Below are 57671 nucleotides of genomic sequence, written 5' to 3'. Positions count from 1 at the left end.
CCTCCTTTGAAACTTGGTACGTTTTTGCTAAATCCAGTCGCTTGCTCAAAAGCATAGCCGACCCGATAAACCGCTTCTTCATCAAATGCTTTCCCAATGATCTGTAACCCAACTGGCAAGCCATCAACCAGTCCGGCAGGTACTGACATCGCAGGTAAGCCAGCCATATTAGCTGGAATAGTTAAAATATCATTCATATACATTGTGACTGGATCGGTCACCTTGCGACCTAGGTCAAAGGCCGTTGTTGGCGTTGTTGGTCCAACCACTAAGTCATAGTCAGCAAAAACCTTTTCAAAGTCGCGAATAACCAATGTCCGGACCTGGCCCGCTTTTTTGAAGTAAGCGTCATAAAATCCAGATGAAAGTGCAAACGTCCCTAACATAATCCGTCGTTTTACTTCATGACCAAAGCCTTCTGAACGTGACTTCACATAAACGTCTTCCAAAGTCTTTGCTTCTGGTGAACGATAACCGTAACGAATCCCATCAAAGCGTGATAAGTTCGATGAAGCTTCGCTAGAAGCAATAATATAGTAAATCTGGACGGCATATTTAGAATTGGGTAAGCTCACCTCATCAACCGTTGCCCCCAGTGATCGTAAGGTATCAATTGCTGTTTCGATTTGGGCTTTAACGCCAGGTGCAACTCCTTCGGCCATGTATTCTTTGGCAACAGCAATCTTCATGCCTTTGATGTTACCGTCTAAAGCGGCTCGAAAATCTGGCACCGGAATATCAGCACTCGTACTATCTTTTTCATCATGCCCACTAATAGCTTGTAAAACAGTGGCATTGTCAGCGACAGTTCGACTGAAAACCCCGACTTGATCCAAACTCGAGGCAAATGCAATTGCCCCCCAGCGCGAAACCCGTCCATAAGTTGGTTTAATGCCAACAATCCCATTAAAGGCAGCTGGTTGACGAATCGAACCACCAGTATCCGTTCCTAAAGAAGCGACCACTTCACCGGCAGCAACAGCTGCCGCCGAACCACCTGATGAACCACCCGGCACTTTGTCTAAGTTCCATGGATTTTTCGTCTTTTTAAAGGCTGATGTTTCAGTCGATGATCCCATGGCAAATTCATCCAAGTTATTTTTACCAATCATGATGGCATCTTTAGCCTTTAGTTTTTCAACCACTGTTGCATCAAAAACAGGCTTAAAATTAGCTAACATCTTGCTAGCAGCTGTTGTTGTTACGCCGTCTGTCAATAAATTATCCTTAATCCCAATTGGCATTCCAGCAAGTAAATTGTCCGTAGCGATTGGCTTTGCATCGACTTGAGCAGCAGCAGCTTGCGCCCCAGCTTCATCAATTGTTAAAAAAGCATCCACCTGTGGTTCTTTCTTTTCAATTTCAGCAAGCGTTTCGGTGACCAATTGAGTTGCAGATAAATCACCCGCCACTAATTTAGCGTGGATGCTCTGTAAATCTTCGTATAAGTAATTCACAGCTATGCTTCCTCCTTATCCATAATGGCAGGGACTTTCAGTAAGCCATCCGCTGAATCTGGTGCATTCTTCATTAAGATATCACGATCGGTGCCAGCTTGGGCAACATCTTCACGTACAATATTTTGAAGGTTATTCACATGAGTCGTCACTGGGACGCCTGTTGTATCAACTTTGTTTAATTCATCAGTCATTTTCATGATGTCAGCAAGTTGTTCAGTAAGTTGTTCTAACTCAGCATCGCTAAAAGCTAGTTTTGAAAGCTCTGCGACATGCTGAACTTGTGTTTTATCAATCATGTGTAAACCCCTCTTCTTATTTTGTCACTTTTATCCATGCTAATTAATTTTACCATATATTAACGTAGAAAAAAGTGACATCACTTGGAAATTAACAGATTTTGCGCTACTTTTCTTATTTTTGCTTACGCTAATTCATTTTGAATGCATCATTTAATGCCAAGCAATTAACTGGTCATCGATATGATTCATAAGTGCTTATCATAGACATAGATTCGTTTAATCTAATATGATTAATATATAAGTTATTTATTAATACTTATCATCATTTTAAAATTATAGTAGGAGTGTGTTGATATGATAAAAATTGGCGTGAACCACTTGATAACAGTATCAATCTTATGTTTAATGGGGAGCATTGGGCTCCCAAGTTCAGCAGCCTTTGCAGCAACCACTTCTGTGGGAGTTACTATCTCCGGAGTTACCGCCGAAATGACCGCTAAGGCTCAAGAAGCGGCGGCCAACCAAGCGGCACTAGCAAAAGCCTGGTTAGAAACCGAGATTGATGACAGTCAACCCGTTGAAGTCAGCGAAACAATTGGTGCCCAAACGGTTCATTACTGGGAAGCCGCCGATGGTTCTCGCAATACTACCGCACCTGCTGAAATAGCAGAACCGTTTGAGACCATGCCAACAACCACATCCGTACAAACCGCGCATCAACTTGAAGCCACAATCGTCAAAGACCCACCCATCGAGCATTTTCAATCAATGCCGTCCAAAAATCAAATTGATCAAACCGCAAGAGCCTTTAAACAATTGACAACAGACTGGGCAAGTCAGCTAAGCATATCTTCCCTAGAAGACTGGCTTATCAATTTAAAAATTACTGGTTAATTTTATTAAAGCCACTTTAATATTGAACCTCGGTGCGGCAAAACCTGTGATTTGATGTTATAATTACAATAACATCTTTTAAAAGGAGTTTTTCTATAAAAAAATCAGTTCGCTTAAGCAACGCGGTGCACCTCATGACGCTGATTGCACTAAACCCGTTCGATAATCTCTCTAGCCAACGCATCGCTAAGAGCATCAATACAAATCCTTCTTTTATTCGGCAAATTATGAGCCAACTCAAAGCCGCTGATTTACTGACGAGTGTGAAGGGGCACGCTGAGCCCAAACTCGCAAAAGCTCCCGATCAAATTTCCCTCTGTGATATCTATAAAGCTGTCGACGATACACGATTATTGAACATCGATACCCAAATTGATCCAAGCTGTGGACCTGGACAAAATATTCAGTTGTCGCTTGCTACTTACTACGATCAAATCCAAGAAACTGCTGAACAACAAATGCAATCAATTAAATTAGCTGATATTATTCAACAATACCAACAACGACTGGCAATACAACCAGAACTGAGTCATTATCAGAACTAATCCACAGTAAGCTCAGCTTAATTTGTGGCTTATATCGTTTTTCTAATATTTAGAATAAGCAAAAAGGATGGGGCCTTGCCCCATCCTTTTTGCGTTACATTATTTCTTTTAAATCGGTCAATACTTTCGCTAAATCATATTTAACCGCGATACCACGATCCGTCAACTCGCGCGGAACAATTGCATCTTTGGGATTAATTGTAATGTAAGTCGCTTGTGGATTTTGATACGTTAAATTCATAAATGGCTCTTTAATGAACATCGGCGTCATCATGCCCACCCCTAATTCTAGATAAACGGTCTTTTTATGCGCCGCTTTTTGAATAAAATGACAATATTTATTATATTGTTCATTATAATATTGTCCTTCAAGAAATTCATAACCCCGGACCCATTCCAACATTTCGGCACCACATTCTGGACAGCGTGGAATTAAATTTTCCGGCAAATGATCATTTCCAATCTGTGGGAATAATCGATCCACATCTAGTTGTGATGGATAAACTTGGTCGTGACATTTATCTGCACACTGGAAATAGGACCAATCACCTTGAATCGTGGCCACTGCTTTGTCAGGAAAGGCTCTTGGAAATTGAACGTCTTGATTCGTAGTGACGATATCATAATCTTTGTCTTTAAGCACCGCTTTTAAATCGTGATAGGGTTGAAAAATGGCTTCGTGCAGGTTATAGTGCGCAACCGTTAGTTTAAAGCCCCAATAGTCACCACGATTTGTCCAAGTCTTCCCCGTATATTGTTCCAAATAATAATTTCGCCACAAACTGCCAGCATGATACTTATTTTCAATGGCCTTAAAATGTTTAAGATAGGTCGGATCACCCGGATTATACCAATCGGGGCCAGCCGCCGCTGACAAGCACATAATCGGCATTTTTAATGACGGTCGCTGTTTTTTGTAATGTGTTTTGATAGTCTGAATTAGTCATTTTTAAACAGCTCCTTAAAATTATCATCAATTGATCCGACAAGTCCAATTGAACGTTGGGCAATAGTCGTTGGTATTCTAATTTCATGTGCTAAATTCAGTGTGATATAGTGATAGCACACATTTTGAGCCACGAGTCGCATCAGTGGTGCTTTAATTAATTGATTATCGGCCCCAATCCCGAGTTCGAGAACCACCAGATTTTGGGAACGATAGTTTTGCACAAATGCATTAAACTTAGCTTGTTGCTTTTGAATCATCGGCATTGGATTTTGATTATTATCAAAATTCCCTTCCACTTCAAAAAGCCGTTGTTCATCAAAACCATTCATTTGAAAATGCATATCACCATTCGACGTGACGATAAAGTAATCATGATCACCAACTAATTGCTTTAAATCTTGAAAAACTGATGTGCCTTCATAATGATCGACCATATAATCATACTTGATAAAATGCATCTCGTTCAGCTAATGTTGGATAATCAAAGAAAAGTCCTTGCAGAATATTCATGATTCCATAGCGTTTATTAAAAGCGCCGAAATGGGTTATAAACGGCGCATCATGGGCAAATATATTATACCCCTCTGTAATCGATAAACCGTTACTGGCGCTGATTAAAATAGCATCTGCATTATCTATCCATTCTCGTGCTTTTTTAAAATTGTTCATGCTATACCCCTTTGATATATTTAAAAAAATACAACTACTAAATAAAAAAAGCGTCAACAACGATAAAAGTTGTTGACGCTTTTTGATTTTTACTAATAACTTCCAAAGACATGGGTAGAAAATCCCTTACTCCCAGTTGCGCGACCAACATAGGCTTGCATCCCTTCTGCCGAGGAAATCGAAATATCCAATGGAATATTTTGCGGTAAGTATTTATTGGCAGCAGTTGCAATGTATTGGGTGAAACTCATGATTTCAGTTTCACTGTAAAATTGCGTATTAACCGTAATATTCATCCCAGCAAGTACACCATCTTCATAGTGTGCTTGCGCCGTCACACCGCTTAAGTTCGGAAAGAAAGTTTGCACTTGTTCTTTAAAACTATTAAACGCGTCGACGTCACTTTGATTAACTGCTTTTTCATTATTTACTAACGGGAAAACTTGATTAGCTTGGTCTAATTCGTGCCATGAATCAATCGTCGTGCTACCATTTTTACTAATCCCATAGGCGAAGAAAGTCCCCCCAACTAAACTATCCTTAGGGGCCTGTTTATATAGGCCAATCGCAATCGTAGTCTCATCCATCCCCTTTTTCTGACGTAGACGGCTCAAGACTTTGTTGGCTATTTGTTTACCTTGTTGCGCCATCATGGCACTTGATATCTTAGTTTCAAATGTCGCGCCATATTGTTCCTTGGTATAATAATCAATCTGATTCATTCCCAGACCAATACTCATACCGTCAAGTGCGCCATCTGATCCCAAAAAATCTTGCTCTAGAATTTGTTGAAGGTATAATGGATTGCGCTTGTCCGGTTCTTTTTGACCATTATCTTCAGGATTTAATCCTAACGGGTTATCTTTGGATTGACGTGCCAGCCATTTTTGCGCTTCTGCTGTTTTAATCGTCTGCCCCTCTTGATAGAGGTATTTATCGGTTGGAAATTGCTGTTTCGAGATTTTCAACAAGCCACTTTCCAAACTCTTGACATCAAAAGCCGTATTACTTTGCTGCGTTGTTAATCCCCGGGTCTGACTGGTCTTGTACTGGTTATTATCAATCACCCCTTCGTACATACTATCGGTCACTTTCCCCGTTGTTTGCAGTTTCTTCGTCGTCTTGGTTGATGACGCTGAATTGGAACTACCTTGTAAACTTGTACAACCCGCCAACAATAAAACTGCCGCGGCTGCGACTACCCATAATTTATACTTTGCCACTAAAAATGGCCTCCTTATACATCCTTAATCAAGTTGACTGGTTGAAATTTTTAATTTACCTACATCCAATAACTTTCTAAAGCCGCTTCATTAATAATTGGAATTGCTAATGCTTGGGCTTTAACTAATTTACTCCCAGCATCTTCGCCTGCAATCAAAATATCCGTCTTTTTAGATACTGAACCCGTTACCTTTGCTCCGTTATCTTCAAGGCGTTGTTTTAGTTCGCTGCGTGTATATTGCGTTAATTTACCGGTCAGTACAACGGTCTTACCATTAAAATAACTATCACTATTTTGCGCTTGGGCTTGGGTCACCCCAGTATAAGTTAAATTGACCTGAACTTCAGCCAATTCATGGATCAGCGTTTGGACTTGTGCATCTGCAAAATAAGTCACTAAACTATCCGCAATCGTCGCACCAATTGTATCTACCGCCATAATCGCTTCTTGGTCACTAGCCATCAAAGCCGCCATGGTCTCAAAATGCGCCGCCAATAATCGGGCTGCTTTGGCGCCTACATGGCGAACCCCTAATCCAAATAATAACCTTTCTAGCGAATTTTGCCGACTGGTTTCAATGGCATTTAATAAATTATTAATCGATTTTTCTTTAAACTTATCTAACTGTGCTAATTGCGTGGCTGTCAGTCGATATAAATCAGCAACATCATGCACCAAGCCTTGATCCAGCAATTGGCCAATAATGCGCGGTCCTAAGCCATCGATATTCATCGCATTCCGTGATGCAAAATGCGTTAGTTGTTCCTTAATTTGTGCTGGGCACATCGGATTAATACACCGCAAAGCAACTTCTTCATCTAAATGGACTAATTCATGGCCACAAGATGGACAGACAGTTGGAATTATGGCCGGTTGGCTGTCATTAGGTCGTTTAGCTAATACGACTTGGGAGATTTCCGGAATGATATCCCCGGCCTTATGCAACAAGACCGTGTCCAATAAGCGAACATCTTTATCCTGTAGCATATCGGCATTGTGCAATGAAGCACGCGCAACTGTCGTCCCAGCCAATTGAACGGGATCCATCACGGCAGTCGGGGTCACAACCCCTGTGCGTCCAATTGTCCACTCGATATCACGGACAATTGTCGCAGCCTCTTCAGGTGGAAATTTATAAGCGATTTCCCAACGTGGCACTTTCACCGTATTGCCTAGTTGGCGTTGTAAAGCTAGGTCATTCACTTTTAAGACAACCCCATCGATTCCGTATTCCAATGCGTCTCGCATTGCTTGATAACGCGCAATAAAGGCTTGGACTGCCATCATATCTTGGCAAACTTCAGCTGTCGGATTGACGTTAAATCCAAGTTCTGCGAGCACTTCTAACGCTTCATGTTGCGTTGTCACCTGCACATCATCAAACGTGACAATCGTATACATAAAGGCACTCAAATTCCGATCAGCAGCCACTTGAGCATCCAATTGCCGTAAACTCCCGGCCGCAGCATTCCGTGGATTCGCAAATGGTGGTTGTCCCTGTGCTTCACGTTTAGTATTTAAAGCCGCAAAAGCGGCTTTGGGCATGTAACATTCGCCGCGGACTTCGATTGAAACCGGCTTAGTTAATTTTTGTGGAATTGCTTTAATCGTTTTTAGGTTTTGGGTGATATCCTCCCCGATTGTCCCATTGCCGCGGGTTGCTCCCCGAACAAAACGACCTTTTTCATAAATTAAATCAATCGCCAGTCCGTCAATTTTTAATTCAACATTATATTCGATGGGCTGACCAATATTTTTTTGTAACCGATTATCAAAAGTAGCGAGTTCTGCTTCTGAAAAGACATCTCCCATCGATAACATCGGTATAGCATGTATTACTTTTTTAAATCCTGGTAAGACTTGATCGCCAACCTTCTGCGTTGGTGAATCATGGGTGACGATGTCTGGGAAAGCGGCTTCTAGTTGTTCTAAATCATGATACAGGTCATCATACACGTAATCTTCCACTACCGGTGCGTCTTTTGTGTAATATGCCTCACTATATTTGGCTAATGTTTGCCGGAGTTTTTGGGCCGCTTCTGCCGCTTCAATTTGTGTATATTGATCAATTGATTTCGCTAATCCCATAATAAACACTCCTTTTGAATGGAAATAAGATCCTGTCTAAACCGAATTGCCTTTGCTATTCAACTTTCTCAATTGGTGCGAAACTAGCTAATAATCGTTTAACGCCTTGTTCCTTAAAGGCAATGTCTAGTTCTTGGTCATTGCCAGTCCCATTGACCTTGACGACCGTTCCAATCCCCCATTTCTTGTGTTGGACCTTCTGACCAGCCGTCCAAGCCCCGCGATTTTCCCCACCAGTTGTATCGGCAATTTTATGACTTGTCGTAGTTTTATTGGCACTATACGTAGTTGCAGTGGCACGCGCATGCCGATTGCTCTTGCCAAATGGTAATTTATGTTCTGGAATACTCCCCGCATCACCATTGGCGTAATCCAATAGTCCATCATCAATTTCACCGACAAAGCGCGAGGCTTGATTACTTTGTTGGCGCCCATATAACATCCGTGAATAAGCATTCGTTAGGTATAACTTGCTTTCTGCTCGGGTAATCCCCACGTAAGCTAAGCGGCGTTCTTCTTCTAATTCATCTTCTTCAAGTAAGGCCCGGGATAATGGAAAAATGCCTTCTTCCATTCCCATTAAGAAAACGACTGGAAATTCGAGTCCTTTGGCAGCATGCAAAGTCATCATTGTCACTTCACTAGCTTCTTCTTCAACTGAGTCTAAATCAGATACCAGTGATAATTCGGCTAAGAAATCGACAAATAAATCACTATCATCTTCTTCTGGCTCGTAGTGTTCATCAAATTGTTTCGTTACTGAAAGTAATTCTTCAATGTTTTCTAAACGACTTTGTGCTTCGAGCGTATTTTCAGCTTCGAGCGCAGCTTTGTAACCAGTTTTATCCAATAATTGCTCTGTTAAATCGGTCACATTTAAAAATTCGCGCATCTTCGCTAAGTCACCAATTACGTTCCCGAAATCAATCAGCGTCTTACGACTCTTACTAGGAATCATTGATAGTTCCGCATTTTGCGCTGCTTCGAGTAATGACCATTGATGATCATCGGCAAACTGGGTTAATTTTTCAAGCGTCCCTGGGCCAATTCCCCGTTTAGGACTGTTAACCACCCGCTCAAAGCTCATTGAATCGGACGCATTAACGACCAATCGTAGGTAAGCCAAAATATCCTTGATTTCCTTACGATCGTAGAACTTGTGTCCTCCGACCATCTTATATGGCATGTTGGCTTTGACAAACGCTTCTTCAATTGACCGTGATTGAGCATTCGTCCGGTATAAAACGGCGAAGTCTCCGAATTTACGTTGGTTCTTTTGCATTTCTTCTTGAATCTTCGTGATGACAAATAGGGCTTCGTCGCGTTCACTTTGACCACGATAGTAAGTAATCGGTTGTCCTTCATTATTTTCAGTCCACAATTCCTTGGGCTTGCGGTATTGATTATTGTTAATCACCCCATTTGCGGCTTCTAGAATCGTCTTGGTTGAACGGTAATTTTGTTCCAACATAACGGATTTAGCATTGGGATAATCATGTTCGAAATTCATGATATTGTCCATGTTAGCCCCGCGCCAACCATAAATACTCTGATCAGCATCCCCGACAACACAAAGATTCTTGTATTTCGCGGCTAACATATTAACCAATGTATATTGGGCTTCATTGGTATCTTGATATTCATCAACGTGAATGTATTGAAACTTTTCTTGATAATGTTCAAGTGTCACTTGGTTTTCTTTAAATAAACGGATTGTCTGCATAATTAAATCATCAAAATCAAGTGCTTGGTTTTGTTGGAGCCGTTTTTGATATTCGGTATAACATTGTGCGACAATCTTTTCAAATGGTCCATTTGCGAGACCAGCATAGTCATTTGGCGTCTGTAGTTCATTTTTAGCATTACTAATCATCCCTAAAATTGCTTTAGGATCAAATTTTTTCGTATCAATGTTTAAATCACGACAAACATGGCGCATCAACGTCAATTGTTCAGCCGGATCGGCAATCGTAAACGCCCGGTTATAACCGATTTGCTCAATTTCACGGCGCAAAATCCGCACACAAAGGGCATGAAAGGTGGATACCCAAACATCTTGCGCTCCTTCGCCAAGTAAATTACCAACACGTTCACGCATTTCGCGGGCCGCTTTATTGGTAAACGTAATCGCAAGCACGCGCCACGGGAGTACATGCTTTTCTTCAATTAAATAAGCGACCCGATGTGTTAACACCCGGGTCTTCCCGCTACCGGCACCCGCCATAATTAAAAGTGGGCCCTCCGTTGTGAGCACCGCTTCTGCTTGCTTATCATTCATCCCTTGTAACAATTCTTTTTCAGACAAATTAGTCATCCTTCCGTCAATACGTCAGCCTATATTATACCAAACAAAATCAGTAGAAAAAAGCGAACATGACTTAGTAAAATGGATTCCACTTTTGTTAAGTCATGTCTCTTGACCTGGGACGCGTTTCATAAATTATACTCACAGTAATTCAAGAAAGGCGGTTTAAATCATGATTAACTATATTTTTTCTAATTTAGATGGCACCTTATTAAACCAGGATGGACAACTTTCCGAAAAAGATATCGCGGCGGTTAAAGCCTGTCCCTTACCAATCTCCCTAATTTCTGCACGCTCGCCACAAGCGATGCAACCAACAGTTGATCAACTATCCCTCACGACATTCCAAGTGGCCTTTAATGGTGGTCTAATATATCAACCCACCGACTTATTTCCCATGGTTTTAGCTGAAGCTCCGCTTGTTGCTCGATTAGTCGCTACGTTGCAAACTAACTTTACTGATATCAGCTTAAGTGCCTATGACTTACACCATTGGTACACTCAAAAAATCGATGCTGGAATTGAACATGCAGCCCAAAACACCAGTCAATTACCGACAATGTTTAATTTTGCCGAACAGCTACAAAATCCATTTATCAAAATTTTTAAAGTGCTCCTGATTCTGCCCGATACTAAACAATGTAAAATTGTTCAAGAATTCATCGCCCAGCTTCATTTACCTAGCATTTCGGTTCAACAGTCAGGTACACTATATTTAGAAATTACCAGCCAACAAGCCACTAAAGCAAACGCTTTGATGACTATCTTAAAAACAACTAGCGTCTCACTGGCAGACTGTGCTGCTTTTGGCGGTGATCAAAACGATCTATCGATGCTAGCAGCTGTTGGACATCCCATTGTGATGGGGAATGCAAGCGATCAAATTCAAGCAGCCGGTCAATTTATTACCAAAACCAACCAGCACAGTGGCTTCAGCTATGGTCTGAAAAAATACATTACCAAAATTAACCAAAAAGTAGGTTAGAATAATGGCAACTATTCGTGATATTGCGAGAAAAAGCGGCTATTCCGTTACTACCGTTTCTCGGGTTTTAAATCATCAAAAATATGTTTCGCCCGCTGCTAAGGCTGCAATTGAAGCGGTCATCGAGCAACTCGATTACGTGCCCAATAGCTTAGCTCGCGATTTGAGTTTCGGGCAGAATAAAAATATTGGCGTCGTTTTACCGCATAATGATCACCCTTATTTCAATCAGCTGCTAAACGGCATTATGGATGCTGCCTTTTCAAGCGGTTACCACATCGTATTACTCCCATCTGAGTACAACCAAACAATTGAATTAGATTATCTCGAACAATTAAAACGCAAAAACTTTACCGCACTAATTTTCGCCTCACATGGCCTGGCCTTGTCAGTTTTAGAGGACTACACGCGCTATGGCCAGATTGTTTGTTGTGAAAACCCCGGTCAACACCATATTTCAGCAGTTTATTCGCATCGTGAGCCTGCTTATTTAGCGGCGTTTAACTATCTTAAAATCCAACAAGTAACTCAAATGGGCCTTTTGTTGAGTCGTAATTCGGTGCAAAGTCCAACTTGGGTTGCTGTTACGACTGCTTATCAACAAGTCTTCAGCTGTCAACCTGATGCCAAATTAATGATTGGTGGAATGCGCTCGTTTGAAGACGGCTATCATGCTGCCAAACATCTAATTGCCCAGCAGCCAACACTTAATTGCTATTTTACAAATGGTGACGACATTGCTGCTGGCGTCCGCCAATACCATTTGGATCATCAACTAGCTCCACCGCTATTGATTGGCCAAGAGAAACAATTATCTAGCTTACTATTAAAAATACCAACGATTGATCATCACTTTTTTACTTTAGGGCAAAAAGCGTTTGCGGTCGCCCTTAGTAATCACCATCAAATTTGTCGTTTCGAATCAGAATTTATTTTGTGCTAAAAAAGCCATCTTAGCCTAAAAATTAGGTTAAGGTGGCTTTATGCTTGCATACTTATGCAAATACACGTGCAAAAATCGTTTGGACTTGGTTTAAGTGCCATTGATAATCAAAGGCATCATCTAAATCGGCTTTTGAGAGTTCACTTGTAATTTTCGGATCAGCTTCTAATAATTCACGAAAATCTTTTTGTGTATCCCAAGCCAACGCTGTTTTGGGTTGGACTAAATCATAAGCTGCCTCACGACTTAATCCGGCGTCAACTAATTTTAATAGGACCCGCTGACTGTAAATCAGACCGTGAGTAATATTCATATCAGCCCGCATTTTTTCAGGGAAAACCGTCAACGTCTGAATAATCCGTGTAAAACGATTCAAAATATAGTCTAATAAAATCGTCGTATCCGGTAGGATAATCCGTTCGGCTGAGCTGTGTGAAATATCGCGCTCATGCCATAATGACACGTCTTCCATCCCTGTAATCACGTGACCGCGAATGACACGGGCTAAGCCACTAACGTTTTCAGAACTGATTGGATTCCGTTTATGCGGCATCGCTGAAGACCCTTTTTGTCCTTTGGCAAAAAATTCTTCCACTTCGCGTACTTCTGTCCGCTGTAAGTGACGAATTTCAGTAGCAAAATGTTCAATTGACGTCGCGATGACTGCCATCGTATTGATGTAATCGGCGTGTAAATCCCGTGGGAGCACTTGTGTTGAAATGTCTTGTGCCCGTATGCCTAAGTGTTCGGTAACATACGCTTCAATTTCAGGTGGGATGTTGGCAAAGGTTCCCACTGCTCCACTAATTTTACCGGCCTCAACGCCCTTAGCAGCTCGTTCAAACCGGGCTTGATTCCGTTTCATTTCAGCATACCAAGTGGCCAATTTTAATCCAAAAGTCGTGGGCTCAGCGTGCACCCCATGTGTTCGGCCAATCATCACTGTATTTTGATATTCATAAGCTTTTTCTTTTAAGACTGCCATAAACTCAGCGATATCCGCTCGAATTAAATCATTTGCCTGTTTTAGGATATAACCTTGTGCTGTATCAACCACGTCCGTTGATGTCAGCCCATAATGTACCCATTTTTTTTCGTCCGCTAAAGATTCTGAAACGGCCCGCGTAAAGGCAACAACATCATGGTGAGTGATTGCTTCTAATCGATTGACCTCAGCTAAATCAAAGCGCGCATGCTGACGGATTTTTTGCGCATCGGCAAGCGGAATATCGCCTAACTGCGCCCATGCTTCTACGGTGAGAATTTCCACTTCTAACCATGCTTGGTATCGATTTTCTGTAGTCCAAATTGTGCCCATTTCAGGACGTGTATAACGTTCTAGCATAAATTTCTCCTCCACAATAACACCGATTGAGCGCTGCTATCTATCAAAAATAATTTTAATACAAGTCCGCTGCTTCAAAATTAGCAATCAACGGCTGAATCGTTTGCCCGGTGGCAGTCACCAATCCAATTTGTTGATCCGCCGTCACTGTGTGCAAATTGAAATACCAATCTGGTTTAATCTTCATCTGTGTTTGAATTAGTGACCGTTGTCTTTCTTGAACCCCTAGCATCATTCCGGCACTATTAAGACGTGCCGGGCCGACTGCCAATTGACAGATAACTTTTAAATGGTATTCATATTGTGAAAAATTCAACGTGTGTGATAAAACATCACCAGTTGCATGCGGCGTTGGAATAATCCGTTTAACATAAATATTCATATCCGGTGTCAAAAAGAATTCTACGCCAAAAACACCAATATAATCTAACTTATCTCCAATTAAATGGGCTAAGCGATTTATTTCAGTTGCTACATCCTGATTAATACGGGCAGGGACAAGTGACATTTTCAGGCGATGATCGTCAAATTCATTTTCGATGACTGGCAGTGTCACAATTTGCCCTGTTTTACACTTGACGACCATCACTGATAACTCTTGTGCGTCTGGAATCCATGATTCCAAGATATATGTCCCTAATTTCAACGAAGCAGCATCTTTTTCAAGATCACTTGGTTGTTGAATAAAACGTTGGTACTGCTTACCATAGCCCTTTTGGATTGGCTTTAAAATACATGGATATCCAATCGATTCGATTGCTTGATAAATATCATCGACATCCACAATAGTTGCAAACGGCGGAATATTAATATTCAAATCATTTAAAAAGACCTTTTCTAAGTAACGGTCTTGTGTCACGGAGAGCACGTTGCTCCCTTGTGGCAAATAGTACTGTTGTGCGAGTTGCTCAAGAAGCGCTTCATCTAAGAGTTCATTCGTATAGGTCAGCACTTGACTAACTTCACCAAGTTGGCTTAATTTTTGATAGTCATTTAACTCACCGTCAATCTGACAATCAATTAAGCTCGTAAAAGCGGTATTTTGGATCTGCGGTGTCACAATTGCAGCTACTCGATAGCCCATTTCCTTTGCTTTGAGTGCCAACATGTAAGCCCGCTGATCATTTCCAATAATTCCGATAGTTTGTCCTGGATAAATAACTGGCATTACTTTACCTGCTTTCTTGTTCATCAAACTAGATGTCTTTATTATAACGAATTTAAACGCGCTCTGCCGAATAACTTCAACCCAGATTAAGTAAAAATTTTAGTTAAAAAAAGAGTACCTCTCAGCACTCTACTAAATAATAATTATTTATTTTCATCTAAAAAAATAACTTGGCCATTTTCAAAAGCCGCAATCCGCGCTAGAGATTCAACTTGAATCCCACGTTGATCCAGTAATGCACGGCCTTTTTGGAAAGTTTTCTCGATGACAATCCCGACCCCTTCAAGTTGCGCTCCAGCCGCATCAATGATTGATAATAAGCCTTCGACTGCTTGTCCGTTTGCCAAAAAATCGTCGATCACTAACACACGATCATCAGCACTCAAAAACTTTTTCGAAATTGAAATATGATTATTCACTTTCTTCGTGTATGAATAAACCGTTGCACTGTACATATTATCTTGTAACGTTAAACTCTTGTGCTTTCTTGCAAAAACAACGGGAACGTGAAATGCCAGGCCAGCAAATACTGCGGGTGCAATTCCTGATGATTCAACCGTTAGGATCTTAGTAATCTGTTTATCTTGAAATAATCGTTGAAATTCTTCACCCATAGCTGCCATTAAATCAGGATCCACTTGGTGATTTAAGAAGTTATCAACCTTCAATACGTCTTGACCTAATACTTGACCATCTTTTTTAATGCGTTCCTCTAATAATCGCACGCTGAGCTCTCCTTTATTAATCGTTGCATCTATCACTAGTTGCACTAGTTTCTAGCAACAATATTTTCTGAAATTGAATTAAAAATAGATTAACATAAATAATAGCGTTCAACAACCTAGTAGCCAGTTATTCTATGCGTTAAAGCGCCCCCGTTTCTTCAACCACCCTTATTGATCATATTGATTCAAATGGTAGGTCTTAACCAGTTCAATCAGCTTCGCTGGATAATCTGGGTCAGTCGCATAGCCGTCTTGCTGTAGAGCGTGGGCCGCTTGTACATAATTGGTGGCCGCAATCACATGCGTATATTGGGTCCGATTCCAAGAGGTCCCATAGGCGAATAATTGTACATGATCAAGCATCGATTCTTGATAATTATTGTAAACTCTAAAGCGTGCAGTGGTCGTAACCCACTGACCATTTAAATATTCTTTAGTCGTCATTTCTTTCGTGTTAGCTTCATGGTCCCCTTTAATACCAAAATAATTATGGTATTGTGCCGCTAATGAGCTCTTGCCCCAATCACTCTCTAAAATAGCCTGCGCTAGGGTAATACTTGGCAGCACGTGATACTTTGTTTGCAGTTCTTGTGCATAAGGGACCATTTGCTTAATAAACGCCTGTTTCTTTGCTTGACGTGATTTTTGCTCCTGACGAGCCTGATTGGCCAATTCTTGTTGTGCCTTTTGACCATTATATTGAACCAACAAAACTAATCCGATGCCCAAAATAAATAGACTTACTAATACCACTACTAACCAATCAGTTGGGTGGCCTTTTTGCTTAGTAAAATAGTAACTCGCTTTTCGTTTACGTCTTGTCGTTTTACGTTTACGTTTTTTTGCCAATCCTCTGCCTCACCTTTACTCAGATCTCTCTTATATTGTACACAAATTCATTCAGAACACCAATCATTGATTTACATTTTCTATTTAAACCGCTTCTTGTTATAATAATGAGTGTAACCGATTACGCTAATAAAGGACTGATTTAATTGACAACGCTTAACTGGGGAATTATTGGCTTGGGCAACATCGCCAATAGTTTCGCGACTTATTTTAACCAACCCGACGGCCGTATTTATGGGGCCGCCTCCCGATCACTCGATAAGGCACAGACCTTCGCTGATCAATACAACATCCCCCATGCTTTCGGGAGTTATGCTGAATTGCTCGCCGATGACCATATCGACATCGTCTACATTGCAACCCCACACAATTACCACTTCGAAAGTATTATAGCTAGCCTCGAAGCTGGTAAGCATGTCTTCTGTGAAAAAGCAATAACAATGAATCGACGCCAGCTGAATGCCGCTAAAGCTTTAGCAGCAAAAAAAAATTTGGTGTTGGCTGAAGCAATGACCATCTATCATATGCCGTTATTTACCGAGATTGAGCATCAGCAAGTGGCACAACAATTAGGGGCTTTAAAATCAATTCAGGTCTCTTTTGGTAGCTATAAAGAACTTGATTCAAGCAACCGTTTCTTCAGTCCAGCTTTGGCTGGTGGTGCCATGCTTGATATCGGCGTTTACGCGCTTTCGTTTGCGCGCCGGATGATGACGGCTAAACCAGAACTCATTGCTACTCAATGGGTGCCTTCAGAATCTGGCGTTGATCAACAATCAACCTTACTTTTGAATAACGCTCATCACGAGATGGTAACTGTCACGTTAAATATTCATGCAAAAATGCCTAAACAAGGTGTTTTAGTTTATGAAAATGGCTATATCACTGTCGATGACTACCCACGGCCTGACAAGGCGACGCTAACATTTCCAAACGGTCGTGTGACAACAATTGCAGCTGGCGACGCGACAAATGCGATGAACTATGAACTGCATGATTTCCAAGAAATTGTCCGTGGCCATCAGCCTAACGATACGCTTGAATTATCGAGCGATGTGATGGATATTATGTCCGCTGCGCGTGCCGAATGGGGTTTTGTTTATCCATTTGAAAAACGTTCTGACCTTAATTAATAATGTTTTACAAAAGGACGCGATTAAATTTAATCGCGTCCTTTTTGATATAACGTAAGCAGTTCGATGACACAAAAAAAGGAGTCACAACAAAAGTAATTTCGTTGTGACTCCTAGGTTAATTTTAAAATTAGTTTTTGTTTACGTTAACAGCTTGTGGGCCACGATCGCTTTCTTCGATATCGAAAGAAACGCTTTGACCTTCTTCAAGAGTCTTGTAGCCTTCACCTTGGATAGCTGAGAAATGTACGAATACATCACTACCATCTTCGCGAGTTACAAAGCCGTAACCTTTTTCTGCGTTAAACCATTTTACAGTTCCGTTTTCCATGAGAAAAATCCTCCTTGTGTCTAATGACACATTATAAATTTGTGTATTTCTGGTGGTCCGATGGAGAAAGTTCTGTAGGAAACATTCGTACCGCAACCATTCAAAAAGTACAAACATAGTGTAACACAGGCGACAACGATTGGCAACCTTTTAAGCAAAAAATAAACCGTTTTCTATCACGGACAATCAACATTTATCATTTTTAAAAGTGAATTATCATTTAACTAACTATGACCTAAATAATTTGGCTTTTGGGCTTAACTACGCTAAGATAACAATATAACTTTTTATTGGAGTGCCTTGCCTATGTTTAAATTATTGAAATGCCTCTTCCCAATTATGCTCATCGGAATTATCCTATCTGCTTGCCAAAAGCCGCTGGATACTAAACACCAACTCCAAACCGATATGCAAACCGTCTTACAAGCAACTAAGCGCCAACAAGTAGCCCTCTCAACTCTAGAAACAATCGGTGATCCCGTTCCTGATAACTATCTTACACTGCAAAAGAAACATCCCAATCAAAATCTTTTAACAGTTGAGGGATCTAAGATTGCGACAACCGCAACAAAACGGTCAGCCGCTTTTCAAGATATTAAGACACAACAAACGCTTTTAAAGCCCGTAATCAAGCGCCTAATTATGATTTCTGAGCAAGAGAATAATGAATTACCGATTGAACAAATCAAAGATTTAAATCAGAGCTTAAAAATCTCAACCCTCGATTATACGACGTTGTCGACCTTCTACGACGCAGCAACAACGGCTGAAGATAAGTTTTACACTGACCATACCGATGCTGACGTTGATCAAGAGACCTTAAAATCACCAATCAATCGTTTAAATCAATACTATAGCTCGGTTTATCAGCAGGCTGAAATTGCTAAAGTCAATATGAACACCGTCGCCGCAAATGCTAAGAAGATTCAAAAACAGCTCAATTAAAAAAGATTATCCTTTTTATCGGATAATCTTTTTTTATCGACTCCGTTTAAATCGCAACAGAGGTGTTGCAACCAATGGTGTGACAATCGCAGCTAAAACAGCTTCCATCACAGCATTCAGGGCAACAAAGCCCAACATAACCATAATTAAATGTGTCGGATCAGTATGATACATTCCAGCTGCTTGATGGCCATAAAGGACGCGCGTTAAAAGAATCACTAAGACCGTATTCGCCAAGGCGCCGAACACGCCAGCAAACACCATCGCGCCAGTTTTACGAATTTTTGTCTGATATAAATGCTCAAAGGTATACCCAGCTATCATCCCGGCCATCACACGTGGTAAAATTGCAATAATCGGATTTTGGAAAATTAAAAGTGATAATGGATCACCCGGTGAGGTATAAGCTCTAAATAAGGCAATGATCCCCCAGATTAAGCCCAAAATGGTTCCTTGGCGTGTACCTAGAATCACAGCTCCAATAATGACTGTTAAATGAATCGTAGTGACGGCCGGTAATCCTGGAATAATATTAATATAGCCGACCATCGGAATAAAACTTTGAATAATTAGAAATGCGGTCAAAATCGCCATAATACTAATGGTATAAGCTGATGAATTTTTATGTGTCATCTGAATTGACTCCTAAATTGAATTTATTGCTCATTATAGCGATTTACTGTCGTAGTTTCAATCATTAGCACCAAGCCACAAAAAAAGGTAACCCCAACTGGAATTACCAAACTGTTATCTATGCGGGTGAGAAGACTCGAACTTCCACCGGGAAAACTCCCGACAAGATCCTTAATCTTGCGCGTCTGCCATTCCGCCACACCCGCGTAACTTGCTTTATCGCTTTAAGCCACGTACATTAGTATAAGAGAAACCATGAATGAAGTCAATTAAAAATTTTACTTTGGAGACGATTACATGCCCATTATCCATGCTAAGCTAACTGATATTAGCAAATTAACCACCCTTTATCAACAATTAACAGCTGAAATGCATACGCTACAACCCACTAATTACCAAACTACTTACACGCCCGAGTTCTTCGAGTGGCAACAAATGATAACCGACCCACTTCAAGCCATCTTTGTCCATCGAAACAAAGATCAGCAAATCGATGCCTTTTGTCATATTACAACAGCCCAAACAAGTCCCTTGCCCTTATTTATCGCACATCGTTTTGCTTATCTCACGACACTGTATGTTGCCCCAGCAGCACGGCGGCATCAGGTAGCCTCCGCACTGCTAATACATGCTAAACAGTGGCAACAGACGCAGGCACTTGATTATTTAGAACTAACCGTCCTAGGGAATAACACTGCGGCATTAGCACTCTACCATAAACTTGGCTACACCACTCAGAATCAAACTTTACGATCCAACTAAAAAACGGGCCACACCTAAACATAAGTGTGACCCGTTTTTTCATTGAACTTGTGTAGTTTGATACATGAGTCGCCCATGACATCGCCGACAAACATAGCGGGCGGTATTAATGCGACGGCGACGCGGATAGACCTGTCCACAGTCTGAACACTGATAAATCACAATTTTACTCGGTTTAGTTGCCTTTGGGACAGCTGGCGCATAACGTGCGCCGCCGACTTGTGCCAGTAATTGTTTAAAATCTGCGTCTCGATGACGATAACCACGATGCAACAAATGTAGATGATAATGACAAAGTTCATGCTTAATCACACCTTCTAGGGTCTGCGCATCATGTTCCGTCAACATCTTCGGATTAATATCAATATGATGATCCTGTAGATGATAGCGACCACCTGTCGTTTTTAAGCGCCGATTGAAATTCGCCTGATGCATAAATGGCCGGTTAAAAAACTGTAACGAAAGTTTTTGAATCAGAACGGTTAGTGCTTGGTCAGTCATTAGTCCTGGGTGCTCTCATTGTTAATTGAACCCGTTCACGCGCTTGATCAACACTCATTACCCAAACTTGCACAACGTCACCAACTGCAACTTCGTCAGACGGGTGCTTAACAAAGTGGTTCGCAAGTTGGGAAATGTGTACCAATCCATCGTGCTTAACACCAATATCGACGAAGGCCCCGAAATCAATCACATTCCGGACCGTACCTTCTAATGCCATATTCGGTTTCAAATCCGCCAAGGTTAAGACGTCATGGCGTAATAATGGCGCCGTCATCTGATCCCGTAAATCACGACCTGGTTTTTGCAAACTGTTTAAGATATCGGTAATGGTTTCAACCCCCACCTCTAATTCAGCTGCTAAAGCCGATACTTGCACTTTAGCAATTGCCGTCTTCAAGGCGTCGCTTCCTAAAGCATCAACTGTTAGCCCAAACGATTTCAAAATCGCTTTAGCAGTTGGATAACTTTCCGGATGAATGTCAGTATTATCGAGTGGATTCTCCCCGTTGATAATCCGTAAGAATCCAACCGACTGCTCATAGGCTTTAGGCCCTAAGCGTGGTACTTTTTTCAAAGCACTCCGCTTTTGGTAAAGACCATTTTCATTACGATATTGCACAATGTTTTGGGCAGTAGTTGCTGATAACCCGGAGATATGTTGTAAAAGCTGAGGGCTAGCCGTGTTCAGATTGACCCCTACACTATTAACGACGTCTTCAATCACGGTATCCAGTTGCACTGTAAGTTCTTTTTGCGCAACATCGTGTTGATATTGACCAACCCCCACTGCTTGCGGATCAATCTTAATTAATTCGGCCAATGGGTCTTGCAAACGGCGAGCAATACTAATCGCACTCCGTTCTTCAACATGTAAGTTGGGAAATTCTGCCCGCGCTGCATCACTTGCAGAATAAACAGAAGCGCCCGCTTCATTGACAATCACATAAAAAATTTCCCGGGAAATAGCTTTCAAACAATTGGCTACGAATTCTTCTGATTCACGACTAGCAGTTCCATTACCGATTGCAATCATTTCGACTTGATATTTCGCTAAGAACGCCGTAAATTCACTCGCTGCGGCTGCCCGTTTATCGGCATTAGCTGGTTTATGGGGGTAAATGACTAACTTATCTAAGAATTTCCCAGTCCCATCGACAACGGCTAATTTACAGCCCGTCCGGTAGGCAGGATCAAACCCCAATACGACTTTCCCCTTTAATGGTGGTTGCAATAAGAGATGCTTTAGGTTATCACCAAACACACTAATCGCTTGTTGATCAGCCTTTTCCTTTAATTGCTTTCGTAATTCACGTTCAATGGCGGGACCAATGAATCGTTTGTAGGCATCTTCAACGGCAGTTTTGACAATTGCCGTTGATGCAGAATCTGTCCCATGCAACAGATCTTGGCTAATTCGATTGGTAATCACTTGATCGTCGACCATCATTTTAACTTTCAAAATACCTTCGTTTTCGCCACGATTAATTGCTAAATATTGATGTTGTGCTACCTTCGTTAAATCGGCAGTGAAATCATAATAGATTTGATAGACTTGCTTTTCATCGGCTGCTTCGTCTTTAACCTGACTAACTAACTGACCATTTTGCCAAGTATATTGGCGCACCCAATTTCGATATTTGGCTGTCTCACTGATATTTTCCGCTAAAATTTCGTGAACTCCAGCTAAAACAGCTTCTGTGTCATTAATTTTTTGCTCAGGATTAAGATAAGCTTCAGCTTTTGCCAATAGTGCCTTTTCAGTTAAATTAGGCAAGCCGGCAATGAATTGAGCAAAGGGGGTTAAACCGGCTTCTTTAGCGATGGTTGCTTTGGTCCGTCGTTTTTGTTTATAGGGTAAGTACAAATCCTCTAAGGCTTGCAGTTGCGTTGCCGTTTCAATTTGTTGTTGGAGTTTGGGGGTTAATTTTTCTTGCTCAGCGATATTTTTAAGAATATCGGTTTTACGTTTTTCGAGCGTCGTTAAGTATTGGAAGGTGCTTTCGATTTCACGAATTTGAACTTCGTCTAAGCTTCCCGTTCGCTCTTTTCGATACCGTGCGACAAACGGGACGGTATTCCCTTCTTCTAAAAGACCCAACGTTGCTTTAATTTGTTGTGGTCGATATTGTGCAAGTTTTTGAATAACGAGTGTTTGAATATCAGGCATTTAAGTGAACTCCTTTGGCTTCAATCTAAAAAACAGTCCCCCGACTTGGGAACTGTCAACTTTCGCCCTAAGCGATTCTTGAAATATTTTGGATGTATTTAGAAATCCGTTCCGTTGCTTTGTCTTGATTCATTTCTGAAGCGGCAAAAGCTTGCATATCAACCGTTTGATCATCGTGCATGCTTGTAATGAGATCTTCACAGCCTTGAATAAAATCAGCATAAGCCCCGATTAAACGTTGATTGTTCCCCATCAAGCGAGCAGGCGCAATGATAGTTTTGAATTGGGCTAAAAATTCGTGATATTGATCAACCCCGTCTCTGAAGATTTGCGCTGTTTTTTGGTAATCTTGTTCGCTCATTTCGGCTAACTTACCATCAGCAACGGCTGTTTTTAAAGGGGTGAAATACTTACTCATCCCTTCTTGTACTTTTTCAGTATTATCGATTAAATCATTGACTGCTTGACCATATTTGGCAAGCTTTTGTTGCGTTTTATTCATGTCAATCCTCCTAGTTTCCTATGGTTTAGTATACTAATTTCCCAATCGGCTTGCAAGCTTGCTTTTAAACCAAATTCATTAGAACTCAGTTTTAAAAAAAACATTTCACCACAATTTAATCGTTAAATAGAAAAAGCCACCAACAATCATTTTTTGTCGATGACTTTTCTATTTTAAATAAGCCTTTAAAAGATTATTTAGCCATTCTCCGTTGGAAAAATTTCACAATTTCAACAATCACAATCAATGAGAATGAGGCTGCTAAGACAATGCCCCATTGATAAATATCAAGGTGTGTCACGTGGAATAGGCCGTTTAGGCCAGGTACCATAATTGTTGCGGCTAGCAGGAGGAATGAAGCTAAGACAGCCCAATTGAAGGCTTTGTTCTTGAAAAAGCCAACCGTTAAGATTGATTGGTGAACGGACTTCACGTTAAACGCGTGGAAGAGTTGAATCATCCCTAACGTGGCATAGGCCATCGTTAAGGCATCAGCATGTGCTAAGCCACTTGCCTGGTGCACAGGGTACGTAATCGCCAAGGCGTAAACGCCAAGCGTAATCCCACCTTCTAAGAGACCTTGATAGACAATCGCTTGGAACACACCGCCGGAGAAGAAGTTTGACTTCCGTCCACGTGGTTTTTGATTCATAATCCCCGGTTCAGTTGGTTCAACGCCCAGCGCAATCGCTGGAAATGTGTCCGTCACTAAGTTAATCCACAAAATATGCACAGGTTGGAGAATTTGCCAACCTAAAATCGTCATCATAAATAAGGTTAATACTTCACCTAAATTAGCCGACAATAAATATTGAATGGATTTTTGAATGTTGGCAAAGACTTTACGACCTTCTTTAACAGCCACGACAATTGTTGAGAAGTTATCATCGGCAAGCACCATATCACTGGCGCCCTTCGATACTTCCGTCCCGGTAATTCCCATCCCAATCCCGATATCTGCGGACTTCAAGGCCGGCGCATCATTAACCCCATCCCCGGTCATTGCAACCACTTTACCGTGTTTTTGCCAAGCTTTGACAATTCGCACTTTGTGTTCGGGGGCAACCCGTGCATAAACTGCGTACTGACTGACTTTTTTAGCAAAAGTCTCATCATCCATCTGATCGAGTTCCGCCCCGGTCACAACGGCCGCATCGGCATCTTGTTCTGGGGTAATAATCCCTAACCGAAGGGCAATCGCTTCCGCGGTGTCGCGATGATCCCCAGTAATCATCAACGTCCGAATCCCCGCTGAATGAGCATCCGTCACGGCTTGTTTAGCTTCTGGTCGTTCTGGATCAATCATCCCGACTAAACCAGCAAAGATTAAATCATTTTCAATCGTCGGATCAATGGTTGTTGGTAATGTAGCTAATGGTTTATATGCTAATGCCAAGACACGCAATGCTTGTTTGGCTAAGTCGTGATTCGTCTTGAGCAAGAATTGGCGTTCAGCTTCGTCTAGCCGTTGTACGTCACCATTGGCATCAATAAAGTGGCTTACCCGTTTCAGTAATTCATCTGGAGCCCCCTTGGTTGCCATCAATAATTGGCCATCCTTGGCTTGATGAATGGTCGTCATCAGTTTTCGTTCTGAATCAAATGGTACTTCACCTACGCGTGGTTCTGCTGCTAGCGCATCTTGAATGACGAAGCCTTTATCACGGCCATAAGCAATTAAAGCTGTTTCGGTTGGATCACCAATTAGCTGGCCATCTTCTGTGATTTTCGTATCATTGGCGAGATTCATAATGCTCAAAGCTAAATCATCGCTTGCCAAGTCAGCCGATGCTTCTTGCAATTGATTATTTGTAAAAATCTTTTCAACCGTCATTTGGTTCATGGTTAACGTCCCTGTTTTGTCGGACGCAATAATGTCGGTACTTCCAAGGGTTTCCACCGCGGGCAATTTCCGCACCAATGCGTTTCGTTTAACCATCTTCTGGGTCCCGAGGGCTAAAATAACCGTCACAATTGCTGGTAATCCTTCAGGAATCGCAGCAACTGCTAATGAAATTGCAGTTAATAACATATTAATTGGTGATTGCGCGTGTCGCAAATAGCCAACCACAAACACAACGGCCGCAATGATTAAAATCATAATCGTTAAACTCTTACCAAGTTGGCTTAAGTTCATTTGTAATGGCGTTGTTGTTTCACCAGCTTGATTTAACATCCCAGCAATTTTACCAACCTCAGTTTGCATCCCAGTGCCCGTCACAACCCCGACACCACGACCGTAAGTCACATTACTATTCATAAACGCCATGTTGGTGCGATCGCCAATCCCACTTTCAGGATCGGTTAGCGTTGCAACTGTCTTGTCGACTGGTACCGATTCACCTGTCAAAGCTGATTCTTCAATCTTCAAGGCAGCTGATTCTAACAAGCGTAAATCGGCTGGGACAATATCGCCCGCCTCTAGCAACACGATATCGCCGACAACCAAGTCTTCACTCTTGATTTTAACAATCTGGCCGTTACGGCGCACATGTGCGTCTGGGGTCGCCATCTCTTTTAAAGCATCAATGGCTTGTTCTGCTTTGGCTTCTTGAAAAACACCAAAAACAGCATTCAAGATGACAACGGCGAGAATAATAATCGCATCGGGCCATTCATGGGCTAAGAAACCAGCAATCATCGCCGCTACTAATAAGACGATAATCATGAAATCTTTAAACTGCTCTAAAAAACGAACGAATAAACTTTTTCGTTTAGTCTCAGTCAACTGATTACGCCCGTATTTAGCGAGTCGTTCAGCGACTTGGTCTTGCGTTAGCCCATCAGTCGTCGTGGCTAAACGCTTTAAAGCCTCATCTGTTGATTGTGTAAAGAATGAACTTGGTTGATCTGTCATTATCGTGCCTCCTATAGATAGATTTCGGGGTAAAAAAAGAGACTTATCGAGAATTCAAAGAATCCCCCATAAGTCTCACTAATTAAGATAACACCAGAATATTACCTTGTTGGTGGCGTTATCGCAGACAAGCTGCTAGTTACTCCCTTATCGTTAAGCTAATTATAAGGTATAGACAATCTAAAACGCAAGCAAAAGATTATTAATAACTCTCATTAAAACCTCGCCGAAAATATTAGCAATTATCTATCGCCAAAACTCGTCAAAAATCGTAATTGGTAAATGCCGTTTGTGTGCTGTCTTTTGATACCAATTTTCGATCTTGACCGCAGCTTCTTCTGCTACTTCACGACCTTCTAAATAATCATCAATCTGATCATAGGTCACACCAAGTGCCAATTCATCTGGCAATGCTGGGCGGTCTTCTTCAAGGTCCGCCGTTGGAATCTTCTCATACAAATGTTTAGGCGCTCTTAATTCCGCTAACATCGCCTTACCTTGACGTTTATCTAATCTGAAAATCGGCACGAGGTCCGCACCACCATCACCGAACTTTGTGTAAAAGCCGGTAACTGACTCAGCAGAATGATCCGTTCCTAAAACCGCACCCTTCGTTTCACCAGCGATGCCATATTGCGCAATCATCCGTACCCGCGCCTTAATATTGCCCTTATTAAAGTCACTGACTGCCACTTCAGTTGCTGCAAGTGCTTGGACCATCGCATCTACTGATGCTTTAATATTCACGCGGTGTACTTGATCCGCTTGCATGAAATCAATAGCAGCCATTGCATCCGATTCATCTGCTTGTTCACCATAAGGTAATCGAACCGCAATGAATTGATAACTGTCATCGCCCGTTTCAGCACGCATCTCGCGGACTGCTTGTTCAGCCAAAGCGCCGACTAATGTCGAATCTTGCCCCCCAGAAATGCCAAGTACATAGGTTTTTAGAAAGGAATTCTTCTTTAAATAATCCTTCAAGAAATCAACCGACCGCCGAATTTCTTTTTTCGGATCGATTGTGGGTTGGGTCTTTAAGGCTGCGATAATTTCAGCTTGTAAGGGTCTCATGATTAAATACCGCCTCTTTTTATTGTTAAATTGTTACCAAAATGTTCAACAGCTAACCGTTGAATGAACCACTCTGATTTTGGACTTCTTCTTTGACCCTTCTGATTTGGGCCATCTTATGGTCCCATGTACGCTGGGAAAGATCGACTGGATAATCTTGGGGATTCAAGTCACGCTTATATTCATCCCAGAGTGAATCAAGATTCTCTGCACAAAATTTCTTAATCGCACCAAGTTCTGGTAAATTATAAACTCGTTCACCATTTTCAAAGATTGTCCGTAAAATAGGTCGCGCATTAAAGTCGGTCACAGTTTTATTGATGTAAGTATAATTGGGATGGAACATATAGATTGAATCTTGTTCCAAAGGGTCTTCATCCCAGAGTGTGATGTAATCCCCCTCCGATTTACCATCGACCTTTTTAGTAATCCGCCAAACTTGTTTACGACCAGGTGTCGAAACTTTCTCAACGTTGCTTGAAAGTTTAATCGTATCAACCATCTTACCGTCACTATTTTCAATCGATACTAGTTTATAAACAGCCCCTAAAGCTGGCTGATCATACGCCGTAATGAGTTTAGTTCCCACACCCCAGACATCAATCTTTGCTTCTTGCATCTTCAAATTTTGAATTGTTTTCTCGTCTAAGTCATTTGAAGCGTAAACTTTGGCATCTGTAAAACCTGCTTCATCCAGTTGTTGACGAACCCGTTTTGAAATGTACGCCATATCACCACTGTCGATTCGAACTCCTTGGAAGTTAATCTTATTCCCGAATTCCTTGGCAACCCGAATCGCACTGGGTACCCCACTTTTAAGGGTATCATAGGTATCCACTAAGAAAACGCAATCGTGGTGTGTTTCGGCATAAGCCCGAAAAGCTTCATAATCATTGCGATAGACCTGCACCAACGAATGAGCATGCGTCCCGCTTGCTGGAATACCAAAAATTTTTGAAGCCCGGACATTACTCGTGGCATCAAAGCCACCGATATAAGCTGCCCGCGTTCCCCACAGTGCAGCATCCATTTCTTGAGCCCGTCGCGTTCCAAATTCTAAAACAGGATCCTTGCCCACGACCGATTTAATGCGTGCTGCTTTGGTCGCAATCAGTGTTTGATAGTTGACAATGTTCAATAGCGCGGTTTCAACTAACTGGCACTGCGCTAATGGGCCCTCAATTTGTAAAATAGGTTCACTTCCAAACACCAATTCGCCCTCAACAGCTGAACGAATCGTCAAGTCAAAATCTAAATTAGCTAAATAATCGAGAAAATCAGCTGGGTAGCCAATTTCATCCCGTAAATAAGCAATATCGCTTTCCGTGAAGTGCAAATTTTCTAAATAGCTAACAATGTGTTCTAAGCCAGCAAATATCGCATAGCCATTTTCAAATGGTAATTTCCTAAAATAACATTCAAAAACCGCTGTACGATTGTGTAGATCCTTTTTAAAATAAGTAAGCATCATATTTAACTGATATAAGTCAGTGTGTAATAAAAGACTATCATCAGGATATAATTTTGGCATGTCAGGCTCCTAATTAGAAATATATTTGGTATAACTATATCATAAAATAAAACAAGCAATCAAAAAAAGACAGTTAAAAACTGTCTTTTTTGTATGCATTAGAAGAAACGCCAACCCCATTTATTAAAATACTGGGCCATCGATTTCAAAAAAATCTTAAAGCCCTTCAAGCTCCGGTGTGAAGCCATCCCGTAAAAATGCGTTACTTCGGCGTCTGGTACATATAAAATCGTATGACCGCTTTGATTAATTCGATCACAAAGATCATTATCTTCGAAATACATAAAGAAGCGCTCATCAAAACCATCAATAGCGCGAATCACATCCGTTCGCGTAAACATAAACGCGCCAGACCCGTATTGAATCACTTGTCGTTGATCCGTTAAATCTCGACATTCGTAAGTTGTTAAGCGTTTCTCAAAAAGCTTCTTAACCCACTTAAAAGGTACAAAGCGTAACATGTAATCGAACACGTCTAGCTTTCGCCGAACTAAATGTTGCGTTGTCCCATCCGGCCCAACGATCTTCGGCGTCAACATCCCTAGGCTATCGTTAGCATCTTGCTCTGCAAGAATCCGATACATTTGTTCAAAAGCATTTGCATTCAAAATGATATCCGGATTACAAATTAGAAAATAATCAGATTCTGCCAGCTTCAGGTTGGCATTATGCCCATGACCAAATCCACGATTTTCTTGGCCTTCAATGATTTCAACATTATCTGTAGCATAGGCTTTTAATTGCGCCAAATATTCAGGTGTTGAACCATTATCATGCACCAATACTTTGACCGGGTATTGCTCCAAGACGGTTGCCTTGATACTATCTAACGTCTTAAAGACGTATTGACTATTATAGGTCACAATACTAATCGTCACCGTTTTATCCAGATTATTACTCATCATCTCATCCTAATCAATTTTTGCCATAAATTTTTGTAATGCCACTTGCCATGTTGGTACTTCAAAACCAGTTGCCTTAATTTTTGTCAAATCCATAATGGAGTGTCTTGGCCGGAATGCTTTTTGAGGGTATTCATCTGACGTCACAGGACTGACTGTCACGGCTTTATCCTTCAAAATTTCACTAGCGAATTCATACCATGTACATGAATTATCGTTTGATAATTGATACAAGCCATAAGGTACGTTGTTTTGCACAGCGTATAACATGAATTCAGCCAATGTTCGCGTCCATGTTGGGCGTCCGACTTGGTCACTGACAACTGTAAGTTGAGCGTGTGTTTTTGCTAGATTTAACATGGTGTAAACAAAGTTCTTCCCGTATTCTCCAAAGACCCATGACGTCCGAATAATGTAATATTTACTCATGGTGTTCGCAACAGCTTCTTCACCGGCTAATTTAGTCCGCCCATATTCGTTCTTAGGTGCCGCTGGTGTTTCTTCTGTATACATTTGGTCGTTCGTCCCATCGAAGACATAATCGGTACTGATATAAATTAAAGTTGCTCCCACTGCTTCAGCAGCTGTGGCGATATTTTGAGTACCAACCACGTTTACTTTATAATTAATCGATTTACCAGGTTCTTCTTCAGCCGCATCAACAGCCGTATAAGCTGCACAATGATAAACAATTTCAGGTTGATTTTCTTCAAAATAGCGATTAACTGTAGCGGCATCTGTAATGTCTAAATCAGCACTATCAGTCCCAACATAGTCGATTTGTTTTTCATCTAAAAGATGCCGTAATTCAGTCCCTAATTGACCATTAGCACCGGTGATTAAAATTTTCATAGTAACTGCCTTCTATCTTTTAAGTTTTATCCTTGATAAGTTTGTTTTTCTAAAATGCCGTTAACGCCTTGATCTGTTTTTTGCCGAACAATAGGTATCATAAATAATACCTTCGCCACCTTGTTCAGACGCATAAAATATTTAGTCGCTTCATCATATTGATTATTCGTAATCTTGCCTAAATGGACCAAGCTATTTAGCATTAGCATCTTTTTAACGTCTGTTTTCAATAACATGCCACTTGATATTGGATATTTCTGGCGAATGATACCCCGGATTAAAATTTCATAATATAACATACGACTGGTGTCGTTCATCGTATTTTCGCCAGTTACATGCACCCGAGCCCCAATTTCTGACGTCATTGTAACACCCGACATGTTGTTTTTAAATAAATCCACCCAATACAACCAGTCTTCATCAAAATCAATCGTTCTATCAAAGCGAATTGGATTTTTTCGAAAAATAAGCGTATTAATTGGGAATATATTATGAATCATTAATTCAATATCATTACTCGTATCGGGAATTCGCTTGATAGACCCTTTATTGGTCATATATTCAATTCCCGTCCCATATGCAAAGCAATCAGCATGACTTTCTAAAAAATTGACTGCCGTTTTAATTTTATGAGGTAACAACTCATCATCTGCATCCAAAAATTGGATAAATTCCCCGTTGGCCTGGTCCAATCCTACGTTGCGAGCATTGCTTCGCCCCTTTTTAGTTAATTTTACTAACTTAACGCGTTTATCAGCTTTGCACAAGTTTTCAATAATTTGAACGGACTGATCCACAGAGCCGTTATCAATCGCTAATACTTCTAGCGATTGATAAGTTTGGTTTAAACATGATCGAATCGCCCTCTCAACTGTCTTTTCACCGTTATAAACGGGGATAATAACACTTACGTTAGGTTTCACTTCAAACCTCCCCTCGTTATTTCTGTAAATATTGATACCGATTTATCCCTGTGATGCCATCCCAAAAATAACGGAAGAATCGGCCACCGTGCTTTTTAAATAGCAATGATTTAAAACAAAAACCAATAAAATAAGTTAAAAAAATCATCCTATTCTTGAAGGAACCATTTCGATTTACAAAAATAACTAAATTACGATACATAAAGTACTCGGATAAGCCACTAATTTGGTTAATTGTATGTGAACCCTTGTGATAAACGGTTGCTTCTGTCACACAAGCAATTTGGTATCCAGCTTGTTTTACTTTAGCACACCACTCATTCTCTTCATAAAATAAGAAATAATCTTCAGGAATTAACCCAACTTGATCAATCACTTTGCTTCGAACTAACATACAAGCGCCACCAACGTAATCACAACTAATCACTTCAGAAACAACTTCGCTTACAGGCCGGTTCTTATTCAACTCGGTTGCGCGACCAAAATTCATATTAACAATAGAACCTGTTGATTGAACTAAATTTCGATTATCAAAATCACAAATTTTAGGCCCCACAATTCCTAAATCAGGGTTTTCAATCATCTTTGTTACTAAAATATCTAGAAAATTTGGATCCACTTCAACATCGTTGTTTAAAATACAAAAATAATCCGTTTCTTGACTCTGCATTTCCCTAATACCTAAATTATTACCGGCCGCATATCCTTTATTAATCGGTGCTTCAATAAAAATTTCTGAGGGCAATAAAGCAGCCTTAATCTGACTAATGGAATCATCCGTCGAATGATTATCAATAATGATTATCTGAAAGTTATCATAATTGGTGGTGCGGATATTTTGCAAGCAACTGATTGTATCTGTTGGGTTGTTATAATTTAAAACAATGACAGCAACTCTCGGTTTAATCATCATCACGACCTTTATCTAAATTAAGCTGTTACATCTATTATACACGCTTCATTTTACTTCTTAGCATCTGATAGATATCTTTTAAAATTGGTGTTTTCATGATAATTAATAAACCAAAGTAAATTATAATTCCAAGAGACACTTCAATTACAAGATTAATTAATGAAATTGGTAACCTCATATCTAAGAGATATACAATTACAAACATCGGAATTCCCGCTGCCCAGTAACGCCATGATCCCCTAAATAACATTCGAATGGAGAACTCTTGACCAACATAATACACTTGGATCCCCGTTACAACTAATTCAGCAATAATAGTAGAAACAGCAGCTCCAAACACGCCAAATTTAATAATCAATGGAATATTCAAAATTAAGTTCACAACTGCCCCAGCAATAACTGAGATTGTATATTCTTTATTATGATTAGTTGGTAGTAGATACTGATTCCCAGTAATACTTGCCCATGCAATGATTGGAATGACCATTGACTGAATCAGCAATATTTGTCCGACTGGCGCAAAATTTTGTCCGAAAAACCAAATTGAAAAGCTCTTCGAAACGGCAGCCAGCCCAAACATCAAGGGAATCGATAAGAATGAGATATAATCGAAACTTTTTCGTAATAGGCGTTCGATTTGTTCATTATCGCCATTAATAAAACTGTTCGCTACACGCGGCATCACAACTGTCGCTAAAGAAGTCAGTAACGCAACTAATAATTTAATGATTTTATCTGAACTATCAAAAAAACCTGTTCCTTGAATCGAATCAAAAATCTTCAACATCGGTTTATTCAGTAATGCATAAACATTAATCGCAACTTGCGGAATAAATAAAACTAACGATGGTCTTAAATGCGTTAACGGCGATAACTCGGAAAATTTAATCATCGTCACTTGCTTTCGTAAATATGGCCATAACGTTATATTTCCAACTAGAACTGATAGTGATGTAATCAAGATATAAATAAATAGATCATCTTTACTCCTCACCAACGTAAAAATCAGGACTAACGAAATCGCCTTAACTAAAATATTTCGAGTGACGGTTACTTTGAAATTTTCTAATCCCATAAAGAACCATGAAATATCGAATGCGACAGCAATCAGTGCAACCCCTTGTGCCAAATAATAAGCTTGATACTCTTTTGAGAACCAAACATAGACAAGAAACGCAACGGTTGCAATTGTAATTGACGTTACTAGTAATATTTCTATTTCCCAAAAAGCTTTACTAAGCTTATGTTTATCACCTCTACGATAAGCGATCTCACGACTACCATAGTAATTAACCCCCAATGTTCCAAAGAGAATGAAATATTGAGTAACGGCATACGTAAAGGTGTTAACCCCTATTCCGGTCGGTCCAATAACCCGTGAAATATAAGGCATCGTTACTAACGGAACAATTAAAATAAAAATCTGATAAAGCATATTGTATAAATAATTAAAAATCATGTGCTTCCCCACTTTATCTAAAGACAAAGGCAATGCTTCAGCACTGCCTTTGTTTAGTCCTATTGACCGTTTTTCGCGTAGTTTGCTTCCACGGCTGCTTTTTCTGCTTGCCACCAGTCTTCGTTAGCACGATACCAGTCGATGGTATGTAGTAAGCCTGATTTAAAATCAGTAAATTCTGGTTGCCAACCTAATTCTTCACGTAACTTCGTTGAATCAATGGCATACCGTAAGTCATGCCCTGGGCGGTCTTTAACTTGATCGTAAGCATCTTGGGGTTGCCCCATTAATTCTAAGATTAATTCCAAAACATCTTTGTTATTTTGTTCGCCGTCGGCGCCAATTAAATAGGTTTCACCAATCTTGCCTTTGGTTAAGATTGCCCAAACAGCGCTTGAATGATCATTGGTATGAATCCAATCACGCACATTTTGCCCTGAACCGTAAAGTTTTGGTCGAATACCACTTAAAATATTGGTAATTTGACGAGGAATAAACTTTTCAATGTGTTGGTAAGGCCCGTAGTTGTTTGAACAGTTTGAAATCGTGGCTTGTAAGCCGAATGAACGGACCCAAGCACGCACTAACAAGTCTGAGCTAGCCTTAGATGATGAGTAAGGACTACTTGGGTTATAGCGCGTTTCAGGCGTGAATTTTTCACCAACACCTTCACCATGTCCTGGTAAGTCTTCACGAAGTGGTAAATCACCGTAAACTTCATCGGTTGAAACGTGATGATAACGCACGTTATATTTCCGACAAGCTTCAATCAACGTATACGAACCGATGATGTTTGTTTGAATAAATGGTGAAGGATCTTTTAAAGAGTTATCGTTGTGGCTTTCTGCGGCATAGTGCACCACTGCGTCCGTCTTTTGAACTAAGCGGTCCACTAATTCAGCGTCACAGATATCGCCAACAACTAATTCTACACGGTCTGCGGGTAACCCGGCTAAATTGGCGCGGTTCCCAGCGTAAGTTAACTTATCTAAAACCGTCACGTGAACTTCTGGGTGGTTATTCACCACATAATGCACGAAGTTAGACCCGATAAAGCCGGCCCCACCAGTCACAATAATATTTTTCATAGTGTGTCGATCTCCTTAAATTTCACCGTAAACAAACGGATTGTCTTTTTCAAATTCAGTAAAAGTTGGTTGGTTCGCATCTTTTTCAGACGTAATCGCTTGATCAAAATCGATTGGCCAATCAATGTTTAATTCTGGTGACTTGAAGGAAATGCCGCCGTCGGCTTCTGCATCGTAGTAGCCATCACATTTATACAAGAAATTAACGTTATCCGTCAAAGTTACAAAGCCATGGGCAAAACCCTTTGGTACAAGTAATTGACGGTGATTGCTGGCAGAAAGGATGTACCCTTCCCATTGCTTATAAGTTGGCGAACCAGCCCGGACGTCCACAATCACGTCTAAAACGGCCCCCGTAACGACTCGAATTAATTTTGTCTGTGCTGCTTTGCCGCGTTGGAAATGTAACCCTCGTAAAACACCAGCTTGCGTTGAAAGTGAGTGATTATCTTGAATGAAATCAATATCGATGCCAGCTTCTTTAAAATCACGCTCTGAATAAGATTCTGTGAAGAATCCACGGTGATCGCCAAAAACCGCTGGTTCAATAATTTTAACATCTTGTAATTTAGTTGTTGTGACTTTTAACTTACCCATTATTTATCACTCTCCTTAGTTAATACATGGTCGACAATTTTGTTAAAATCTGTCAGCCATTGATTCCAGTTCAATCGTTTTCGATATTGTTCTAATGCACCGACTGATAATCGATTGTATAGTTCTTCATCAGTTATGACTTCATCAATCTTATCCGCAAATGACGCTATGATATTCTGGCTGTCCAACGGTATTCGATAACCATTGATATCATTGAGAATGTACTCCCCGATACCCCCCGTATCAAATGTTAGCGTCGGTAACCCAAACATACTTGCTTCAGCAAAGACAATTCCCGCGGCCTCAGCTTTCGTGGGCAACAAGAACAAACTAGATTCCTGATAATACTGAATTAATTCATCATAATCTGCCTGTTTTCCCTTATCCAATAAACCAACAAAATGGGTAAACTTAGTATCCGGTCGAGTAACACCAACTACAATCAGTTCATAATGAATGTTGGTCTTTTCATTCAGCCGTTGAATGACCTGCTCAGCAATATCAACTCCCTTACGATGATAATCAGTTCCAACCAGTAAAACCTTAATAGTCTTTGTCAAATCAATTTGTTTTGGTTCTACTGATTCGGTTATCTGTAAATTAGCGCCAAATGGCAATACATTAACTTTGTTTTCTGATGTTTGGTAATCGTTACGTGCACTATCAGCCGCCCAAGAACTTGAAAAAACACAGGCGGTTGCAATTGCTTGTGCCGCTTGTTCCACACGGTTTCCATTTTCGACATCTTTCTTACTCAATCCAAACCAATAATAGTTGTTCATGGTCGCAAAAGTTGCATCGCTCAAGTAAATAATTGGTATATCTGTCTTTAACCCCATCATATAGGTACTCATTGCTGGCGCAAATATGATATCAACTGGATTTTTTTGTGTTTCTTTCGCCAACAATTTTGTTAACCTTTCACCATTTAACCTAGCTTGTCTAATATCAATATTACTGATATATGGTTTACTGGGGCTAAAAATCTTTCTTTGTACGGCCAACCATTTATTTCTAATCTTATCCAGATTACTTACCCCCGGAACCTTTAAAGCAGAAACAGAGTATCGATCATCATTTTTGATTGCCTGCGTCATTTGATACATCGTTCCAGACCAAGCCAATTGATCATCAGTACTTTTCGTTCCTAGAAATAATAATTTAATCACTACTTTTCTGCCACCAATCTCAATAAATATTGACCGTAGTCGTTCTTCTTAAGTGGTTGCGCTAATTCAATGACTTTTGCCTTATCGATGTAATGCATGCGGTAAGCAATTTCTTCTAAACATGCCACCTTCAAGTTTTGCCGCTTTTGGACGGTCGCAATGAAACTACTTGCTTCTTGTAATGAATCGTGGGTCCCAGTATCTAGCCATGCAAACCCCCGGCCCATCAATTCAACATCTAACTGTCCCTTTTCAAGATAAGCTTTATTGATGTCCGTGATTTCTAATTCACCACGTGGTGATGGCTTAATATGCTTGGCAATGTCGACAACTTGGTTGTCGTAGAAGTATAACCCAGTCACCGCGTAATTACTTGCTGGATGTTCGGGCTTTTCGACGATTGATTTAGCATGCATATTTTCATCAAAGTCAACAACCCCAAAACGTTCTGGATCATTCACATGATAACCAAAAACTGTTGCGCCAGCTTCTTTTTGAGCCGCTCTTTGAAGCATTTCTGAAAGGCCACCACCATAATAGATGTTGTCCCCCAAGATTAAGCACACTGAATCGTCACCGATAAAATCTGCCCCAATCACGAAAGCTTCTGCCAAACCATTGGGTTGTTCTTGTACCGCGTATTCGATGTTTAAACCTAAGTCATTGCCGTTACTAAACAATTCTTTAAATCGCGGTGTGTCAGTTGGCGTCGAGATAATCAAGATATCTTGAATCCCAGCCAACATAAGAACTGACATTGGATAATAAATCATTGGTTTGTCATAGATTGGAATCAATTGTTTTGATAAAGCGCGTGTGATGGGGTACAAACGTGTGCCTGAACCGCCTGCTAGAATAATACCCTTCATTATTAAAGCCTCACTTTCTATTTACATACATTAGACATTTTACCATATTTAAACGATCAATTAATTGTTCTGACTTCTTTCTTTTACGTGTACCAGTGACATTATTACCATGTCTTACATAATACATTAATGGCTCATCAATGGACGTAATCTTAAGCTTTCTTAATTTACTAACCTGAAATAACCACTGATCATGCATTACAATGGATTTAGGGAACGGTAAAGCGGCTTCTTTGACTTGCCTAGTAAAGGCCATCATTGCACCTGTATAACCATTTTTAACAATATTACTCATAATCGACTGCGTTGTTTGATTATGGTTATAATGATTCCACGATATATCGATTACATTGCCATCACCATCAACTACTGTCCCATCGTGAACCACTAATTGAGCGCCAGCTCTAAATACCCGCATCACAGCCGATACCTTGTTGTCAAACCAAATATCATCTTGATCTGACAAAAAAATATAGTCTCCTTTGGCCTTTTGAAGTGCTACTTCAAAACTACCGATTGGTCCTTTATTGCTACTATTGATAATCACCTGATGTGTAACAGGATGCTCTGCTAATATTGCCTCAATAATCGCCACTGTCTCATCCGTTGACGAATCATCGACAATAATAATCTCATCGTCAGCCGATAGTTGTTTAACAATTGATTGTAACTGTTTACGAATTGAGCGTTTTCCGTTGTAAGTTGCCATACAAACTGAAATCATTCATTTACCCCTTCTCAATTGACTAAGTGTTTTAAGCGACATTCGCCATAACTGTCGATTCTTAAACTTCAAGAATTGTTTAGCAATTCTTAACAATAGATGCTTTCGATAGTTCTTAAACTCCTCAATATTGTACTGGCTATAGTACAACGTTTCACCCGCTAAAATACTAGCATACCGAGTTGTTGACATTGTGTTTGGTGTCTGAACTGATAATGAATGTTTAAGCTGTGTCTCTAAAAGCAAATAAGGCTGAGCAATTTGATTAAGTCGCCAGAACAACCAATGATCTAGAAAATCAAGCGGGAATGCTTCATTGAAGCCGCCGATTGATTGTAAAGCTTCGACAGATAATGTGCTTCCAGAGTTAATAGCCATTAGTTGACCATTAAATTGTCCCGGTTGCAACACTTGACTTGTCCTTAACGAAATATATTTATCCGACTCTAAAGGGGACACGGTTACTTCATTACTAATGATTGTTGGTAAAATCGCTTTAGCAGGTTGCTTCGAATCCAATTTAGCGAATAATTCATCAAAGTAATCTGTGGATAGTTTTGTATCGTGATCTAGCAATAACAACCATTGAATACCCTTGTCTATAGCAGCTTCTAATGCAACATTGTATCCTTTTACTAACCCTTTATTACTATTATTTTGAATGTTAATAATATTTTTGCCGATGATTTTAGCACCAACTTTTTCATTATCATAAATCACCAACGTTAATTGATTATTCCTAGCATACTTTAATAATAGATCGGCACTTGGCGTGTCAGTGAAACTACGCCGATAAGTAACAATGACTACAACTAATTTCTCCATTTAAGACCTCACTTTAAACCAATAACAACTAGTTCGAAATTGGAAATCTGTTTAAGTTCTTGTATCACTTTCAATAATTGCTTTTTAGTACAATTATTTTCATCAAATACTAAAATTTGTGTTTTACTTACGCCCATCACCATTTTTTCAGAAGCATCAATGACATTCAATTCTGCATCATGCTGTTCGTATAAGCTATCTAAGGGCATTTGAGTCATACCATCTGGCAATATTAATTTCTGATTGCTATAAACGTTAGTAGTACCAACCTTATTCAGTAATGATACGATTTTTGAAAAGCCATCAAAGATTGTTATATCAACTTCAATAGCATTTTCACTCTGTTCTAACCCTTTATAAATGCGCGCAATATTTTCTTTAAACTCATTTTCATCACCAGGTTCATAAAAAACCGCTGTTGGAAAGGCATTTTTAACAATTTCAAAATCATAAATTCGATTATCGAAATATATACGAATAAAAAGAACCATGAAACTTAAAATAACTGCGATTAATCCAGTAACAATGTACAACTTACGGTTACTTTGTCCACCTAATACCTTGACTGTGTTAGCTTTTTCAACCACGGTAGCCTTACCACCTTGTAACTGTTCACTTGAGGCATTAGTCACTACCTTTAAAACAAAATTACTAATCTGTTTTGCTTTTTGAGCAGAACTAGCTGTCGCTGTAATACTCAAAATAGAAGTCCCGTTTTCACTTTCAACCTGATAATTAGTAACTTCATTTTTAGAAAAGTCCTCTTTATTAGTTACTTGCTTTGCAACATTGTTCGCAAAAGAGTCCGAGCCGAGCATTGCCTTTTCAGTATTTAAGTACAACTGTAAACTGCCACCGTCGAGTGTCTTCTTATTATTTGGTGTTAATAATACTTTAGATGTCGCACTGTAAGTGTTAGTCGCCACACTTTTATGACCGTACGCATAAGATCCTGCCCCAAGGACAACCGCAAATGCGACCAATGTAATAACAAATAATCGCCACGAGCTTAACATTCCTTTTAATAACCCTTTTACGCTGTGTGAATGCACTGATAAATTCATTGTATTTCCTCCAAGTCTTTTGATAACACATGATTTGTTAAGTATTCTATTAGATAGATAATAAAGAATAGATAAAATATTCTTTGCGGATCCAATAGTGATAACGTTGCAACAGTAGATGCTAAGTATAAAATAATTAGTAAAATTGCTTGCTTATACCGACCATGTGCCTGGATAAAAGCTGTTATTAATAAGTATCCAAAATAAATCAACCCAATAAGGCCTAAAACTCCGAAAACAACGACTATTCCTAAGATACCGACATCTTCAATAAAATAATTCGCATTAGCCATCAAAACATGACTATTTGCCGGTCCATGTAATAATTGATCATACCTTTTAGAATCTGGAAAACCTAGACCAAACCAGCCATTATGGAGAACTTTATCAGCGTAATACTGGATTTCACCAAGTCGCATGTCAAAACTTAATTTTCGTTTTCCACCAATGAATGAATTGATTAGCAACGGAATCCCCATAAAACCACTAACCGTTATGACAGTAAGTAATCCAAATATTAGACCCTTATATTTTTTAACTGCCATAATGACAATTAACGCCAAAAAAATTAACGTATCGGCAATCATATACATTCTAGTTCCCGAAACAAATACAATATATAAGTAGTTTACTAGTAATAACCCACTATTAATTAATATTCTTTTTTTATCTCTGCAGAGTAACGTATCAATACCTGTCATTAGCATTGCAAAAGAGATGAAGTCAGCAGCATTTGCAATTCTTATGAAGTGAAATATTGGCCCAAAACTATCATAGATTGGATTCAATCCATATGTTCCCAAATCTAAAAAGGTTGTTCCGCGATTGAAAAGAGCTGCCTGTACAATTAGCATCACAGAATAGATAGCACCTGTATATTTAATAACTTGTAACAAGAAGTTAGTATCTAATTCGTCATTAAAGAAAAAGACCAATAATAGATATAGTACAAACATAAAATAAATATAACTATTTTTTAAAGTGACTATTACACTCTGTTGATATGCTCCCTGTGACCCCCATAAAACAAGTAAATACGTCATTATTGAGACTACTATAAACAACATGAAATGATATCTTCTCGGCTTATTTAATCTGTCAAAATTAAAAATAATATTACAGATCAATAAACATATCACCAAAAATATGGTTAATGTCTTATAAACAGTTGAGTTTAATAGAAACATTCTTGGTGTGGTCTCAATAATTGAGAAGAATGACACTTGCAATAAGATGATTATGGTAATTGTAATTCGATTAATTACTTTCATTCAAATTCTCCTCGTTCTTACGCCATCGATTTCCAATACACGTAGCAATAATTGTTGAGACTAAAACGACTATTGACACTACTGTACCTAAGACTTGCAAGAGTGTTGCCCTATATTGGACAGAAACTCTTCCTTTTCCTTTCGCCCTGATACTTACTAAACCCTGATTATTTAAAAATGGTTTCCCAACCTCTCCATTTCCGCCTATAAGCTCTGCTTGATATCCCTTATAATAAATAATTGGCAATCTTAGTTCTGTTCTATTAGTCCCATTAAAATCAAAAATAGTTTTCCCATTTTTAAACTTTACATTATTAATCATGAACTTATTACTCTTATTGTACTTAATTTCTCTTTTCTTAACATAAAAATTCTTAAATCTTTCTGCATTTTGAGGAAGAAATTCAGCAAAACCACCAATTGACTTAGGATCTTTTTCCCAACTTATTTGATTAACTTGTAAATAGCTCATGTATCCTTTCTGATGATATCCCATCGTAGTTTTCACGGTAATAAGCACTGGAATACATATAATCAAACTCAAAATAGTTGCACTATGAATTTTCCCCAAAATAGCTGCACTACAAAAAGCTAGCATCAAAGTAACAGGCTCATATAACCGATATGTAAATTGAATTATATGCAACGGCGTATTATCATAAATAGAGCCAGGAACAAGCGTCGATGAAGCGATTAAAAATAGCAAAGCAGTAATAAATAGCGTTTTCTCAAAATACGATAATTTATTAATACGCACTAATATAACAACACAGCAAACTATTAAAACCGTTCCAATCCCAATTGCATGAGCTTGATTATGAAAGGATTCTTCTATCAGCAATTTTAGTGAAATCATTGACGGTGTTACGTCTAAAGTTGGATGCGAATTAACATAAAATTTTTGGTCAAAAAACTGCTCTAATAATGGTAATAAATAAAAGGCACTTAAACCAGTTGCTAACAAAGTTGCTTTAATCAGCTGAATTACCTTATTTTTATTATTTATTAGTTTTGCTAAATTAAAAACGATTATAAATACTAGCATAATAACTGTGGTTATTGTCGCATTAATGTTTGAGATTAACATCAAGGTCATTGAAATAGCTAAAATAGTCCACCGTTTCTGATTTCCCGCTAGAATTTCCCAAATACCAACAAGAACCCATGGTAGAAAAATAAATGACTGTGCTTCTCCAACCGCCATTCTTAAAATTAAATCAATTAATCTGTACATTGAAAAGGTGTAGAAAAAAGAAAATATTAATGCCCCTCTGTAACTTTTTTTGACATAAAAATAAGCAAGAAAAGCTGATGTCAAAGTTGAAAAGTTTAATAAGCTTAAAAAAAGAACGTATGACTTAGCCAGACTCAATCCTAAACTATGAAGAATAGCTGGTATGTACAACAAAAAATCAGGATAAAATAATGAGTTCCCATATCCATAATGGTTCAACATATACGGATTAACACCTGTATATAATCTTCCGGAAACTAATAGTTTACTTAATGTATCAATTCTTGCAAGATGAAACTCCTTATCCGCCCCCAAAAAAATGGTTCCATCCTTAATACTACTAAAATATAATGTCAAAACACTTGTCAATATAAATAATCCAGTAGTGATCAGTATTACTCCGTTGGCATTCCTCTTTATTCTCATTAAAACATCCCCTTATAAAGGCACCTTTATTAATGATACTAGAGTTACTTTTGAATGAAAAGATTTTTTTCCTCTAACATTAAATCTTATATTTTTAGTTTCGTATAATTTATACTACAAAACTTCAAAAATATTTTGATTTCGTAAACTAAATGTTGATAACCCCAAAATACTGATTACTCATCTATTACTTATATTAGAATTCTCATTAAATTAAAAAAACGAATCAACACAAAATGCTGATTCGTTTAATTTTATATTTTATTTTGTTAGTACCGTTTGTCCAAAAATATAATCAATGTAGTTTCGGTTTCCTTTACGATCACTCGTATAGCGACTGATAACGTACAAATACTTCCCCTTACTTACATTATTCAACGTAATTGACTTTACGAAACCACTATTTTCAGCTTTGTAAATATTAGAATACGCTTTTTTTACATCTGGACGTGCTGTATTGGAGACCATCACTCTACCTGTTTCAGAATTTGTATTTCTGTCCATCAAAATCAAATAATGATATTTTTTACCTTTAGCCGCATTAGTTGCATGCCAACCTTTTAAATTTAAAATATTATTACTTTGTTTGAATTTATCTAAAATAGCTAAGTTTGTCGCGCTGTTATTCATCCTAATAGGGTGGATATCACGGCTTAACCTAACATCCAGATAGTCTTTATTAGCATTCCTGTTAGCCGAATAACGGCTAATCACATAGATGCTTTTATTTCTTAGTTTATTATTCAGCTTAACGTCAACATTAAACCCACTATTTAATGAATTAGCAATTTCAGGATATGCTTTTTGTACATCAACTCGTTTTTTATTATTAATAGATGTTCTATATAATTCCTTATTGGTTATCGTATCCATAAAAATTAATGTATGGAACGGCTTAGCCACGATGTCATCAATTGCGTGCCAACCTGCTATATGAATCTGATTATTATCCATCCAACCTTGATCCATGCTAAATTTATTCTCATTTGCTACTTTAGGCAACGTAATTTGTTTATTAAAACGCCAATCATTTACTAATCCTTCACCGTCTACCTGTGTGGCATATCGTGAAATAACCTTAAATGTTTTACCACTCATTGTCCTCGTAATCGGAATCGTTAATTTGAAGCCACTCATACCCGAATTAGGAATATTGGGGTATGTTTTGGCTACATCCGGTCTTTGTAACCTGCTAATCTTATATCGTTTGTATTCATTACCTTTGCTATCCGTTAAAATTAGGTAACTATTCCGTGCTTTTGATGAAAAACTTGAAGCATGCCATCCTCTAATTTGGATACTATTTCCTTTAATTGAAAAATTATCTAAACTAGCTGCCGTTAATTCTGGAATAGAAATTACTTTTTTAAATTGATAATCTACCGAATTAGCATTACCCGCACTATCGCTAGAATACCGGCTCATAACCTTAACTTTCTTCCCGTATAGATCTGGTGTAAGTGTCAGATTAGCGTCAAACCCAGAGATTAATGAATTAATAACATTCGGATAGGCATTATTGACATCTGTTCTATTCTTCCGATCAATTTTATACCGTTTTAACTCTCTGCCGTTATTTGCATCCATTAAAAATAAATAGCTAAATTGTCTATTCTTTGAATCAGATGATACATGCCACCCTCTTACATGTAAATTATTATTACTAATAGTTGCACTGTTCAAATCACCGATATTTACTTTCATCTGATTATAATAATGCATTACTAAACCAAAAAATTGGCTCGTACTATAACCATACTTAGCAAAATAAGCATCTGGATCTGTATGATCTGTGCCACCAAGGTATTGTGTTACATCGTGGTGCGTCCAAATAGTTCCAACACCATTATGTGCCTGAGCAAGTGTTGGTGTTAAATTATATTTTTTTAATAAATAAGCTGTATACCACGCTGAATAACTGGTTGTCTTAGCAAAATCATTAAAATTGCGAGCTGTCACCATTTCGAACTGCGTAAAATACTTATTTCCAACTGGACCACATCCCCAAGCACCAAAATCAGTATTATGAATATTGAGAATTGTACCCGCATCAATAAACGTATGCACAAAAGCAGACTGCCAACCACCATTAATTTCATAGTTGGCTTCATTCCGAGCACTATAGTTATTAGGATTGTCTGTATAGTGAATGACTACTCCAGTCGGCTTTTTATCAGATGTTTTATAATTAAACATTGAAAAAGCATGTAATTCTTGTGTAACATCTGGATGTTGAAAGTTATTTTTTAGTATATAACTATTTACATCCGGATATATTGAACGTAACTCATTTGACTGTTGCGACTTAGCCTTGGAATCAATTGGCATCCCGACGTCATCTTTATCTGATGTATTGGTTTGATCAGTCTTACCAATTGGCGTTGCTTCTTTTGTATCCTGTTCGGTTAATTGCGACTTCATTTGACTCGGAGTCAATACTTCTGCAGCATTGACTTCGTCCATCTTGGCTAATAAAGCCACTACCGAAAATAATGTTATCCCCACTACTATCTTTGTCCATCGTTTATTCAAAATTTTTCCTCCCCCAATTTAATACAATTAAAATGTAACATATCTTAAATAAAATTTAAATAGCTTTATTTATCTCATTAACTATTATTTGTCCTACCTTAGATTTCTAAATAAAAATGCTATCCAGTACCATTCTTCTTAATTAATTAGAAGTCGATACCGAGTAGCATTTTATTTAATTAATGTTGTTTGACCATAGCAATAATCAATAGTATTCAAATTTCCTGCTGGATCATTTGTATATCTACTTAATACATATACTTGTTTTCCTTTTAGATCATTTGTTACATTAATTGTCGTTGAAAAGCCACTATTTAATGAATTATAAACGTTTGGATAAGCTTTTTGGACATCTATTCTTTTAGTATTTGCCACTTTAACTCGTTTAATTTCTGTATTCGTTTTACGATTCATAAGTATTAAATAATGATATTGTTTCCCCTTAGAGTCATTACTTGTATGCCATCCCTTCAGTTTCAGAGTGTGCCCACTATTTTTTTGAATATCCAAATGACCATTATTGCTATTTCTAGTTTTATTAATGACTGGCTTTATCTTATGGCCTAATTGAACATCCAGGTATTGACTATCGGCGGTTCTATCCTTGGAATAGCGACTAATCACGTATAGTGTTTTATTTTTCATTTTACTTGTTACATTTACGTCCATACTATAACCGCTGTTCAACGAATTAGCGATATTGGGATAAACGTGATTAACATCGGGACGTTGTATATTTTTTACGCTTGTTCGATGAACTTCTCGATTGGTAGCCGCGTCCATAAAAATTAAGGTATGATAAGGCTTATTCGCAATATCATCAATTGCATGCCATCCCTTTACATGAACATGCGAACCATCTACCCAGCCCTCATCAAGATCTGCTTTGTTTTCATTTTTTTGCTTTGGCATTGTTATAACCTTATTAAAGATAACATCACTCAAACTACCCTCACCATTATCTTGGGTTGCGTAACGAGAAAGTACTTTAAAGCTTTTACCTTGCATATCGCGTGTCACCGGAATTTCAACTTCAAAGCCACTCTTTCCAGCATTTAAAATTTTAGGATAGGCAGCGGCAACATCCATCCGCGTAACGCGCGAAATTTTATATCGCTTATATTCTTGATTAGTCGCGGTATTCATCAGAATTAAGTAACTATTTTTCGCATTTCTAGATGAACTTGTTGCATGCCAACCCTTAATTTTAATCTTATTATTTTTAATCGATAGATTATCCAAACAAGCAGCCATTACATTAGGCACATTGATAACTCGATTGAATAAATAATCGGTTATCCCTGAATTACCATTATAATCACTGGCATATCTAGACATGAGCACAAAACTTCTCCCGTACATATCTGCAGTTAATGGGATCTTTTCATTGAAGCCTGAATTTAATGCACCTGCAACATTAGGATAAGCATTTTTAACATCTTGCCGATTCTTACGCTGAATCCTATAGCGTTTTACTTCAGCCTTACTATCAGCATCTAACAAGAACAGAAAACTATTCTTCTCATTTGTGGCATTCGTTGTAGCATGCCATCCATAAACTTGCAATGTATCCCCGCTAACAACAGCACTGTTCAAATCAGCAACATTTACATTGATAACCGAGTTATCCCAGTCGTATAGGTGATATTCTTCAATAATTCGATTCAGACTTGCTGCATAAGTTGGTGAGGTTGCATAACCATCGCTTTGCAGGAGACTCGTGACTTCTTTATAATTCGATTTCCTTAGTAAGTTACTATACCGTGAGTTAACAGCTAAAAAGCGACCATGATCTTCGATACTTTCATTCCAAGTAGGATATTTTCTAAATTGCGCATTGACTGTGATCCAATGGCCGTTATAATACTCCTGAGTTGGCATCAACACTGATTGACCATTATAATCGCCTTTAATACCAAATAAGTTATTAGCTTGCGTTGATAAGAGTGATTGCCCCCAACCACTTTCAAGGATTGCTTGTGCACCAGATACAGAAGGTAAGACCCCATATTTTGACCAACCCGCGATAGCGCCTGAACGAATTCCATCAATAAAACTTTGCGTATCGGTTGAACTCGACATTAACATACGGCTTTTTGCTACTGTATAGTAACCAGGCCCCATTTCCGTATTCTGTTTTAAAATAGTTTCATTATTAAGAACTGATTCCGAACTAGTTACTTGTTTTTTATCAACTTCTTTTTCCATTGACGAGCTGGTTACAGAACTAGAAGTTGAACTGTTTTCTGAGATAGTCGATGAACTAGAGGTCGAACTACTTTTTGAGCTCAATTTACTTGCGACGGAGTTATCCTTTATTGTGTCAGCAGCAATTGCTTTATGGGTAGTCATCGTTACTAATCCAACCGCACTAACCAGGACTGTTTTTTGCAAAATATTCTTCATTTTAATCTCCTTAATTTACACATAAACAACTAACATGATAGCAGAAATATCGTAAGTTTTATATTTCTTTTTAGTTACAGTTTTTAGCTAACCCTTAACAGAAATACCCACTATATCCTAAATTATACTAAGAATATAGCGGGTATTTTTTTGATTAATTTTTATGATTATCGACCTTTTGTGTTGCCCATTTAGCAGAATATTGATTGCCTGCTACTAAATCATACTGTATCAACCGATAATCTCTCATAACTGTTTTTTGATGATTGGATAACTGTTCTCGATTAAGTACTTTATTTTTACGTTTTATGAAGACTTGCGTACCATTGTAAGTGTTTCCCTCCGTTGTCGCCGGGTTGGATACTGCCGCTGGTACTTTATCGCTAACTTCCGCTATCAATGCATAATATGGGGTCGTTTTAATATTAGCCTGACTAAGTGCCAGTGCACTAAATGAATATGGCGCAACAAGCTGATGTCGTTTAGCGTTTTTCTTAGCTGCCTTATTATTATAAATAAAATAATCCGTTTGGTGCAACGGAATCGCATACTCTGACATCGAAAGTCCCGAATATATAGCTGGTAAATGATCGCCATACCAAACAACCGTAATAGGTCGTTCATTTTGATCAAGTTTTTGGATAAATTCCTTAACAGCTGCGTCGGTGTCCTGTAATCGTTGAATATAGTTGTTTACTGCAACAATATTATCACCAATCGCCCCACCTGAAGCTGTCACACCATCTGAACCAACATTCGAATTGACATCAAACGGTAAATGATTCTGCATTGTTGATAATTGTATAAACTGCGTTTTACGATTATCTTTAGAAATTAATCGTTCAGTTTCTTTATAAGCTGATTGATCTGAAATGTATGGGCTAGATGCTACGGTATCTTTATATTTCAATTTATTGGTCTTACTACCATCAAAATAAAATTTTTGAAAACCAAATTTTTTGAATACCGCTTGTCGATTGTACAAACCAGCATTATACGGATGAATAGCTATTTTTTGATCGAACAAGTTCGTAATATTCGGGTTCACTGCCATTTTATCCACTAGTTGTGAATATGGTGTCGCAAGTGTTGGTGATAATGAACTTAAATTTAATCCCGTCAATGCTTGCCATTCCATATTAGCAGTTCCTCCACCATATCCTGAAGACATCATTAACCCCGAAGTTGTTTGTTTTTTAAGCTTCAATACGTTAGGTATCGGCGTTTTAGAGACATTTAAATTTGGAACACGACTTGGATCACTAAAGCTCTCACTCAACACGAAGATAACAGTTTGGTTTTTAGCCCATTTAGCTCTTGATCGATTCATTTTTAAGGCTTCTTGATCGTATTTCTTCATTATCTTGTGAATTGTTGTCTCAGAATACCCGGTTGGTCGTTCCATTATTGAAACATCAAGATTATTGATGTATTGAAGAATTGGGCCGTTATTTTGCGCGCCACGTTCTTGATCATAAAACAATTTCTGAATTTTAAATAACGCGAAAACTCTTGATGGTATTGCATTAGCGTGATTAACAAAGAATAGTCCACTTAACATCAATAAAATTAAAAAAGCACTGATAATTCGCTTCCTAAAGCTGATTTTAACGTTAAAATGCTTACCATATTTCAATTGTAAAATAACTACAATCACTAAACTGATTACAACACCAATTAACCCCAGCGTGATTACGATTGGACTGACCATGTTCACAATATCCACAATATTCTTCAACGCTGCCATATCAGTCGGCAAAATTGGTTCATGCCGTAATATTATTTTCAACGCGGTTGACACTGTCACAATTAATTCTAATATAAATAAAAATCCATAAGAATACCAGAATCTATTAGTTATCAAAAATAATAAGAAGAAAATTAGTGTCATAATAATCGTAGTCAAAATAAGTGCTGACTGACCATTAAAAAAGTAGCTTAGTAAACTATTCAAACTAAGCGTACCATTATTAGATGCAATAATAATTGCTACCGTTTCAATTTGAACCACCGTAATAAAATAAAATGAAACCATTACTGCGATTAAGTTAGCATTTTTTTTAAGTTTTAATTCAATCCAATTTCCAATATCACTTAATGATTTATTTGAATTACTATCAAGCCATCGTTGCATAAAACTTAACCTATGTATCAACACAATACCGACCGTTAATATGCAGACACAGAGGAATAATATAGCTAAATTGACAACTATTTTAAATAACCAAACAAGAGGTGGTAATACCGCTGCTATTTTCAAAGTATGAGTAATATTGGAGATATTAACAAATTGAGTTGATACAATCACAGCACTCACTAAATAGGCAGCTACATAATTCAGTTTAATCTTAAAATCAATTCGTGATCCTTCAAGACAACTAAATATATAAACTGAAAATATAAATGCAAACAGTGAGTATGGAACATTGAATCGATTCATCGTCCCGTAATCACCATGGATTGAGAATGAGACAGTACGCATAATAATTGTCATTCCAAAATAGATAAAACCACTTAGAGCGGTTTTTAATAATAAATGAGATTGTGTGTTAAATCTAAAATATTGAATCCCATAGCCGATTAAAACTAAATAGATATTAAGAATAAGCATGCCACCCATTTGAAAAGACCAGATATCTTTTCCAAATAAAGTTGGTGCACCAATAAAAATTATCGTCAGAACAACCAATAACTGCTTCAGCTGATGTGAATTTAATCTTGAAAAGAGTTTAAATAATAATGGCAAGATGATGAATACCGCCACCGTCGCTGTTGCAAATGGATACGATCCCTGACTAATTGGAAAAAACAACATCCAAAAAAAACTAATATCCGTATTTTTAAATATTAAAAAGCCAAATAAAACTGATACCATACTGGCAAATAAATAGCTAATTGTCAGCCATAAAAGTATTTTAGATAGTTTTATTTTTTTAAAATACTCTAGATGATACCCAAAGTATAATGGTACAAAATTTGTTCCCAAAATACTAAGCGCTAAAATCAATGTATAGACAAGATATGTCATTCCACTTTCGTTTGGAACTGTTACATTCGAAAGCATAATTCGATTCAATAATAATAAGAATCCTGTGATACCTAATGTTAACATATTTATTTTTTTGCTATTATTTCTCACTCTGAATTCCACCTTTATCAAAAATAAAGCACTATTAACACCTTACCATATTGTCTAGATAGATTGAAATAAACTTAATATTTTTATAATCAGTATTAAAAAAGACCCAACCAAGGTAAATTCCTCAATTAGGTCTTTTGCTTTACCGTTCCAAATAAAATTCAAATCGTTCGCCTACATATTGGGTGCGGACATATTCGAAAGGTTCACCGTTTGATAAGAAGGAAACTTGTCGTAATTTCAAGATTGAGCCATTGCGCTTAATGTCGAGATATTCGGCAATTCGTTCTGAGGCAAGTTGAGCTGAGACGGTCTGTTGGGCACCGCCCATTTCATAGCCCCCTTTTTCGGCTAATGTTTTATAGAATGACGACGTGATTTCAGCTTTGCTGAAATCGGCAACTAAGCTTTGCGGCACGGTTGCCACTTCAAAACAGATTGGCATGTTATCGGCATAACGAATCCGCTCCATGCGGAGGACCTGCTCACCATCTTTTAATTGGAGCTTTTCAGCTTCACTAAGCGATGGGTTGGCAATATGAAACGAGATGGTTTTACTGGATGGCTGCTTACCTTGGGCAGTCATTAAGTCAGTAAAACTAGTGACGCCGGACATTTTTTCTTGCACCTTTTGGTTAGCGACATATGTCCCAGCCCCAATCCGACGTTCCAAAATCCCTTCGTCAACTAATGTTTGTACGGCTTGCCGTAATGTCATTCGTGAGACTTCGAAATTTAAAGCAAGCTCCCGTTCTGAAGGAATTCGATCTCCAATCGACCACTTGCCGGCTTCAATATCCTTTTTAAGTTGATTATGAATTTGAATATAAACAGGTGATTCCATGGGACACACTCCTAACTATTAATGTTGATAGCCGTTTCCAAAGCTGTAAGTTGCGACTAAGTTTTGCTGATGGTCTAAGAGGTTGAAATCAGCATCCCGACCTTCTTCTAATTTACCTTTTTGTGTCAAGCCAAATTCTTCAGCTTGGTTAACACTTGACATCATCACAGCTTCAAAAATGCCACAACCCGTAAATGTTTGAATATTCTTGAAGGCATCGATATATGTTAACACTGATCCGGCTAAAGTGCCATCTTCGAGGCGCGCTTGTTTGTCTTTAACGATTACTTTTTGGCCCCCCAATTCGCTTTCGCCTTCTGCAATCCCTTTAGCACGCATTGAATCAGTAACCAGGTCGATGCGCTCTGCCCCTTTTTGTTCATACGCCAATTTAATCATATCCGGGACGATGTGGAAGCCATCGGCGATTAATTCAGCGTACATGTTGTCTTCTAGCATTGCATGCCCTGTCACACCAGGTTCGCGATGCTTAAATTCACGTTGCGCGTTGTATAAATGTGTGACGTGCGTTGCTTTACTTTCGAGCATTTGTTCGCGGGTTGCATTACTGTGACCAACCGAAGGGACGATGTTGTGTGCTAAGCAGTAGTCTTCGAATGCTTTTGAACCGGGATCTTCTGGTGCATAAGTAATTAAACGCACGCGGTTGCCAGATAGCTTGTTCCATTCGTCCAACAAATCAACATCTGGATCTTTAATAAATTGTTCTGGTTGCGCTCCTTTGAAGATGGGTGCGATAAATGGCCCTTCCAAGTGAACCCCTTGAATTAATGGATTTTTTTCAGCTGCCGCTCTAACCCCACGCATGGCATTGGCGATGTTTTCGTTTGATTGCGTCATCGTTGTTGCAAATAAAGTCGTGACCCCTTCGTTTTGCATCATCTTAGTTGCCATTTCGTCGATTTGGTCAGCATCGCCATCCATTGCATCAAACCCATACCCGCCGTGGCAGTGAACGTCAATGAAGCCAGGAATAATTGTCTTACCTTTGACGTCTTGGATCGTTTCGCCAGCTTGTGCCTTGTAGTCGAACATTGGGCCCACTGCCAAAATTTTATCATCGAAACGAATATAACCATCTTCGATAACGTCATCACCTGTATAGATTACCGCATGTTTTAATACTTTTACTGCCATTATCCATCCACCTCTATCTTTAAATTACCTTTAGTATAAATGGTATAGACCAAAAAAACAAGGGATTCTGACTAAACTTTGAACCGTTTTCTTGTTAATTTGCTATACTATATTTATTCATTCATATTAAGGAGTTTATTGATGCTAAAAATCGGTGTTATTGGACTTGGAAACATTGCCCAAAAAGCATATTTACCTGTAATGGCGCAGCTGCAAGACCGAGTTGATTGGGTCTTATGTACCCGTCAACCAGCTAAATTAGCGCAGCTGCAAGCGCAATATCATTTAGAACGTGGCTGCTTGTCATTTGACGCATTACTTGAACAGCCACTTGATGCAGTTTTTATTCACACGCCAACTGCGACCCACTATCAGTATGTTAAACAAGCCTTACTCAATGGTTTACACGTTTTTGTCGATAAACCGCTAAGTGAAAATCCTCTGGAAGTCGCCGAGTTATACAAACTCGCGGCTAGCAAAGAACGTCTCTTAACGGTTGGTTTCAACCGCCGCTTTGCCCCATTTTTACAGAAATTAAATAACTTACCTGATAAGCAGCTGATTAACGTCACTAAAACACGCGTAGCTACGCGTCAACCAACTGCCTTTGCCATTTATGACCTGATGATTCACACTATCGATACGGCGCTTTTCTTGGCTGATTCACTAGGTACCAATTACAAAATCCGACCATACTGTCAGCAGGATGCAAACGGCAATTTACAACTCGCGCAATTAACGATTGAAACACCGCGCCAATTAATCAGTGCCACTTTAAACATGCAAAGTGGCACCAATCAAGAAATCACCAGTCTCCAAACCCCGCACGGGTTATTCACCGTCGATAATCTGACGCACTACACAACACAAGCGGCAGAAGGCAGTCGCATTCAAACTGCGGCTGATTGGACCCCCACATTAGAAACCCGCGGATTTGCGCCAATGATTAATGCGTTTATTACTGCCCTTGAAACCAATGGCGCAAACCCAGTCTTACCAGAAAGTAGTTTGCTCACCCACCAACTCTGCCATTCAATGGTTCACTTTACAAAGGCGTAACGCAAAAAAAGCGGGGGATTTGATACTCAATAAGGTATCGAATCCCCCGCTTTTTAAACGTGTTGTTAAACATATCATCTTGCGTTTAGCTGCGATTATCAGACAACCACGCTCGAAGCTACTTTATTTCTGGCTTTCTAAATCCTTGGCAATTGTTGCGTCAATGCCCTTGACCACTGCCGTCATTAAGCCGGCTTCCTCCATTGCCAATAAACCAGCAATAGTTGTCCCACCTGGTGAAGAAACTTGATCCACTAAATCCCAAGGTGAAACATCACTCATGAGCACGTTTTGAGCACTGCCTAAAACAGCTTGGGCTGCAATCTCAGTTGCGGCCTTTTTCGTTAAGCCATGTTTAACGCCCGCTCGGGCCATCGAATCAATAAATAGATAAACAAACGCTGGTGAACTCCCAGCCAACGCGCTGAAGGTTGTGAAATCTTTTTCGCCGATTTCAACCACGCCACCGAGTTGAGCAAGGACGTCCTTCACACGAGCCAATTGGTCTGCATTGACTTGTTCATTCCCAACAACAGCTGTGATCCCTGCACGGTTGGCCACGTTGACGTTTGGCATGATGCGTAAAATTGGTAAATCTGCGGCAGATTGTTCTGCTAATTTATCAAGCGATAAACCGGCTGCCATTGAAACCATCAATGGTTGATGTGCTTTAAAAGCCGCATTTGTTTCCGCTAGAACCTGTGGCACAATGTAAGGTTTTACCGCTAAAAAAATGATATCGGCTTGTTCAACCACTGAATTGTTATCTGCAACAGCTGTAACCCGTTGTTCAGCCACAAAATCCGCGTAATTCGCTGGATGTCCGCCATGCACTAAAATATCCGCTGTTGCGATTTGATCAGCTTTCACTAACCCTTTAATCATTGCTTGTGCCATGTTACCGACACCAATAAATCCAATTTTCATTCTGCCACCCCTTTTAAGATTGCCTCAAGAATACCGGACTAGCAGTTGAAAGTCAATTCTGAATAAAAAAAAGACATCTATGTAAGATGTCTTTAAAGTATTGGGCTAGCTGGATTCGAACCAGCGCATGACAGGATCAAAACCTGTTGCCTTACCGCTTGGCCATAGCCCAATCAAGTGGAGGAGAGTGGATTCGAACCACCGAACCCGAAGGAGCGGATTTACAGTCCGCCGCGTTTAGCCACTTCGCTACTCCTCCATACGTTTCCTCTTATCGATTCAACTATATTAGTTTACAAAATAATCAACTAAAAATCAACCCCAAAATACAAAAAAAGTCTCAATTATTGCATAAATAATCAAGACTTTTTTTAATTTAATTGACACCCTCCATTAATTTATGGATGGGTTTAACGAAGAAGATTAAGATGATACCAAAAATGGCACTCACAATCCCAATCCCTAAGAAATATCTAATTTCAGTTTGTGGTGAATATAAACGTACAAGTTGTGCATTAACCGCTTGCCCTGCAGCATCTGCTAAGAACCACATACTCATCATTTGTGCTTGGAACGCTTTTGGTGCCAATTTAGTCGTAATTGATAAACCAATTGGTGAAATTAACATTTCAGCAATCTCAACGATGAACCATGAACCAATAAGCCAAAATGGGCTAACTCGACCAGTTGTTCCATTTAATAACCCAGGAAGTGCCATGAACATGTATGATAAACCGGCGAAGATTAATCCTACCGCAAACTTACCAGGCGCTGATGGTTGTTTTTTCCATGTGCTCCACAACCACACAAACAGCGGCGTTAAAAGCATAATAAATAGCGGATTCAATGATTGAAACGACGAAGCAGCCAAACTCATATGACCGATGTGTAGTACCGTTCGATCCTCTGCGAATAACGCCAAGACAACGGAACCAGATTCTTCGATTCCCCAGAAAACAGCAGCAGCAATAAATAACGGAATATACGCCAACACACGTGAACGTTCTTTCTTAGTAACTTTTTTGCTAGCTAACATACGGTAGAAATAAATAATCGGTAACGCAATCGCAACGATTGAAATAATCAAGACAATATTGTCAATATTTAGGTTACCTGTAAATTGCATTGCAGCAACAATTATCACAACTGCAATTAAACCAATAATAATTCTACGAATTACACTTGATAATTCATCTGCAGCTATTGGATCTGTAGGTTTTGAATTGCCTTTACTAAACTGCGAGCGACCGCGGTAATATTGAATTAAACCAAAAAACATCCCAACAGCGGCTAACGAAAAGCCTAAATGGAAATTAATTTTCTGCCCAACTGCACCGACAATAATGGGTGCAATGAATGAACCTAAGTTAATTCCGAAGACAAACATACTGAAACCTGCATCTCGACGACGATCATCTTCACTATATAAACTACCAACCATTTCAGAAACATTTGGTTTTAATAGCCCAGTTCCTGCAACAATCAAAGCAATTGAAATAAATAAAGCTGCTGCACCCATTGGCATTGCTAACGCAATATGTCCCAACATAATCAATACACCACCAATAAAGACGGTTTTGAAGCTTCCCCAGATTCGATCGCTTAACCAGCCGCCAACAACACTGGCTAGATAAACCATTGAACCATAGATTGCCATTACTGACATCGCTGTTGTCTTGTCAAAACCAAGACCGCCCTTATCTAAAGCAAAATACATATAGAATAATAGAATTGCACGCATCCCATAGTAACTAAAACGTTCCCACATTTCAGTGAAGAACAGTGTTGATAGCCCATGCGGTTGACCAAAGAATGTTTTTTCTTGTTTATCTTCCATTGTAATACCCCACTTTAAAACTTTATTATTACGGAAACTAAGAATTTGATAGTTACTAAATTGAATCGACTTGCCGATACAAGAGATCTCTTATCATTCGCTTAGAATCTATAAAGGCTATTATAATCTTATTTTAATCTTAAATCAATTCTTTTTTCAATATTAACCGAATGACTTTCAGCATTTTTTCATCAATTAAAGACACACGATCCTTTTAAACGAGGGATACCCATCATGTTTTTAGAGGATATGCTGTAATGTCAACCATCCTTTTCATTATATTACTTCATGGGCAGGCCAAGTAATATACGAAAAAAGCATCGTAGTTACTGCAATTCCAGTAACCACAATGCTTAATAGGACAATATATGCTAATGATATGCCGGCTGCAGGAGTCGAACCTGTGACCCTCGGTTTACGATACCGATGCTCTACCAACTGAGCTAAGCCGGCATTAACGATGACCCGTACGGGATTTGAACCCATGATACCGCCGTGAAAGGGCGGTGTCTTAACCACTTGACCAACGGGCCGAAATAAAAAACGATTGAAATATCTCAACCGTTTAATGACTCCGGTTGTCAGGCTCGAACTGACGACATCATGATTAACAGTCATGCGCTCT

General features: G+C 39.1%; 49 protein-coding genes and 5 tRNA genes (1 of these 54 running past the window's edge). 8 read left to right on the top strand and 46 right to left on the bottom strand.

Annotation, left to right across the window (positions count from 1 at the left end; all coding sequences use genetic code 11):
• Positions 1-1457 carry the 5' portion of an Asp-tRNA(Asn)/Glu-tRNA(Gln) amidotransferase subunit GatA gene (gene gatA, locus FC90_RS07310; RefSeq protein ID WP_057908590.1) on the bottom strand. Its footprint begins 10 nt before the window's first position, so the window shows 1457 of its 1467 coding nt (coding positions 1-1457); the start codon lies at positions 1455-1457; its stop codon lies off the left edge, out of view.
• Between the two features lie 2 nt (positions 1458-1459).
• Positions 1460-1756, bottom strand: a complete 297-nt coding sequence (gatC, locus tag FC90_RS07305) for an Asp-tRNA(Asn)/Glu-tRNA(Gln) amidotransferase subunit GatC (RefSeq protein ID WP_057908589.1) — start codon at positions 1754-1756, stop codon at positions 1460-1462.
• Between the two features lie 297 nt (positions 1757-2053).
• Here gatC and FC90_RS07300 point away from each other — a divergent pair, with 297 nt between their 5' ends.
• Positions 2054-2593 (top strand): hypothetical protein, encoded by a 540-nt coding sequence (locus FC90_RS07300; protein WP_057908588.1) that lies wholly within the window; start codon positions 2054-2056, stop codon positions 2591-2593.
• Positions 2594-2652: 59 nt separating this feature from the next.
• Positions 2653-3138, top strand: a complete 486-nt coding sequence (locus FC90_RS07295) for an Rrf2 family transcriptional regulator (RefSeq protein WP_319016962.1) — start codon at positions 2653-2655, stop codon at positions 3136-3138.
• 94 nt (positions 3139-3232) lie between these two features.
• Here FC90_RS07295 and FC90_RS07290 read toward each other — a convergent pair whose 3' ends face one another.
• The 6 genes from FC90_RS07290 to pcrA all read right to left on the bottom strand — a co-directional run bounded on the left by FC90_RS07290 (position 3233) and on the right by pcrA (position 10383).
• Positions 3233-4021 carry an SIR2 family NAD-dependent protein deacylase gene (locus FC90_RS07290; protein WP_057908586.1) on the bottom strand — a complete coding sequence of 263 codons (789 nt, stop codon included), beginning with the start codon at positions 4019-4021 and terminating at the stop codon, positions 3233-3235.
• A gap of 56 nt (positions 4022-4077) precedes the next feature.
• A complete protein-coding gene (locus tag FC90_RS07285) occupies positions 4078-4545 on the bottom strand; it encodes a hypothetical protein (RefSeq protein ID WP_226789476.1) in 468 nt (155 codons plus the stop codon).
• Complete coding sequence (locus FC90_RS09520) at positions 4526-4756, bottom strand: hypothetical protein (protein ID WP_226789475.1); 231 nt, start codon at positions 4754-4756, stop codon at positions 4526-4528. The genes FC90_RS07285 and FC90_RS09520 overlap by 20 nt, the downstream gene beginning before the upstream one ends.
• 92 nt (positions 4757-4848) lie before the next feature.
• The gene (locus FC90_RS07280; protein WP_057908585.1) at positions 4849-5979 is read right to left on the bottom strand and encodes a CamS family sex pheromone protein; all 1131 of its coding nucleotides are present in this window, start codon (positions 5977-5979) and stop codon (positions 4849-4851) included.
• Between the two features lie 59 nt (positions 5980-6038).
• Entirely contained in the window at positions 6039-8069 is a 2031-nt protein-coding gene (gene ligA / locus FC90_RS07275) for an NAD-dependent DNA ligase LigA (protein WP_057908584.1), read from the bottom strand.
• 55 nt (positions 8070-8124) lie between these two features.
• On the bottom strand, positions 8125-10383 hold the full coding sequence (gene pcrA / locus FC90_RS07270) for a DNA helicase PcrA (RefSeq protein WP_057908583.1): 2259 nt from the start codon (positions 10381-10383) through the stop codon (positions 8125-8127).
• Between the two features lie 163 nt (positions 10384-10546).
• Between pcrA and FC90_RS07265 the strand changes: the two genes are divergently transcribed.
• Together FC90_RS07265 and FC90_RS07260 are read left to right on the top strand one after the other, a co-directional pair.
• Positions 10547-11359, top strand: a complete 813-nt coding sequence (locus FC90_RS07265; RefSeq protein ID WP_057908582.1) for an HAD-IIB family hydrolase — start codon at positions 10547-10549, stop codon at positions 11357-11359.
• Between the two features lie 4 nt (positions 11360-11363).
• Positions 11364-12302 carry a LacI family DNA-binding transcriptional regulator gene (locus FC90_RS07260; RefSeq protein WP_057908581.1) on the top strand — a complete coding sequence of 313 codons (939 nt, stop codon included), beginning with the start codon at positions 11364-11366 and terminating at the stop codon, positions 12300-12302.
• Between the two features lie 52 nt (positions 12303-12354).
• Here FC90_RS07260 and purB read toward each other — a convergent pair whose 3' ends face one another.
• From purB to FC90_RS07240, 4 genes are all read right to left on the bottom strand, one after another.
• A complete protein-coding gene (gene purB / locus FC90_RS07255; protein ID WP_057908580.1) occupies positions 12355-13647 on the bottom strand; it encodes an adenylosuccinate lyase in 1293 nt (430 codons plus the stop codon).
• A gap of 55 nt (positions 13648-13702) precedes the next feature.
• Positions 13703-14839, bottom strand: coding sequence for an ATP-grasp domain-containing protein (locus FC90_RS07250; RefSeq protein WP_226789474.1), 1137 nt, complete (start codon positions 14837-14839; stop codon positions 13703-13705).
• A 119-nt stretch (positions 14840-14958) separates the two neighbouring features.
• Positions 14959-15540 (bottom strand): xanthine phosphoribosyltransferase, encoded by a 582-nt coding sequence (locus FC90_RS07245; protein WP_057908578.1) that lies wholly within the window; start codon positions 15538-15540, stop codon positions 14959-14961.
• Positions 15541-15708: 168 nt separating this feature from the next.
• Positions 15709-16389 carry a glycoside hydrolase family 73 protein gene (locus tag FC90_RS07240; protein ID WP_057908577.1) on the bottom strand — a complete coding sequence of 227 codons (681 nt, stop codon included), beginning with the start codon at positions 16387-16389 and terminating at the stop codon, positions 15709-15711.
• Between the two features lie 146 nt (positions 16390-16535).
• On the opposite strand from FC90_RS07240, the gene FC90_RS07235 reads away from it, so the two are divergent.
• On the top strand, positions 16536-17522 hold the full coding sequence (locus FC90_RS07235) for a Gfo/Idh/MocA family protein (protein ID WP_057908576.1): 987 nt from the start codon (positions 16536-16538) through the stop codon (positions 17520-17522).
• A gap of 130 nt (positions 17523-17652) precedes the next feature.
• Here FC90_RS07235 and FC90_RS07230 read toward each other — a convergent pair whose 3' ends face one another.
• Complete coding sequence (locus tag FC90_RS07230) at positions 17653-17853, bottom strand: cold-shock protein (protein WP_004270163.1); 201 nt, start codon at positions 17851-17853, stop codon at positions 17653-17655.
• A gap of 306 nt (positions 17854-18159) precedes the next feature.
• Between FC90_RS07230 and FC90_RS07225 the strand changes: the two genes are divergently transcribed.
• On the top strand, positions 18160-18798 hold the full coding sequence (locus FC90_RS07225; RefSeq protein ID WP_057908575.1) for a hypothetical protein: 639 nt from the start codon (positions 18160-18162) through the stop codon (positions 18796-18798).
• Between the two features lie 33 nt (positions 18799-18831).
• Here FC90_RS07225 and FC90_RS07220 read toward each other — a convergent pair whose 3' ends face one another.
• Positions 18832-19431, bottom strand: coding sequence for an ECF transporter S component (locus FC90_RS07220; RefSeq protein ID WP_057908574.1), 600 nt, complete (start codon positions 19429-19431; stop codon positions 18832-18834).
• Between the two features lie 121 nt (positions 19432-19552).
• A tRNA-Leu gene (locus tag FC90_RS07215) sits at positions 19553-19637 on the bottom strand.
• Between the two features lie 91 nt (positions 19638-19728).
• Here FC90_RS07215 and FC90_RS07210 point away from each other — a divergent pair.
• A complete protein-coding gene (locus FC90_RS07210; protein WP_057908573.1) occupies positions 19729-20193 on the top strand; it encodes a GNAT family N-acetyltransferase in 465 nt (154 codons plus the stop codon).
• A 39-nt stretch (positions 20194-20232) separates the two neighbouring features.
• Here FC90_RS07210 and FC90_RS07205 read toward each other — a convergent pair whose 3' ends face one another.
• The 25 genes from FC90_RS07205 to nagA all read right to left on the bottom strand — a co-directional run bounded on the left by FC90_RS07205 (position 20233) and on the right by nagA (position 53223).
• Positions 20233-20694, bottom strand: coding sequence for a SprT family protein (locus FC90_RS07205; protein WP_057908572.1), 462 nt, complete (start codon positions 20692-20694; stop codon positions 20233-20235).
• Positions 20687-22864 carry a Tex family protein gene (locus FC90_RS07200; RefSeq protein WP_057908571.1) on the bottom strand — a complete coding sequence of 726 codons (2178 nt, stop codon included), beginning with the start codon at positions 22862-22864 and terminating at the stop codon, positions 20687-20689. The genes FC90_RS07205 and FC90_RS07200 overlap by 8 nt, the downstream gene beginning before the upstream one ends.
• A 67-nt stretch (positions 22865-22931) precedes the next feature.
• A complete protein-coding gene (locus FC90_RS07195; RefSeq protein ID WP_057908570.1) occupies positions 22932-23366 on the bottom strand; it encodes a hypothetical protein in 435 nt (144 codons plus the stop codon).
• Between the two features lie 193 nt (positions 23367-23559).
• Positions 23560-26223 (bottom strand): cation-translocating P-type ATPase, encoded by a 2664-nt coding sequence (locus tag FC90_RS07190; RefSeq protein WP_057908569.1) that lies wholly within the window; start codon positions 26221-26223, stop codon positions 23560-23562.
• A 246-nt stretch (positions 26224-26469) separates the two neighbouring features.
• Positions 26470-27297 carry an ammonia-dependent NAD(+) synthetase gene (gene nadE / locus FC90_RS07185; RefSeq protein WP_057908568.1) on the bottom strand — a complete coding sequence of 276 codons (828 nt, stop codon included), beginning with the start codon at positions 27295-27297 and terminating at the stop codon, positions 26470-26472.
• Between the two features lie 52 nt (positions 27298-27349).
• Entirely contained in the window at positions 27350-28828 is a 1479-nt protein-coding gene (locus FC90_RS07180; protein ID WP_057908567.1) for a nicotinate phosphoribosyltransferase, read from the bottom strand.
• Positions 28829-28926: 98 nt separating this feature from the next.
• A complete protein-coding gene (locus tag FC90_RS07175) occupies positions 28927-29730 on the bottom strand; it encodes a glycosyltransferase family 2 protein (protein ID WP_164477411.1) in 804 nt (267 codons plus the stop codon).
• Between the two features lie 9 nt (positions 29731-29739).
• Positions 29740-30582 (bottom strand): dTDP-4-dehydrorhamnose reductase, encoded by an 843-nt coding sequence (gene rfbD / locus FC90_RS07170; protein WP_057908565.1) that lies wholly within the window; start codon positions 30580-30582, stop codon positions 29740-29742.
• A gap of 26 nt (positions 30583-30608) precedes the next feature.
• On the bottom strand, positions 30609-31505 hold the full coding sequence (locus FC90_RS07165; RefSeq protein WP_057908564.1) for a glycosyltransferase family 2 protein: 897 nt from the start codon (positions 31503-31505) through the stop codon (positions 30609-30611).
• 16 nt (positions 31506-31521) lie between these two features.
• Positions 31522-32415, bottom strand: coding sequence for a glycosyltransferase family 2 protein (locus FC90_RS07160; protein ID WP_057908563.1), 894 nt, complete (start codon positions 32413-32415; stop codon positions 31522-31524).
• 37 nt (positions 32416-32452) lie between these two features.
• Positions 32453-33877: a flippase gene (locus tag FC90_RS07155; protein ID WP_057908562.1), complete on the bottom strand. Its 1425-nt coding sequence runs from the start codon at positions 33875-33877 to the stop codon at positions 32453-32455.
• A gap of 59 nt (positions 33878-33936) precedes the next feature.
• Positions 33937-34965 carry a dTDP-glucose 4,6-dehydratase gene (gene rfbB, locus FC90_RS07150; RefSeq protein WP_057908561.1) on the bottom strand — a complete coding sequence of 343 codons (1029 nt, stop codon included), beginning with the start codon at positions 34963-34965 and terminating at the stop codon, positions 33937-33939.
• Between the two features lie 15 nt (positions 34966-34980).
• Complete coding sequence (gene rfbC, locus FC90_RS07145; protein ID WP_057908560.1) at positions 34981-35562, bottom strand: dTDP-4-dehydrorhamnose 3,5-epimerase; 582 nt, start codon at positions 35560-35562, stop codon at positions 34981-34983.
• Complete coding sequence (locus FC90_RS07140) at positions 35562-36731, bottom strand: glycosyltransferase family 4 protein (protein ID WP_057908559.1); 1170 nt, start codon at positions 36729-36731, stop codon at positions 35562-35564. Before FC90_RS07140 ends, rfbC begins: the two co-directional genes overlap by 1 nt.
• The gene (gene rfbA / locus FC90_RS07135; protein ID WP_057908558.1) at positions 36731-37600 is read right to left on the bottom strand and encodes a glucose-1-phosphate thymidylyltransferase RfbA; all 870 of its coding nucleotides are present in this window, start codon (positions 37598-37600) and stop codon (positions 36731-36733) included. The genes FC90_RS07140 and rfbA overlap by 1 nt, the downstream gene beginning before the upstream one ends.
• Before the next feature lie 10 nt (positions 37601-37610).
• Positions 37611-38324, bottom strand: coding sequence for a glycosyltransferase family 2 protein (locus FC90_RS07130; protein ID WP_057908557.1), 714 nt, complete (start codon positions 38322-38324; stop codon positions 37611-37613).
• Positions 38325-39149 carry a glycosyltransferase family protein gene (locus tag FC90_RS07125; RefSeq protein WP_057908556.1) on the bottom strand — a complete coding sequence of 275 codons (825 nt, stop codon included), beginning with the start codon at positions 39147-39149 and terminating at the stop codon, positions 38325-38327.
• 8 nt (positions 39150-39157) lie between these two features.
• Positions 39158-40213, bottom strand: a complete 1056-nt coding sequence (locus FC90_RS07120; protein ID WP_057908555.1) for a YveK family protein — start codon at positions 40211-40213, stop codon at positions 39158-39160.
• Complete coding sequence (locus FC90_RS07115) at positions 40210-41256, bottom strand: hypothetical protein (protein WP_151886724.1); 1047 nt, start codon at positions 41254-41256, stop codon at positions 40210-40212. Before FC90_RS07115 ends, FC90_RS07120 begins: the two co-directional genes overlap by 4 nt.
• A 214-nt stretch (positions 41257-41470) precedes the next feature.
• Entirely contained in the window at positions 41471-43087 is a 1617-nt protein-coding gene (locus FC90_RS07110) for a YfhO family protein (protein ID WP_151886723.1), read from the bottom strand.
• 318 nt (positions 43088-43405) lie between these two features.
• Complete coding sequence (locus tag FC90_RS07105) at positions 43406-45676, bottom strand: peptidoglycan recognition protein family protein (protein ID WP_057908552.1); 2271 nt, start codon at positions 45674-45676, stop codon at positions 43406-43408.
• Between the two features lie 171 nt (positions 45677-45847).
• Positions 45848-48082, bottom strand: a complete 2235-nt coding sequence (locus FC90_RS07100; protein WP_057908551.1) for a glycoside hydrolase family 73 protein — start codon at positions 48080-48082, stop codon at positions 45848-45850.
• A 154-nt stretch (positions 48083-48236) separates the two neighbouring features.
• On the bottom strand, positions 48237-51221 hold the full coding sequence (locus tag FC90_RS07095) for an LTA synthase family protein (protein ID WP_057908550.1): 2985 nt from the start codon (positions 51219-51221) through the stop codon (positions 48237-48239).
• A 142-nt stretch (positions 51222-51363) separates the two neighbouring features.
• The gene (locus tag FC90_RS07090; protein WP_057908549.1) at positions 51364-52065 is read right to left on the bottom strand and encodes a GntR family transcriptional regulator; all 702 of its coding nucleotides are present in this window, start codon (positions 52063-52065) and stop codon (positions 51364-51366) included.
• 18 nt (positions 52066-52083) lie between these two features.
• The gene (gene nagA / locus FC90_RS07085) at positions 52084-53223 is read right to left on the bottom strand and encodes an N-acetylglucosamine-6-phosphate deacetylase (protein WP_057908548.1); all 1140 of its coding nucleotides are present in this window, start codon (positions 53221-53223) and stop codon (positions 52084-52086) included.
• Between the two features lie 141 nt (positions 53224-53364).
• Here nagA and FC90_RS07080 point away from each other — a divergent pair, with 141 nt between their 5' ends.
• Complete coding sequence (locus FC90_RS07080) at positions 53365-54282, top strand: Gfo/Idh/MocA family protein (RefSeq protein ID WP_057908547.1); 918 nt, start codon at positions 53365-53367, stop codon at positions 54280-54282.
• Positions 54283-54405: 123 nt separating this feature from the next.
• Here FC90_RS07080 and proC read toward each other — a convergent pair whose 3' ends face one another.
• From proC to FC90_RS07050, 6 genes are all read right to left on the bottom strand, one after another.
• Positions 54406-55209, bottom strand: a complete 804-nt coding sequence (proC, locus tag FC90_RS07075) for a pyrroline-5-carboxylate reductase (RefSeq protein ID WP_057908546.1) — start codon at positions 55207-55209, stop codon at positions 54406-54408.
• A gap of 100 nt (positions 55210-55309) precedes the next feature.
• Positions 55310-55381, bottom strand: a tRNA-Gln gene (locus FC90_RS07070).
• A gap of 6 nt (positions 55382-55387) precedes the next feature.
• Positions 55388-55468 (bottom strand) — tRNA-Tyr (locus FC90_RS07065).
• Between the two features lie 117 nt (positions 55469-55585).
• Positions 55586-57046: a peptide MFS transporter gene (locus tag FC90_RS07060; RefSeq protein WP_057908545.1), complete on the bottom strand. Its 1461-nt coding sequence runs from the start codon at positions 57044-57046 to the stop codon at positions 55586-55588.
• A 380-nt stretch (positions 57047-57426) separates the two neighbouring features.
• Positions 57427-57499 (bottom strand) — tRNA-Thr (locus tag FC90_RS07055).
• An 8-nt stretch (positions 57500-57507) separates the two neighbouring features.
• Positions 57508-57579: transfer RNA gene (locus FC90_RS07050), tRNA-Glu, on the bottom strand.
• Between the last annotated feature and the right edge of the window lie 92 nt (positions 57580-57671).

The organism is Latilactobacillus graminis DSM 20719, assembly GCF_001436415.1.
In the GTDB taxonomy this organism is placed as follows: Bacteria; Bacillota; Bacilli; order Lactobacillales; family Lactobacillaceae; genus Latilactobacillus; species Latilactobacillus graminis.
This window is presented reverse-complemented; position numbering and strand designations above follow the sequence as displayed.

Coding starts and splice junctions, on each gene's coding strand:
- rfbC (WP_057908560.1), bottom strand. CDS start 35,562: ATGGGTAAGTTAAAAGTCACAACAACTAAATTACAAGATGTTAAAATT.
- FC90_RS07220 (WP_057908574.1), bottom strand. CDS start 19,431: ATGACACATAAAAATTCATCAGCTTATACCATTAGTATTATGGCGATT.
- FC90_RS07175 (WP_164477411.1), bottom strand. CDS start 29,730: ATGAGTAATAATCTGGATAAAACGGTGACGATTAGTATTGTGACCTAT.
- FC90_RS07125 (WP_057908556.1), bottom strand. CDS start 39,149: ATGGAGAAATTAGTTGTAGTCATTGTTACTTATCGGCGTAGTTTCACT.
- FC90_RS07080 (WP_057908547.1), top strand. CDS start 53,365: ATGCTAAAAATCGGTGTTATTGGACTTGGAAACATTGCCCAAAAAGCA.
- FC90_RS07115 (WP_151886724.1), bottom strand. CDS start 41,256: ATGACGTATTTACTTGTTTTATGGGGGTCACAGGGAGCATATCAACAG.
- rfbB (WP_057908561.1), bottom strand. CDS start 34,965: ATGAAAAATATTATTGTGACTGGTGGGGCCGGCTTTATCGGGTCTAAC.
- FC90_RS07225 (WP_057908575.1), top strand. CDS start 18,160: ATGTTTAAATTATTGAAATGCCTCTTCCCAATTATGCTCATCGGAATT.
- FC90_RS07250 (WP_226789474.1), bottom strand. CDS start 14,839: ATGAACAAGAAAGCAGGTAAAGTAATGCCAGTTATTTATCCAGGACAA.
- FC90_RS09520 (WP_226789475.1), bottom strand. CDS start 4,756: ATGAACAATTTTAAAAAAGCACGAGAATGGATAGATAATGCAGATGCT.
- FC90_RS07060 (WP_057908545.1), bottom strand. CDS start 57,046: ATGGAAGATAAACAAGAAAAAACATTCTTTGGTCAACCGCATGGGCTA.
- rfbA (WP_057908558.1), bottom strand. CDS start 37,600: ATGAAGGGTATTATTCTAGCAGGCGGTTCAGGCACACGTTTGTACCCC.
- FC90_RS07090 (WP_057908549.1), bottom strand. CDS start 52,065: ATGGAATCACCTGTTTATATTCAAATTCATAATCAACTTAAAAAGGAT.
- FC90_RS07100 (WP_057908551.1), bottom strand. CDS start 48,082: ATGAAGAATATTTTGCAAAAAACAGTCCTGGTTAGTGCGGTTGGATTA.
- FC90_RS07230 (WP_004270163.1), bottom strand. CDS start 17,853: ATGGAAAACGGAACTGTAAAATGGTTTAACGCAGAAAAAGGTTACGGC.
- FC90_RS07180 (WP_057908567.1), bottom strand. CDS start 28,828: ATGCCAAAATTATATCCTGATGATAGTCTTTTATTACACACTGACTTA.
- FC90_RS07130 (WP_057908557.1), bottom strand. CDS start 38,324: ATGATTTCAGTTTGTATGGCAACTTACAACGGAAAACGCTCAATTCGT.
- ligA (WP_057908584.1), bottom strand. CDS start 8,069: ATGGGATTAGCGAAATCAATTGATCAATATACACAAATTGAAGCGGCA.
- FC90_RS07265 (WP_057908582.1), top strand. CDS start 10,547: ATGATTAACTATATTTTTTCTAATTTAGATGGCACCTTATTAAACCAG.
- gatC (WP_057908589.1), bottom strand. CDS start 1,756: ATGATTGATAAAACACAAGTTCAGCATGTCGCAGAGCTTTCAAAACTA.
- rfbD (WP_057908565.1), bottom strand. CDS start 30,582: ATGAAAATTTTAATCACCGGTGCTAATGGTCAATTAGGGACTGAATTA.
- FC90_RS07195 (WP_057908570.1), bottom strand. CDS start 23,366: ATGAATAAAACGCAACAAAAGCTTGCCAAATATGGTCAAGCAGTCAAT.
- nagA (WP_057908548.1), bottom strand. CDS start 53,223: ATGGCAGTAAAAGTATTAAAACATGCGGTAATCTATACAGGTGATGAC.
- FC90_RS07290 (WP_057908586.1), bottom strand. CDS start 4,021: ATGTGCTTGTCAGCGGCGGCTGGCCCCGATTGGTATAATCCGGGTGAT.
- FC90_RS07300 (WP_057908588.1), top strand. CDS start 2,054: ATGATAAAAATTGGCGTGAACCACTTGATAACAGTATCAATCTTATGT.
- purB (WP_057908580.1), bottom strand. CDS start 13,647: ATGCTAGAACGTTATACACGTCCTGAAATGGGCACAATTTGGACTACA.
- FC90_RS07260 (WP_057908581.1), top strand. CDS start 11,364: ATGGCAACTATTCGTGATATTGCGAGAAAAAGCGGCTATTCCGTTACT.
- pcrA (WP_057908583.1), bottom strand. CDS start 10,383: ATGACTAATTTGTCTGAAAAAGAATTGTTACAAGGGATGAATGATAAG.
- FC90_RS07120 (WP_057908555.1), bottom strand. CDS start 40,213: ATGAATTTATCAGTGCATTCACACAGCGTAAAAGGGTTATTAAAAGGA.
- FC90_RS07160 (WP_057908563.1), bottom strand. CDS start 32,415: ATGATTAAACCGAGAGTTGCTGTCATTGTTTTAAATTATAACAACCCA.
- nadE (WP_057908568.1), bottom strand. CDS start 27,297: ATGAGACCCTTACAAGCTGAAATTATCGCAGCCTTAAAGACCCAACCC.
- FC90_RS07190 (WP_057908569.1), bottom strand. CDS start 26,223: ATGACAGATCAACCAAGTTCATTCTTTACACAATCAACAGATGAGGCT.
- FC90_RS07210 (WP_057908573.1), top strand. CDS start 19,729: ATGCCCATTATCCATGCTAAGCTAACTGATATTAGCAAATTAACCACC.
- FC90_RS07285 (WP_226789476.1), bottom strand. CDS start 4,545: ATGCATTTTATCAAGTATGATTATATGGTCGATCATTATGAAGGCACA.
- FC90_RS07205 (WP_057908572.1), bottom strand. CDS start 20,694: ATGACTGACCAAGCACTAACCGTTCTGATTCAAAAACTTTCGTTACAG.
- FC90_RS07200 (WP_057908571.1), bottom strand. CDS start 22,864: ATGCCTGATATTCAAACACTCGTTATTCAAAAACTTGCACAATATCGA.
- proC (WP_057908546.1), bottom strand. CDS start 55,209: ATGAAAATTGGATTTATTGGTGTCGGTAACATGGCACAAGCAATGATT.
- FC90_RS07155 (WP_057908562.1), bottom strand. CDS start 33,877: ATGATTTTTAATTATTTATACAATATGCTTTATCAGATTTTTATTTTA.